58 protein-coding genes (2 of these 58 running past the window's edge) are annotated in these 54,445 nt (G+C 65.5%); 26 read left to right on the top strand and 32 right to left on the bottom strand.

Features of this window, described 5'->3' with window-relative positions; genetic code table 11:
• From purH to AC07U1_RS02645, 9 genes are all read right to left on the bottom strand, one after another.
• Positions 1-995 carry the 5' portion of a bifunctional phosphoribosylaminoimidazolecarboxamide formyltransferase/IMP cyclohydrolase gene (purH, locus tag AC07U1_RS02685; RefSeq protein WP_495178875.1) on the bottom strand. 598 nt of this gene lie to the left of the window's left edge, so the window shows 995 of its 1,593 coding nt (coding positions 1-995); the start codon lies at positions 993-995; its stop codon lies off the left edge, out of view.
• 153 nt (positions 996-1,148) lie between these two features.
• Positions 1,149-2,168: a phytase gene (locus AC07U1_RS02680; protein ID WP_495178874.1), complete on the bottom strand. Its 1,020-nt coding sequence runs from the start codon at positions 2,166-2,168 to the stop codon at positions 1,149-1,151.
• A 1-nt stretch (position 2,169) separates the two neighbouring features.
• Positions 2,170-3,621 (bottom strand): purple acid phosphatase family protein, encoded by a 1,452-nt coding sequence (locus AC07U1_RS02675; RefSeq protein WP_495197633.1) that lies wholly within the window; start codon positions 3,619-3,621, stop codon positions 2,170-2,172.
• 26 nt (positions 3,622-3,647) lie between these two features.
• Positions 3,648-6,440: a TonB-dependent receptor gene (locus AC07U1_RS02670; protein ID WP_495178872.1), complete on the bottom strand. Its 2,793-nt coding sequence runs from the start codon at positions 6,438-6,440 to the stop codon at positions 3,648-3,650.
• Positions 6,441-6,637: 197 nt separating this feature from the next.
• A complete protein-coding gene (locus AC07U1_RS02665) occupies positions 6,638-8,401 on the bottom strand; it encodes a heparinase II/III family protein (RefSeq protein WP_495178871.1) in 1,764 nt (587 codons plus the stop codon).
• An 18-nt stretch (positions 8,402-8,419) separates the two neighbouring features.
• Entirely contained in the window at positions 8,420-9,106 is a 687-nt protein-coding gene (rpe, locus tag AC07U1_RS02660) for a ribulose-phosphate 3-epimerase (protein WP_495178870.1), read from the bottom strand.
• Between the two features lie 234 nt (positions 9,107-9,340).
• Entirely contained in the window at positions 9,341-9,583 is a 243-nt protein-coding gene (locus tag AC07U1_RS02655) for a hypothetical protein (protein WP_495178869.1), read from the bottom strand.
• A 3-nt stretch (positions 9,584-9,586) separates the two neighbouring features.
• Positions 9,587-9,790, bottom strand: coding sequence for a type II toxin-antitoxin system antitoxin (locus tag AC07U1_RS02650; RefSeq protein WP_495178868.1), 204 nt, complete (start codon positions 9,788-9,790; stop codon positions 9,587-9,589).
• Positions 9,791-9,803: 13 nt separating this feature from the next.
• Positions 9,804-10,709: an SPFH domain-containing protein gene (locus AC07U1_RS02645; protein ID WP_495197632.1), complete on the bottom strand. Its 906-nt coding sequence runs from the start codon at positions 10,707-10,709 to the stop codon at positions 9,804-9,806.
• Positions 10,710-10,832: 123 nt separating this feature from the next.
• Here AC07U1_RS02645 and AC07U1_RS02640 point away from each other — a divergent pair, with 123 nt between their 5' ends.
• A complete protein-coding gene (locus AC07U1_RS02640) occupies positions 10,833-11,279 on the top strand; it encodes a hypothetical protein (RefSeq protein ID WP_495178866.1) in 447 nt (148 codons plus the stop codon).
• 36 nt (positions 11,280-11,315) lie between these two features.
• Here AC07U1_RS02640 and AC07U1_RS02635 read toward each other — a convergent pair whose 3' ends face one another.
• Positions 11,316-13,430, bottom strand: coding sequence for a M3 family metallopeptidase (locus tag AC07U1_RS02635; protein ID WP_492742663.1), 2,115 nt, complete (start codon positions 13,428-13,430; stop codon positions 11,316-11,318).
• A gap of 219 nt (positions 13,431-13,649) precedes the next feature.
• On the bottom strand, positions 13,650-14,519 hold the full coding sequence (locus AC07U1_RS02630; RefSeq protein WP_495178865.1) for an SMP-30/gluconolactonase/LRE family protein: 870 nt from the start codon (positions 14,517-14,519) through the stop codon (positions 13,650-13,652).
• 226 nt (positions 14,520-14,745) lie between these two features.
• On the opposite strand from AC07U1_RS02630, the gene AC07U1_RS02625 reads away from it, so the two are divergent.
• From AC07U1_RS02625 to AC07U1_RS02610, 4 genes are all read left to right on the top strand, one after another.
• On the top strand, positions 14,746-15,900 hold the full coding sequence (locus AC07U1_RS02625; protein ID WP_056344395.1) for an acyl-CoA dehydrogenase family protein: 1,155 nt from the start codon (positions 14,746-14,748) through the stop codon (positions 15,898-15,900).
• 127 nt (positions 15,901-16,027) lie between these two features.
• Positions 16,028-17,197 (top strand): acetyl-CoA C-acetyltransferase, encoded by a 1,170-nt coding sequence (locus AC07U1_RS02620; protein WP_495178864.1) that lies wholly within the window; start codon positions 16,028-16,030, stop codon positions 17,195-17,197.
• Positions 17,198-17,308: 111 nt separating this feature from the next.
• On the top strand, positions 17,309-18,091 hold the full coding sequence (locus AC07U1_RS02615) for an SDR family NAD(P)-dependent oxidoreductase (RefSeq protein WP_056344390.1): 783 nt from the start codon (positions 17,309-17,311) through the stop codon (positions 18,089-18,091).
• A 1-nt stretch (position 18,092) separates the two neighbouring features.
• On the top strand, positions 18,093-18,536 hold the full coding sequence (locus tag AC07U1_RS02610) for an acyl-CoA thioesterase (RefSeq protein ID WP_495178863.1): 444 nt from the start codon (positions 18,093-18,095) through the stop codon (positions 18,534-18,536).
• A gap of 12 nt (positions 18,537-18,548) precedes the next feature.
• Here AC07U1_RS02610 and gmk read toward each other — a convergent pair whose 3' ends face one another.
• Positions 18,549-19,217 carry a guanylate kinase gene (gmk, locus tag AC07U1_RS02605; protein ID WP_056344385.1) on the bottom strand — a complete coding sequence of 223 codons (669 nt, stop codon included), beginning with the start codon at positions 19,215-19,217 and terminating at the stop codon, positions 18,549-18,551.
• Positions 19,218-19,266: 49 nt separating this feature from the next.
• Here gmk and AC07U1_RS02600 point away from each other — a divergent pair, with 49 nt between their 5' ends.
• Both AC07U1_RS02600 and AC07U1_RS02595 read left to right on the top strand, forming a co-directional pair.
• Complete coding sequence (locus AC07U1_RS02600; RefSeq protein ID WP_495178862.1) at positions 19,267-19,833, top strand: DUF2585 domain-containing protein; 567 nt, start codon at positions 19,267-19,269, stop codon at positions 19,831-19,833.
• Between the two features lie 203 nt (positions 19,834-20,036).
• Positions 20,037-22,343: a TonB-dependent receptor gene (locus tag AC07U1_RS02595; RefSeq protein WP_495178861.1), complete on the top strand. Its 2,307-nt coding sequence runs from the start codon at positions 20,037-20,039 to the stop codon at positions 22,341-22,343.
• A gap of 69 nt (positions 22,344-22,412) precedes the next feature.
• On the opposite strand, the gene AC07U1_RS02590 is transcribed toward AC07U1_RS02595, so the two are convergent.
• The 4 genes from AC07U1_RS02590 to AC07U1_RS02575 are packed head-to-tail and all read right to left on the bottom strand — an operon-like array spanning position 22,413 to position 25,013.
• Positions 22,413-22,781 carry a hypothetical protein gene (locus tag AC07U1_RS02590; RefSeq protein ID WP_495178860.1) on the bottom strand — a complete coding sequence of 123 codons (369 nt, stop codon included), beginning with the start codon at positions 22,779-22,781 and terminating at the stop codon, positions 22,413-22,415.
• A 21-nt stretch (positions 22,782-22,802) separates the two neighbouring features.
• Positions 22,803-24,218 (bottom strand): class II fumarate hydratase, encoded by a 1,416-nt coding sequence (gene fumC, locus AC07U1_RS02585; protein ID WP_495178859.1) that lies wholly within the window; start codon positions 24,216-24,218, stop codon positions 22,803-22,805.
• The gene (locus tag AC07U1_RS02580) at positions 24,215-24,529 is read right to left on the bottom strand and encodes a hypothetical protein (RefSeq protein ID WP_492735760.1); all 315 of its coding nucleotides are present in this window, start codon (positions 24,527-24,529) and stop codon (positions 24,215-24,217) included. Before AC07U1_RS02580 ends, fumC begins: the two co-directional genes overlap by 4 nt.
• A gap of 4 nt (positions 24,530-24,533) precedes the next feature.
• Positions 24,534-25,013, bottom strand: a complete 480-nt coding sequence (locus tag AC07U1_RS02575; RefSeq protein WP_495178858.1) for an SspB family protein — start codon at positions 25,011-25,013, stop codon at positions 24,534-24,536.
• Between the two features lie 87 nt (positions 25,014-25,100).
• Here AC07U1_RS02575 and hisB point away from each other — a divergent pair, with 87 nt between their 5' ends.
• The 5 genes from hisB (at position 25,101) to AC07U1_RS02550 (ending at position 29,030) form a co-directional block, all read left to right on the top strand.
• Positions 25,101-25,688: an imidazoleglycerol-phosphate dehydratase HisB gene (gene hisB, locus AC07U1_RS02570; RefSeq protein ID WP_495178857.1), complete on the top strand. Its 588-nt coding sequence runs from the start codon at positions 25,101-25,103 to the stop codon at positions 25,686-25,688.
• Between the two features lie 10 nt (positions 25,689-25,698).
• A complete protein-coding gene (gene hisH / locus AC07U1_RS02565; RefSeq protein ID WP_495178856.1) occupies positions 25,699-26,307 on the top strand; it encodes an imidazole glycerol phosphate synthase subunit HisH in 609 nt (202 codons plus the stop codon).
• A complete protein-coding gene (gene hisA / locus AC07U1_RS02560) occupies positions 26,295-27,050 on the top strand; it encodes a 1-(5-phosphoribosyl)-5-[(5-phosphoribosylamino)methylideneamino]imidazole-4-carboxamide isomerase (RefSeq protein WP_495178855.1) in 756 nt (251 codons plus the stop codon). The genes hisH and hisA overlap by 13 nt, the downstream gene beginning before the upstream one ends.
• A 76-nt stretch (positions 27,051-27,126) precedes the next feature.
• Positions 27,127-27,891, top strand: a complete 765-nt coding sequence (gene hisF / locus AC07U1_RS02555; RefSeq protein ID WP_495178854.1) for an imidazole glycerol phosphate synthase subunit HisF — start codon at positions 27,127-27,129, stop codon at positions 27,889-27,891.
• A 50-nt stretch (positions 27,892-27,941) separates the two neighbouring features.
• Complete coding sequence (locus AC07U1_RS02550; protein WP_056344355.1) at positions 27,942-29,030, top strand: calcium:cation antiporter; 1,089 nt, start codon at positions 27,942-27,944, stop codon at positions 29,028-29,030.
• A 105-nt stretch (positions 29,031-29,135) separates the two neighbouring features.
• On the opposite strand, the gene AC07U1_RS02545 is transcribed toward AC07U1_RS02550, so the two are convergent.
• Positions 29,136-30,272, bottom strand: coding sequence for a beta-ketoacyl-ACP synthase III (locus tag AC07U1_RS02545; protein WP_495178853.1), 1,137 nt, complete (start codon positions 30,270-30,272; stop codon positions 29,136-29,138).
• Between the two features lie 188 nt (positions 30,273-30,460).
• Between AC07U1_RS02545 and AC07U1_RS02540 the strand changes: the two genes are divergently transcribed.
• Positions 30,461-31,012 carry a hypothetical protein gene (locus AC07U1_RS02540; RefSeq protein WP_056344349.1) on the top strand — a complete coding sequence of 184 codons (552 nt, stop codon included), beginning with the start codon at positions 30,461-30,463 and terminating at the stop codon, positions 31,010-31,012.
• A 169-nt stretch (positions 31,013-31,181) separates the two neighbouring features.
• Here the strand turns inward: AC07U1_RS02540 and AC07U1_RS02535 are convergent, their stop codons facing one another.
• Positions 31,182-31,988 carry an SDR family NAD(P)-dependent oxidoreductase gene (locus AC07U1_RS02535; RefSeq protein ID WP_495178852.1) on the bottom strand — a complete coding sequence of 269 codons (807 nt, stop codon included), beginning with the start codon at positions 31,986-31,988 and terminating at the stop codon, positions 31,182-31,184.
• Between the two features lie 70 nt (positions 31,989-32,058).
• Between AC07U1_RS02535 and AC07U1_RS02530 the strand changes: the two genes are divergently transcribed.
• The gene (locus AC07U1_RS02530) at positions 32,059-32,496 is read left to right on the top strand and encodes a winged helix-turn-helix transcriptional regulator (RefSeq protein ID WP_495178851.1); all 438 of its coding nucleotides are present in this window, start codon (positions 32,059-32,061) and stop codon (positions 32,494-32,496) included.
• 6 nt (positions 32,497-32,502) lie between these two features.
• On the opposite strand, the gene AC07U1_RS02525 is transcribed toward AC07U1_RS02530, so the two are convergent.
• A complete protein-coding gene (locus tag AC07U1_RS02525) occupies positions 32,503-32,985 on the bottom strand; it encodes an SRPBCC family protein (RefSeq protein WP_495178850.1) in 483 nt (160 codons plus the stop codon).
• Between the two features lie 49 nt (positions 32,986-33,034).
• Here AC07U1_RS02525 and AC07U1_RS02520 point away from each other — a divergent pair, with 49 nt between their 5' ends.
• Positions 33,035-33,361 (top strand): ArsR/SmtB family transcription factor, encoded by a 327-nt coding sequence (locus tag AC07U1_RS02520; protein WP_495178849.1) that lies wholly within the window; start codon positions 33,035-33,037, stop codon positions 33,359-33,361.
• A gap of 54 nt (positions 33,362-33,415) precedes the next feature.
• On the opposite strand, the gene AC07U1_RS02515 is transcribed toward AC07U1_RS02520, so the two are convergent.
• The 4 genes from AC07U1_RS02515 to AC07U1_RS02500 form a co-directional block, all read right to left on the bottom strand.
• Positions 33,416-35,260 (bottom strand): M2 family metallopeptidase, encoded by a 1,845-nt coding sequence (locus tag AC07U1_RS02515; protein WP_495178848.1) that lies wholly within the window; start codon positions 35,258-35,260, stop codon positions 33,416-33,418.
• A 76-nt stretch (positions 35,261-35,336) separates the two neighbouring features.
• Positions 35,337-36,089 carry an alpha/beta fold hydrolase gene (locus tag AC07U1_RS02510; protein ID WP_495178847.1) on the bottom strand — a complete coding sequence of 251 codons (753 nt, stop codon included), beginning with the start codon at positions 36,087-36,089 and terminating at the stop codon, positions 35,337-35,339.
• A complete protein-coding gene (locus AC07U1_RS02505) occupies positions 36,086-36,523 on the bottom strand; it encodes a GFA family protein (RefSeq protein ID WP_495178846.1) in 438 nt (145 codons plus the stop codon). Before AC07U1_RS02505 ends, AC07U1_RS02510 begins: the two co-directional genes overlap by 4 nt.
• Positions 36,520-37,167 (bottom strand): 2-hydroxychromene-2-carboxylate isomerase, encoded by a 648-nt coding sequence (locus AC07U1_RS02500; RefSeq protein ID WP_056344327.1) that lies wholly within the window; start codon positions 37,165-37,167, stop codon positions 36,520-36,522. The genes AC07U1_RS02505 and AC07U1_RS02500 overlap by 4 nt, the downstream gene beginning before the upstream one ends.
• Before the next feature lie 118 nt (positions 37,168-37,285).
• On the opposite strand from AC07U1_RS02500, the gene AC07U1_RS02495 reads away from it, so the two are divergent.
• Genes AC07U1_RS02495 through AC07U1_RS02480 form a run of 4 tightly spaced genes read left to right on the top strand, consistent with a single transcriptional unit; the run spans position 37,286 to position 40,914 of the window.
• Positions 37,286-37,732, top strand: a complete 447-nt coding sequence (locus AC07U1_RS02495) for a MarR family winged helix-turn-helix transcriptional regulator (RefSeq protein WP_056344324.1) — start codon at positions 37,286-37,288, stop codon at positions 37,730-37,732.
• Entirely contained in the window at positions 37,732-38,856 is a 1,125-nt protein-coding gene (locus AC07U1_RS02490; protein WP_495178845.1) for an HlyD family secretion protein, read from the top strand. The genes AC07U1_RS02495 and AC07U1_RS02490 overlap by 1 nt, the downstream gene beginning before the upstream one ends.
• Positions 38,857-38,897: 41 nt before the next feature.
• A complete protein-coding gene (locus tag AC07U1_RS02485; protein WP_495178844.1) occupies positions 38,898-40,487 on the top strand; it encodes a DHA2 family efflux MFS transporter permease subunit in 1,590 nt (529 codons plus the stop codon).
• A 1-nt stretch (position 40,488) separates the two neighbouring features.
• Positions 40,489-40,914: a DUF5990 family protein gene (locus tag AC07U1_RS02480; protein WP_495178843.1), complete on the top strand. Its 426-nt coding sequence runs from the start codon at positions 40,489-40,491 to the stop codon at positions 40,912-40,914.
• 496 nt (positions 40,915-41,410) lie between these two features.
• Here the strand turns inward: AC07U1_RS02480 and AC07U1_RS02475 are convergent, their stop codons facing one another.
• Positions 41,411-42,943 carry a class I adenylate-forming enzyme family protein gene (locus AC07U1_RS02475; protein ID WP_495178841.1) on the bottom strand — a complete coding sequence of 511 codons (1,533 nt, stop codon included), beginning with the start codon at positions 42,941-42,943 and terminating at the stop codon, positions 41,411-41,413.
• 88 nt (positions 42,944-43,031) lie between these two features.
• Between AC07U1_RS02475 and AC07U1_RS02470 the strand changes: the two genes are divergently transcribed.
• The 5 genes from AC07U1_RS02470 (at position 43,032) to AC07U1_RS02450 (ending at position 47,409) form a co-directional block, all read left to right on the top strand.
• The gene (locus AC07U1_RS02470; protein WP_495178840.1) at positions 43,032-43,757 is read left to right on the top strand and encodes a winged helix-turn-helix domain-containing protein; all 726 of its coding nucleotides are present in this window, start codon (positions 43,032-43,034) and stop codon (positions 43,755-43,757) included.
• Positions 43,758-43,910: 153 nt separating this feature from the next.
• Entirely contained in the window at positions 43,911-45,434 is a 1,524-nt protein-coding gene (locus AC07U1_RS02465) for an acyl-CoA synthetase (RefSeq protein WP_495178839.1), read from the top strand.
• A gap of 56 nt (positions 45,435-45,490) precedes the next feature.
• Entirely contained in the window at positions 45,491-45,970 is a 480-nt protein-coding gene (locus AC07U1_RS02460; protein WP_495178838.1) for a hypothetical protein, read from the top strand.
• A gap of 20 nt (positions 45,971-45,990) precedes the next feature.
• The gene (locus AC07U1_RS02455) at positions 45,991-46,605 is read left to right on the top strand and encodes a 2-hydroxychromene-2-carboxylate isomerase (protein ID WP_495178837.1); all 615 of its coding nucleotides are present in this window, start codon (positions 45,991-45,993) and stop codon (positions 46,603-46,605) included.
• Positions 46,606-47,409: a crotonase/enoyl-CoA hydratase family protein gene (locus AC07U1_RS02450; RefSeq protein WP_187139130.1), complete on the top strand. Its 804-nt coding sequence runs from the start codon at positions 46,606-46,608 to the stop codon at positions 47,407-47,409. It abuts the gene before it with no gap.
• A gap of 158 nt (positions 47,410-47,567) precedes the next feature.
• Here the strand turns inward: AC07U1_RS02450 and AC07U1_RS02445 are convergent, their stop codons facing one another.
• From AC07U1_RS02445 to AC07U1_RS02420, 6 genes are read right to left on the bottom strand one after another with little or no spacing between them, the layout of a single operon-like run.
• The gene (locus tag AC07U1_RS02445) at positions 47,568-48,257 is read right to left on the bottom strand and encodes an ATP12 family chaperone protein (RefSeq protein ID WP_495178836.1); all 690 of its coding nucleotides are present in this window, start codon (positions 48,255-48,257) and stop codon (positions 47,568-47,570) included.
• On the bottom strand, positions 48,254-48,490 hold the full coding sequence (locus tag AC07U1_RS02440) for a hypothetical protein (RefSeq protein ID WP_056344294.1): 237 nt from the start codon (positions 48,488-48,490) through the stop codon (positions 48,254-48,256). Before AC07U1_RS02440 ends, AC07U1_RS02445 begins: the two co-directional genes overlap by 4 nt.
• Positions 48,487-49,107: an FMN-binding negative transcriptional regulator gene (locus AC07U1_RS02435; protein ID WP_495178835.1), complete on the bottom strand. Its 621-nt coding sequence runs from the start codon at positions 49,105-49,107 to the stop codon at positions 48,487-48,489. Before AC07U1_RS02435 ends, AC07U1_RS02440 begins: the two co-directional genes overlap by 4 nt.
• A complete protein-coding gene (locus AC07U1_RS02430) occupies positions 49,107-50,324 on the bottom strand; it encodes an RluA family pseudouridine synthase (RefSeq protein ID WP_495178834.1) in 1,218 nt (405 codons plus the stop codon). Before AC07U1_RS02430 ends, AC07U1_RS02435 begins: the two co-directional genes overlap by 1 nt.
• A complete protein-coding gene (crcB, locus tag AC07U1_RS02425) occupies positions 50,321-50,698 on the bottom strand; it encodes a fluoride efflux transporter CrcB (RefSeq protein ID WP_492735808.1) in 378 nt (125 codons plus the stop codon). Before crcB ends, AC07U1_RS02430 begins: the two co-directional genes overlap by 4 nt.
• 46 nt (positions 50,699-50,744) lie before the next feature.
• Positions 50,745-51,332: a thermonuclease family protein gene (locus AC07U1_RS02420; RefSeq protein WP_495178833.1), complete on the bottom strand. Its 588-nt coding sequence runs from the start codon at positions 51,330-51,332 to the stop codon at positions 50,745-50,747.
• 238 nt (positions 51,333-51,570) lie between these two features.
• On the opposite strand from AC07U1_RS02420, the gene AC07U1_RS02415 reads away from it, so the two are divergent.
• Positions 51,571-52,464, top strand: a complete 894-nt coding sequence (locus AC07U1_RS02415) for an IS1595 family transposase (protein ID WP_495178832.1) — start codon at positions 51,571-51,573, stop codon at positions 52,462-52,464.
• Positions 52,465-52,551: 87 nt separating this feature from the next.
• On the opposite strand, the gene AC07U1_RS02410 is transcribed toward AC07U1_RS02415, so the two are convergent.
• Both AC07U1_RS02410 and AC07U1_RS02405 read right to left on the bottom strand, forming a co-directional pair.
• Positions 52,552-53,097, bottom strand: a complete 546-nt coding sequence (locus tag AC07U1_RS02410; RefSeq protein ID WP_495178831.1) for a hypothetical protein — start codon at positions 53,095-53,097, stop codon at positions 52,552-52,554.
• A gap of 8 nt (positions 53,098-53,105) precedes the next feature.
• Entirely contained in the window at positions 53,106-54,239 is a 1,134-nt protein-coding gene (locus tag AC07U1_RS02405; protein WP_495178830.1) for a hypothetical protein, read from the bottom strand.
• Between the two features lie 135 nt (positions 54,240-54,374).
• On the opposite strand from AC07U1_RS02405, the gene AC07U1_RS02400 reads away from it, so the two are divergent.
• Positions 54,375-54,445, top strand: the 5' end (the start) of a protein-coding gene (locus tag AC07U1_RS02400; RefSeq protein WP_495178829.1) for a MarR family transcriptional regulator. It continues 964 nt past the right edge of the window; 71 of the gene's 1,035 nt are visible here — the first part of the coding sequence; the start codon lies at positions 54,375-54,377; its stop codon lies off the right edge, out of view.

Here is a 54,445-nt window from a genome sequence, read left to right as displayed (position 1 = left end):
AAAATGCCGCTGATCGCCTCGGCCGTCGCGCCGTCGAGCGGGCGGTTGACCGCGATGATGCCGCCGAACGCCGACACATCGTCGCATTTCAGCGCCGCGCCATAGGCCTCGGCGATCGTGGCTGCCGTGGCGACGCCGCAGGGGTTGGCGTGCTTGACGATGACACAGGTCGGATCGGCCTCGCGGAATTCGGCGACCAGTTCGAGCGCGGCGTCGGCGTCGTTGATATTGTTGTAGCTGAGTTCCTTGCCCTGAACCTGTTGCGCCTGCGCGATGCCGCGCCCCGCGGGGCCGGCGGGCAGATAGAGCGCCGCCTTCTGGTGCGGATTCTCGCCGTAACGCAGTTCGTTCGACAGCTTCGCGGTCAGCGGCAGCGTGTCGGGGAAGAATTTGCCCTGGTCGGCGAAAGCGAACCATTGCGCGATCATGCCGTCATAGGTCGCGGTGTGCGCAAAGGCGGTGGCGGCGAGGCGCTTGCGCAGCGCCAATGTGGTCGCGCCATTGTTGGCGTCCATTTCGGCGATCAGCGCGGCATAATCCTCGGGCTCGGTGACGATGCCGACGAAGGCGTGGTTCTTCGCCGACGAGCGCACCATCGCGGGGCCGCCGATGTCGATATTCTCGATGATCGTATCGCGGTCGGCGCCGCTCATCACGGTCTGGAGGAAGGGGTAGAGGTTGACGACCACCAGATCGATCGCGCCGATCCCGTGCGTCTCCATCGACGCGACATGCGCCGCGTCGTCGCGCACCGCGAGGATGCCGCCGTGGACGGTCGGGTGCAGCGTCTTGACGCGGCCGTCCATCATCTCGGGAAAACCGGTGAGGTCGGAGACGTCGAGCACCTCGTGCCCGGCCTCGCGCAGCGCCTTGGCGGTGCCGCCGGTCGACACCAGCTCGACCCCGTGGCGGACGAGCGCGGCGGCAAGCTCGGCGAGCCCCGCCTTGTCGCTGACGGACAGCAGGGCGCGGCGGACGGGAATCAGGTCGGTCATGGGGAAGGCGGCCTTTGCAGGATGGGAAAGACGCGGCCCCCCTAGGCGCCAAGGGACGTTAGGGCAAGCGTCGTCGCCCCCGCGAAGGCGGGGGCCGCTGGCAACCTTGCGCTAGACCTCTTGCGGCCCCCGCCTTCGCGGGGGCGACGGATATCAGATTCCCAGCGCCGCCGCGATATGGTCCCAGCGCAGCAGTTTGAAATTCTGCGCCCTGGGGGCGTTGTCGCCGTCCTGCGCGAGGAAGAGGCCATCGGGATAGGCGGGGCCGAAATGGCCCGCGACCGCCTCGATGCCGTCGGTGTCGCTGGTCGCGCCATATTTGCCGGCGGTCACCGCGAAGCGGCCGACATAGTCCATGCTCGGCAGCTTGAAGACCGCATAGGCGTTGTCGCCCTGGCTCGACGCGAGCAGGTAGCGCTGGCCCTTATGGTCGATCGTCGCAAGGCCCTCGACGTCGGCGACGAGGCGCTGGTTGTCGACCGGCGCGACCATCTTGGCGTCGACGCCCGCGCCATTGGCGGTAAGCCGCCAGATGCCGGCATCCTCTTCGCCGACGTACAGCGTATCGCTGTCGAAGACGCAGCCTTCGGACTGGGTCGGGATCTTGTGCTCCCATTGCGCGGTAAAGCGCGGCGCGGCGCCGTCGACGGCCAGCGTCCCGACGCGCACCGTGCCGTCCTTGATGATCAGCGCAGCGGTCAGCGGTTCGCCCGGCGCGGTTTTTTTCAGGCAGAAGCCATAGGCCTCGCCGGTGCCTGCCGCGGCGCGGCCGAGCGCGGTCAGACCTGTGGTGGCGGGATCGATCCGGAACAGCGCGATATGCGCGTTGACGCCGTCGTTGCGGTCGCTCGCCGCGACGATGTTGCCGACGACGTCGACATTGTTGACCAGCCCGCCCTTGATGAAGGCGATATCCTTGCCGGTCAGGTCATAGACGTGGATGCCCGCCTTCTTGTCGGTGGCGATGATCAGCGCGCGGTTCGGGTTGGCGGGATCGACCCAGATCGCCGGATCGTCGGCGGCATCGGCCTTGCCGGTGCCGACCGGATCGGTCTCGCCGGTCGCGGCGACGGGGACGGGCGGGAGGCCGAAAAAGACGGGTTCCTTGGCGCCGCAGCCGGCGAGCGCCGTTGCGAGGCCGAGGGTGGCGAAGAGTTTTAGGGTCTTGGTCATGTCATTTCCCCGATGCGACGCAGACGCCGCCGTCCGGCCCGACCTCGCCCGAACACCGGCGCGTGGCGAGCGTCGGTTCGGTGATTTCGGCCAGGCGATTGCCCTTGTCGGTGCGTGTCAGATCGAAGCCGTCGTACAGCTTGCCCGACGCGGTGAAGGTGCGGAACTTGATCGTCTTCGGCGCGACGTCGACGATCTGGTAGAGTTCGGTCGCCTCGGCGACCTTGTCGGGTTGCCAAGGCGTGCGGTCGTTGAGCTTGTACATCTTCGAGCCCGTCACCGAGACCAGATAGACCGGCCCCTGGATCATGCCGTCGGCGCGAGCCTTGGCGCTTGCCTCGCGGCCCGCCTCGCCGGTCAGGCGGCTGTAGCAATGGTCGTGGCCCTGCAGCACCAGGTCGACCTTGCGCTTTTCGAACACCGGCTTCCACGCCGCCTTGATCTCGGCGGTGTCGCCCGGGCGGGCGCAGGTGAACACCGGCTGGTGGAACAGCACGACGTTCCAGTTCGCCTTCGACGCGGCGAGCGTCTTGTCGAGCCATTCGGTCTGCGCCTGCATCGACCCGAGGTCGATCGCCGCGGTGCCGTCGAGGACGATGAAGCGCACCCCCTGATAATCGGTGTAATAGGTCGTCGCTTCGACCGGCTTCACCCCGTTCCGGGGCAGCGCGAACTGCGCCGGCCAATAGGGGCCGAGCTTGCGGCTTTCACTGCCGTCGGGCCGGATGTCGTCGACATATTCATGGTTGCCGGTCGCCGGCACCTGCGGGACGATCGCATAATTATAGCCGCCGGCCTGGTTCCACTCGCCCCATTCGTCGTCATGGTCGAGGTCGTCGCGCTGGCCGACGAGGTCGCCGGCATGGACGACCAGGCGGATGTCGCCATTGGCGTGAAACGCCTGGCGGATCACGCGGCTGGCATAGGTCAAAATGCCGTTCTGGATGTCGCCGAGATAGAGGAAGCGGAAGGGCTTGGCTTCGTCGGCGGCGGTGCGGAACTGATACCATTCGCTCCAGCCGGCGGCGCCCTTCACCCGGTAGCTGTACGCGGTATCGGGGGTCAGGTCGGTGAAGCGGATCTGGTGATAGAGCGCGCGGCCATAGCTGCTGTCGACCGGCATCGACGTGCCGCCGACCAGCTTTGCTTTTTCTTCGAGCGTCGGGCCGTCGACCGACACCGCGAGCTGGGCCTGCGCCTCGGCCTGCGCGGTGTCGGTGCGAAAGGCGACCGCCATCTCGCGCGCCGGGTCGGCCCCGGGCGTGAGAACGATGCGGTCGGCAAGATTTTTGGGGGCATAGGGAAGACCCGCCGAACGGGGGATGGGCTGGCCATCCTCCGTCCGCGTCACGATCGGGAACCCCGTTGTCGCGGGTTCGGCGGCGGCCGCCGTCCCCGCCAGCACCGTCGCCGCGAGCAGCGACAGGGCAAGGCCCGAACGCGTCTTCGTCATCATGTCTTCCCCGTGCCCCGACGTCATCAGAAGCTCGCCGAAACGCCGAACTTCGCGGTCCAGCTGTATTTTTCATACTGCAGGATGCGCTTCGCGCCCGCGAAGTTCTGATAGGCGAAATAGGGCGCGTCGGTGACGTTGATCCATTCGGCGAACAGGCGAATGTCCTTGGTGACGCGGAACTTCGCCGACAGGTCGAGCTGGAAATGCTGATCGACGAAACGATCCTCGTCGGCATCGCCGCCCAGTTCGTCGAGATATTTGTCGCGATAGGTCCCCGCGGCGCGCAGCGAGATCGGACCCTTTTCATACCCCAGCGCGACGTTGAAGGTGTGCTTCGCCGATGCGGGCAGGTTGATACGGCGCGGATCGGTCAGGTCCTCGCCCGCGAACACCGTGCCCTTGGCGTCGGTGAAGGTGTAGTTGGCGTTGAGCAGCAGCCCGTCGAGCGGCGCAGGCAGGAAGGTGAAGCGCTGCGCGAAGCTCAGCTCGATCCCCTTGACCTTCGCGGTCTCGCCATTTGTGAAGGTCGTCGCCTTCGTATAATCGATGCCGAGGATTTCGCCCGGGGTGGTGTCGGTGAGCTCGACGATGAAATCGTCGATCGACTTCCAGAACACCCCGGCGGTCAGCGCCGAATTGTTGCCGAAATAATATTCGGCCGACGCATCGATGTTCCAGGCGCGATAGGGCTTCAGATTCGGGTTGCCGAACTCGGCTTCCAGTTCCTCGTTCAGGACGACGCGCGGCGCCAGGTTCGACAGCTTGGGCCGCACCAGATTCTTGTACCCGGCGAGGCGCAGGACAAGGTTCTGGGCGGGTTCGAAGCGGAAGGTCAGGCTGGGCAGCCAGTCGGTGTAGTTGCGGGTGATCCGGTTCGGCGTGATGTCCAGCGTGTCCTCGTTGATCGCGAAGGCGCGGATGTCGTTATAGGTGCGTTCGAAACGGACCCCGCCGACGATGCGCAGCGCGCTGCTGTCATAGCGGCCGAGCAGATAGCCGGCGAGTACATCCTCATCGATCGCATAATCCGACGAGGTCGAATTGATGATCGTGTCGTCCTCGTTGAGCCTGAAGGCGTCGGGATTGCCGTAATAGAAGAGGCTCGGCGCATGCTTGTCGGGCAGCGGCCCCAGATCCTGAATACGATAATTGTAGCTGGCGGCGAGGACGTTGCCGAGGTTGTAGGTGCCGTTGAACCCGTCATAGACCAGCGCGTCGAGGTCGTAGGACTTCGAACGCCAGCGCGACTTGACCCCGCCCTGCAGCGTGAAGGTGCCGTCGTTCATCGCGAACTCGCGCGATACGTCGCCGCGCGCCATCCATTCGCGATCCTGCGAATCCGACAGGTCGGTGATTTCCAGTTCGTTGAAGCCGTAGCTCGCGGTGTTGTTGAACAAGGCGGTGTTGCCGGTGACCGCGAACAGCGGCCGGCGCGGATCCGAATAGTCGAAATTGACCCCGACCTCGTTCGCGCCGGTGCCCGAGAAACGGGCGCGGAAGCGCGTCGGGTCGACCGAACCGTCTTCCTTCTCGCTCGCCTTCGAATAGCTGCCCGAATAGGTCAGCTTCCAGGGGCCGGTTTCGGTTTCGCCGCCAACGACGAGCGAGGCGATCTTCTGCTTTTCGAACCGGTCCTTCATGCGGCGGCGCACCTCGATGCGGCCGTCGGCGCTCGAGAATTCGGCGCTGGTCTCGGTCGATTCGCGCGGATCGCCGCTCATGATGAAGATCACGTCGCCGCGATATTCCTGGTCGGAGAACTGGCTGTAGAGGCCGCGCGCATAAAGCTTGGTGGTGTCGCTCGGGCGCCAGTCGAGGCTGAGCGAGCCGCCGAGGCGCTTCCGTTCGACGTCATAGTCGCGATACTGGATTTCGCGCGCAAAGGCGTTGCCGTCCTGTTCGTCCCAGTCGGCCGCCTCGATATTGTCGGTTTCGAACTTGCGCTGGTAATAGCTGATGCCGCCCGCGATGCCGAAATTGTCGGTGACGCGGGTCGAGAAATCGAGGCTGCCCTTGGGGGTCAGCGCGTCGGCATAATTGTTGTAGCTGCCCTCGAGCTTGACCGAGAGCAGGTCCTTCTTGCGGTCGAAGGCGCTGGTGGTGTGGATTTCGATCGACGCGCCGATCGTGTCGGCGTCCATGTCGGGGGTCAGCGACTTCTTGACCTCGATCGATTCGATCAGTTCGGCGGCGACGACGTCGAGCGCGACCGAGCGGACGTCGCTTTCGGGTGCGGGCAGGCGCGCGCCGTTGATCGAGGCGGCGTTGAGTTCGGGGTCGAGGCCGCGGACCGAGATGAAGCGGCCTTCGCCCTGGTCGTTGAGGATGTTCACGCCTGGCAGGCGGCGCAGCGATTCGGCGACATTCTGGTCGGGGAACTGGCCGATCGCGTCGCGGGTCAGGACGCTTTCGACGCCATCGGCGGCGCGCTGGCGCGACAGGCTGCTCGACAGGTTCGCGGCCTGACCGACGACGAGGATGCTGCCGTCGGTGCCGACCGACAGATTGGCGATCACATTGCCGCTGTCGGTGACCGTGACGCTCCGGGTGACGCGCTCGGCGCCACTATAGCGTGCTTCGAGCGTGTAGGTGCCCGCGGGAACGTCGACGAAGCGATAGCTGCCGTCGCGGCTGGCTTCGGCGACGCGGCCGAGTTCGACGATGCGCACTTCGGTGCCCTGCAGCGCGCGGGTGTCGGTGGCATCGGTGACGGTGCCGGTGATGTCGGAGGCAAAGGCGGTGCCGGGAATCGCGGCGGCGAGCGAAAGACAGGTGCCGAGCAGGATGCGCGACCGGACATTCAAAAGCTTGGACATAAATCCCCCTGGAGAGTGGAAAGATCGTCCGGTCCTGTTGGCTCCGGACGAGTCGAGGGGGCCAGTGACAGCGCTCTATGACCGCTGTGTTACGGGGGTGTCACACTAATGAAACAGAAGGAAAGCGGTTTCCGCGCCAGCGCTACGGATTGCGCCGAAAGTGGCGCCCGAAGATTTTTGACGCCGCGCGGCGGCGATCAGCCGATATGTTTGAAGATCCAGCCGATGCTGGCACCGCCCGCGGGCGCGGTGCCGGTGACGACAAGCTGCTCGGCCGGGTGCGGGCGGCCTTCGCCGTCGACCCACAGGCTTTCCTCGATGTCGAGCGCGCCCTCCGAGGTGCGGAATTGCCACAGCGGCCCGCCGTTGATGCGCAGCAGCGCGCCGAGCTTGTCGGCGGTGAGGCTCGCCGACAGCGCGGGTCCGAGGTGGAAACGCAGCACGAACGCCTTGTCGCCCTTGCGGCGGCTGCGCGGGGCGGGGAGCAGCTGGTCCTCGCCGCGCAGTTCGCGGCCGTTGGGCGACAGGATCAGCAGGCGGCGGTGGATCAGGCCATGGCGGCGGGCGTAGCCGTCGTGGCTCATCTCCAGCCGGCTGCCCTGCGGCGTCTCGCGCCGGTCGAGCTCGACCTCGGTCACCCCCTTGCCGAGCGACCCGCTCGCCAGGATCGCGGTCGAATTGCAATCGGCGAGGATCAGGGTCGAATGCGCGGCGGTGGTGCGCAGCCCGCGCGCGAGGTCCTCGGGAATCGTCGCGCCGGTCAGCGCCGCGCCGCCGCAATTGACGATGATGCGGTCGGCGCCGTCGCTGAGTTCGAAGGCGAGGGTCGAGGCGCAACCCGCCTCGGTCACCCGCGCGATCGGCGGCGGCGCGGCATCGGCGAGCAGCACGACCTTGTTCGCGACGAGCCGCTGGTAACCCCAATCGCGCGCCTGCTTGAGCGGGCGGGTGCGCACGCCGCTGGCGGTCACGATCGCCTGGATCTGCTCGGCCGCGGTCGCGCCGCTGCCCTGCCAGCTGCCCATGCCGCCGTCGGCGTGGACGAGCCCGAGCAGCGCCGGAACCGCGCGTGCGAGCACTTCCTGCACGAAAGGCGGCACCGCCATGCGGCGCATGTCATAGACGCGCGCGAGCATCGACAGCGCCATGATCGCGTCGAGCTGTGCCTGCGGCGAGCGCGCGATATTGCCGCCGTCGGCGTAGAAGCTGGTTTCCAGCACCTTGCGCAGCCCCGCCTCGCCAAAGATCTGCCGCGGTTCGCCGCCGGGCATCAGCAGCGACGCGGCGACGATGCCGGTCCAGGCGACGAGCTGGCCGATGCCGGGGCGCGTCTTGTCGGCGACGCGGTCGAGGTGGCGGGCGGCGCGCGCGAGATGGTTGAGCACCGCCGAACGATAGATGAGGTCGCTCGACGACAGGATCAGCGGCGCATGGAACGCCCAATAGAGGATGCGCCAGCCGGTGTTGTCGGCGCGCCAGGCGGGTTCGCTGACGGTTTCGCCATGCGCGGTGAGCCAGTTGCGCACCATCGCCTCGGCGATCGGGGCGCCGTCGGCGCGGGCGCCGGTCGCGGCGAGGTCGCGCAGCCAGGCGAAGCTGTGGAGATAGTCGGCAAAGGTCGGCGCGACGGCGAGCGCGGCGAAATCCAGCTCGCCGAGCGGCTGCTTGAGGCCCCGGTGGAGGAAATGCCCGGCACGGATCGCGGTGCCGGCGCGGGTGTCGCCGGGGACCGGGTCGGTCGGCACGCCGAGCAGCTTGAGCGGGAAGCGCCCTTTCAGGCGAAAGGCGTGCAGCGGGGTGCGCCAGGTGAGGCGGGTGAAATGATTGGCGATGCGGTCGCCGAGCGACAGGCCCTTTTCGGCGGGCAGGCGGATCAGCCGTTTGCCGGGCTCGATCGTGTCGTCGATCGGCGGGGTATCGTCGCCCGCATCGGGAAGCTGGTCGATGGGGGCAGAGGTCAAGGCTCTTCCCTTCACCGATCAGGCGCCGCGGAGGCTTCGGATATTGTCGGCGTAAGCGTCGGGGCCGCCGCGGAAGGTCGCGGTGCCGGCGACGAGGACATCGGCGCCCGCGGCGATCGCCAGCGGCGCGGTCGCGACGTCGATGCCGCCGTCGACCTCGAGCCTGATGTCGCGGCCCGACTTGTCGATCATCTTGCGCACCGCCTCGATCTTGCGGAGCTGGCTGGTGATGAAGCTCTGGCCGCCGAAGCCCGGGTTGACGCTCATGATCAGCACCAGGTCGATGTCGTCGATCAGATAGTCGAGCATCTTCGCCGGGGTCGCGGGGTTGAGCGACACGCCGGCCTGCTTGCCCAGCGACTTGATGTGCTGGATGCTGCGGTGGATGTGCGGACCCGCCTCGGGATGGACGGTGATGATGTCGGCGCCGGCGGCGGCAAAGGCGTCGAGGAAATGGTCGACCGGGCTGATCATCAGATGGACGTCGAAGGGCAGGGTGCTGTGCGGGCGCAGCGCCTTCACCACCGCGGGGCCGATCGTCAGGTTCGGCACGAAATGGCCGTCCATGACGTCGATATGCACCCAGTCGGCGCCGGCGGCCTCGATGGCGCGGACTTCCTCGCCCAATCGCGCGAAATCGGCGCTGAGGATCGACGGGGCGATGCGGACGGGGGCGATGTGTGACGGGGGCGTGACGGGGGACATGACCACCGGCCTTAACCATCAACCCCTTGGGGGGCAAGCGGGCCTTCGGCGCCAGCGGTGGAAAAGGCGCGATGGCGGCAAGATCCTCCCTGCGGCGCTGCCTTGGGGAGGGGGGGCGCCGCGAAGCGGTGGTGGAGGGGCCGCGGCCTTGCGCCAGCCTTTGACGGCGTCGGCCCCTTCGTCAGCCGCTGCGCGGCTGCCACCTCCCCATCGCTTCGCGACAGGGAGGACCGTTCACCGCCAGCGCCAGCCGCCCTCGGTGCGGGCGCGATAGATCGGCAGCGGCGCGAGGCCCGCGAGGACGATCGCGATCGTCATCATCGCCGGCCGGCCCTGCAGCAGCGTCGCGATGCCGGTGATCAGCGCGATGTGGAGCGCCATGAACAGCCAGCCCTGCCAGGCGATCGGCAATCCGCTGCCATAACCGCTATTCTTGGGGCGGAACCAGGGCTTCTTATCCAGGAGCAGATGCAGCATTTTTCAGCCTTCCTCTTTCGGCGGGCGGCCGCGTTTGGCGGCGACCGGCGGCTTGACCTTGATCCCGCGCCGCGCCAGCGCCTCGCGCAGCAGCACCTCGATCTGGGCGTTGGCGCTGCGCAAATCGTCCGCCGCCGCCCGCTCGATCGCGGCGTAGAGCGCCGGATCGACCCGCAGGGCAAAGGCTTTTTTGGACGACATGGGCATCGCGTCATCCGGCTCAGTAAAGCGAGCCGGCGTTGACCACGGGCTGGGTGTCGCGTTCGCCGCACAGCACGACCATCAGGTTCGACACCATCGCCGCCTTGCGCTCGTCGTCGAGCTCGACGACGCCCTTTTCAGAGAGCAGGTTGAGCGCCATCTCGACCATCGTCACCGCGCCCTCGACCAGCTTCTTGCGCGCCGAGATCACGGCTTCGGCCTGCTGGCGGCGCAGCATCGCGCCGGCGATTTCCTGCGCATAGGCGAGGTGGGTCAGGCCGCATTCGTCGACGGTGATCCCCGCGACGCTCAGCCGTTCGATCAGCGCCTTGCGCAGCTCGACCCCGACCTCGTCGTGATTGCCGCGCAGGGTGATTTCCTGATGCTCGATATCGTCATAGGGATAGCGCGAGCCGATCGAGCGCACTGCCGCCTCGATCTGCGCCATCACGAATTCCTTGTAATCGTCGACGTCGAACAGCGCCTGCGCGGTGTCGGTGACGCGCCACACGACCTGCGCCGCCATCTCGATCGGGTTGCCGCGCAGATCGTTGACCTTGATCTTGTCCGAAATCACGTTGTTCGCGCGCACCGCGATCTTCTTGCGGGTCAGCCAGGGCAGCACCCAGCGCAGCCCGGCTTCGCGGTCGGTGCCCTTGTAGCTGCCGAACAGCTGGATCGCCGCGGCTTCATTGGGGTTGATCAGGTAAAAGCCGCACAGGATCAGCAGGCCGGCCACCGCGCTCGCGGCGACGACGGCCCATTTCCAGGCGACCTGGACGTCGGCGGTCGCGTTGGTGATCGCCGCCCATGCGGCGATGCCGAGCAGGGCGAGCCAGACGAGCAGCATCAGATAGCCGCTCGCGGTCGCGGCACGCACTTCCCGCGTCGGGTTCAAACCCGCGGTCACATTCGAATCAGTCATCATGCCCTCCGATATAATTATGATATCATATTTATATCGAATTTCGCGGCTGTCAACACGCCGGTTTCCGGCGCCGCTGGCCGGGCTTGCCAAGCCCGGTCTTCGCACCCCAATATCGGCGATATGCGCGATGATCGACAAATTACGGAACGCCTCCCCGCCCGCCTGAACCGCTGGCTACGCCGCTATGGCCCCGCCGAAGTGGCGGCGGTCGCCACCAGCTATGGCGGCTTTCTGGCGGCAAGCGCGATGGGCGCGCCGCTGGTCGGCGCCGCCTATGCCGCGGCGATGGTGGAAAATGTCGGCTTTTACGGCGTCATGGGCGCGCAGGCGGCGTGGACCGCAGTACCGGGGCGGCGCTGGCGCGCGGTGGCGCTGCTGCTCGTCGAGTTCGGCCCCGCCGAACTGCTCGACACCTTCGTCGTGCGGCCCGCGGCGATCGGGTTCACCGTCTGGCTGCTCGGCCCGGCGCTCGGCATCCTAGCCGGCAAGCTGCTCGCCGACGTCGCCTTCTATGCGCTGGCGATCGCGACCCATGAACATCTGCGCCGCAAGGGGGTTGCGGATTGAGGGAGTCCGGCGCGGCTGGCCGGACTCCCCCGATCCCTATTCGCCGGTCGGGAAGCCGCGCTTCTTGAGCAGCGCCTTCACATCGGGGTCGCGGCCGCGGAAGGCGCGATAGGCTTCGGCGCGGTCGGTTTCGTTGCCGGTCATCAGCAATATGGTGCGGAACTTGTCGGCGACTTTGCGGTCCCACGGCCCCCCGGCCTCGGTGAAGGCCGCCCAGGTGTCGGCGTCCATCGTTTCGGACCACAGATAGGAATAATAGCCCGCCGAATAGGCGTCGCTGCTGAACAAATGGCCGAACTGCGGCAGGCGGTGCCGCATGACGATTTCCTTCGGCATGCCGATTTCGGCGAGCGTGTCGCGTTCCAGCTTGTCGATGTCGGTCGGCGGGGTCTTGCGGTCGTGGATCTTCATATCGACGATCGCGCTCGACAGATATTCGACCGTCTCGAACCCCTGATTGAACTTGTTCGACGCGAGGATCTTGTCGACCAGCGCCTGCGGCATCGGTTCGCCCGTCTTGTAGTGCGTCGCATATTTCGAGAGCACTTCGGGGGTCATCAGCCAGTTCTCGTTCACCTGGCTCGGGAATTCGACGAAGTCGCGCGGTACCCCGGCGAGCGCGGGGTAATAGATGTGCTGCAGCAGATAATGGATGCCGTGGCCGAATTCGTGGAACAGCGTCGTCGCGTCGTCGAGGCTGACCAGCGTCGGCTCGCCCTTCGCGCCTTCGGTGAAATTATTGTTGTTCGACGCGAGCACATTGCGTTCGCCGCCCAACGTCTGCTGGCTGCGATAGGTCGTCATCCACGCGCCCGACCGTTTGCCGTCGCGCGCGAAATTGTCGAGATAGATCAGCCCGACATTCTCGTTCGTCTTGAGGTTATAGACTTCGAAGGTTTTGACCTTGGGATCGAAGACCGGAACGGTGCCGGTGTTTTCGCGGAAGCCGAGGTCGTAGAGCTGCCCAGCCGACCAGAACATCGCCTCGGTCAGCTTGTCGAGCTGGAGATAGGGTTTCACCTCGCTCTCATCGAGGTCGTATTTCTGCTTGCGAACCTTCTCCGCGTAGAAGCGATAATCCCACGGCTCGATGGTCAGCTTCGGGCCCTTGCCGGCCTTGGCTTCGGCGTCGGCGATCGCCTGCATGTCGGCGACCTCTTCCTTCACCCGCGCGACGGCGGCGGGCCACACCTTCATCATCAGGCCCATCGCGTTGGCGGGGGTCTTCGCCATCGTGTCGGCCATGCGGTACGCGGCGTGGTTGGGGAAACCGAGCAGTTCGGCGCGCTGCTGGCGCAGCTTCAGGATTTCGGCGATCGTCGCGTTGGTATCGTTGGCGTCGCCATTGTCGCCGCGGTTGACGAAGGCCTTGTACACCTTCTCGCGCAGCGCGCGGTTGGTGGCGTTCTGCAGCACCGGCTGCGCCGACGAGCGGGTGTTCTTGATCGCCCACTGGCCGGGTTTGCCATTGGCTTCGGCGGCCGACGCCAGCGAGGCGACGAAGCCGGGTTCGAGACCCGCCAGTTCGGCCTTGTCGGTGACGAAGGTATAGAGTTTCTCGTCGCCGAGCAGCTTCGACGAGAAGGTCGAGAACAGCCCTTCGAGCTTAGCGTTCATCGCGACCAGCTTCGCCTTGTCGGGCGCCGACAGGTTGGCGCCGTCGCGGACCATCTCGTCATAGCTGCGCTCGACGATGCGGATCTGCTGCGCGTTGAGGCCGCTCGTGTTGCGGGCGTCATAGACCGCCTTGTAGCGCGCGAAGAGTTTCGGCTCGAGAAACAGCTCGGTATAGAAGGTGGAGATTTTCGGGCTCCACTCGGCGTCGATGTCCTCGACACGGTCGTTCGACTTGTTCGACGATTGCACGCCCCACAGCGCGAACACGCGGTCGGCGGTGTCGCCGGCGAGCATCATCGGGACATGGGTGTTTTCGAACGTCGCGGGTTCGGGGTTATCGATCACCGCCTGCACCTGCGCCTTGGTCTCGGCCATCGCCTGGGTGAAGGCGTCGGGGAAGAGTTCGGGATCGAGCTTGTCCCACGGCGGCACCCCTTCGAAGGGGCCGGTCCAGGGCGCGAGCAGCGGGTTGCCATCGGCGGGCGCGGTCGCGGCCGGCTGGGCAGGGGCGGCGGTTTCGGCGGCGTGGGTCATCGAGCTATAACCCACAAGCAGCGCAGTCGATGCAAGCATCATCGATGCGCGGCGAAACTGGCGGCGAGCAAAAAGGGGCGCGGTGCGCGGCATGATCGGAATCTCCCGGTGGAAAAGGTTTCGAACGAAACCATGTCGGCGGGCGTCTTAACCAGATGTGACGGTTATGTGCAAGTTTGGGGCCTGCGACCCTCCCGCCGCAAGGCAACAGCGAGGAACTCACCCCTCAAACATCGGCTGCGCGAGCCCCGGCACATCGACCCGGAAGCTGAGCACCCCGCCCGCATACGGTTGCGCCGTCCGCTCGCCCTCGGTCAAATTCTTGCCCGCGCTGGTGACGAAGGCTGTGCACAGATCGTCGCCGCCGAAAGCGAGCATCGTCGGCCGCTGGACGGGCAAGTCGACCGTCTGAAGCAGTTCGCCCGCGGGCGACATGCGAACGATCCGCCACCCGTCCCACAGCGCCGACCAATAGCAGCCTTCCGCATCCACCGCGGCGCCGTCGGGGCGGCCATTGCCTTCGGCGAATTCATGGAACAGCCGGCCCTCGCCGAGTCCGCCGGTCGCGGGGTCGACGGCATAGACGTGGATGCGATGGGTCGGGGTGTCGGCGTGATAGAAGGTGCGGCCGTCGGGACTGAACGCCGCGCCATTGCTCGTCATCAGCCCGCCGAGCATCGTAGTAAGGCTGCCGTCGGGATCGAGGCGGTAGAGGGTCGCGTCGCGCTTCGGCTTGTCGGCGGTCAGGCTGCCGATCCACAGGCGCCCTTCGCTGTCGACGCAGCCGTCGTTGAAACGCTGGTGCGGCAGCTCGGCGAGCGCGGCGGGACCGAACGGACGCGGTACGGCTCCCCAGTCATCGATCAGCGCGCAGCCGTCGCCGAGCGCGGCAATCAGTCCGCCGCTCGCGCGCGGCGCGACGCAGCCGACCGGTTCGGCCAGTTGCATCCAGTCATGGTCGCCGGTCGCGGGATCGAGCCGATGGATCTGCTGCGCGTCGATATCGACCCAATAGAGGCGGGCTTCGCCGGCGTGCCAGCGCGGCGACTCGCCGAGCAAGGCGCCGGCATCGAGGAGAAGTTGGACCATCGGCGGCGTGTAACCTGCGCCGTCGCCGCTGCCCAGCGCCTGCAAACCTATTCGTCGCTGCGGCTTTGTGCGAGCGATGCCGCGACATTCATGCCGTAACGGCATTTCTACTTGACGTGCACGTAAACGTAAGGTCAGGTGGCGGGCGAAGGGCGCGCGCCAGCGCGGCCATACACGCGCGCCGGCTCCCCGCTTTCGTCCGGCCGTCATACGGGAGAAGAAGACGATGTCGCTCGATAACCTGTCGCGCTCGGCCTATGGCGAGGATCATGAGGCGTTCCGCGCCACGGTCCGCCAGTTCCTCGAAAAGGAAGTCGCCCCCAACGCCGCGCAATGGGCCGAGGACAAGATCGTTCCCAAGTCGATCTGGCCCAAGGCGGGCGAACTCGGCATGCTGTGCCCGACGGTGCCCGAGGAATATGGCGGTCTCGGCCTCGACTTCGGCTATAATGCGATCGTCGACGAGGAAAGCGCCTATTACGGCCGCGCCACTACGGGCTTCTCGCTCCAGTCAGACATCGTCACCTCCTATATCGTCAAATATGGCAGCGAAGAGCAGAAGAAGCACTGGCTGCCCAAGATGGTGGCGGGCGAGGTGATCACGGCGATCGCGATGACCGAACCGGGCACCGGTTCCGACCTTCAGGGCATGCGCACGACCGCGAAGAAGGATGGCAATCATTATGTCATCAACGGGTCGAAGACTTTTATCACCAACGGCCAGAACGCCGACCTGATCCTCGTCTGCGTCAAGACCGACACCGAGATCCAGCCGGCATGGAAGGGCGTGTCGATCGTGCTCGTCGAGGCCGATCGCGAGGGCTATGAGCGCGGCCGCAATCTCGACAAGATCGGGCAGGACGAAGCCGACACCTCGGAAATGTTCTTCAACGACGTCCGCGTCCCGATCACCAACTGCCTCGGCGAAGAGGGACAGGGCTTCATCTATCTGATGAGCGAGCTTCCCCAAGAGAGGCTGTCGATCGCGGTCAGCGCGCAGGCGGCGTCGCAGCGCGCCTTCGACGACACGGTCGAATATACCCGCGACCGCAAGGCGTTCGGCAAGCCGATCCTCGATTTTCAGAACAGCCGCTTCGTGCTGGCGGACCTCAAGGCCAAGCTCCAGGTCGGTTGGGCGCATCTCGACTGGGCGCTGGCGCGTCACATGAAGAAGGAACTCACCCCCGAAGAGGGCGCCGCGGCGAAGCTGTGGCACACCGAGTTGCAGTGGGAGGTGATGGACAAATGCCTCCAGCTGTTCGGCGGCTCGGGCTATATGAACGAATATCCGATCGCCCGCGCCTGGCGCGCCGCGCGCGTGACGCGCATCTTCGGCGGCACCAACGAAATCATGAAGGAACTGATCGGGCGGAAACTCTGACGGCGGCATGAGCAATAAATAGGGACAGTCCCTATTTATGCAGAACAGTCGCCCGGCAATTTGATGTCACCGGGCATAAATAGGGACTGTCCCTATTTATTGCGCCCCACGAAGAAAGGAACTCCCCATGGCTCATGCTTATATCGTCGATGCCGTTCGTACCGCTGGCGGCAAGCGCGGCGGCCGGCTCGCCGGTGTCCACCCCGTCGACCTTGGCGCCGCCGTCTTCGATGCGATCGCCGACCGCAACGATTTCGATACCTCGAAGATCGACGACGTCATCACCGGCTGCGTGTCGCAGGGCGGGCAGCAGACGATGGATTTGGGCCGCAACGCCGTGCTCGCGTCGAACCTGCCCGACTCGATCCCCGCGGTGACGATCGACCGTCAGTGCGGATCGTCGCAGCAGGCGATGATGTTCGCGGCGCAGGCGGTGATGTCGGGCACTCAGGACATCGTCCTCGCCAGTGGCATCGAAAGCATGACGCGTGTGCCGATGGGCAGCGTCGCGACGCTCTTCATCAAGGAAGGCCTCGGTCACTACAAGTCCGAGCGGCTCGAGGAAAAATATCCCGGCATCATGTTCAGCCAGTTCATGGGCGCCGAGATGATCGTCAAGAAGCATGGCTTCACCAAGGACGATCTCGACGCCTTCGCGCTCGAAAGCCATCGCCGCGCCAAGGCAGCGACCGAGGCGGGTCATTTCAAGCGTGAGATCGTGGGGCTGGACATCGACACCCCTGAAGGCCGCGCGATGCACCTCGTAGACGAAGGCATCCGTTTCGACGCGACGCTGGAAGGCATCGCCGGGGTCAAGATCCTGCAGGAAGGCGGCACGATCACCGCCGCCTCGTCGAGCCAGATTTGCGACGGTGCGTCGGCCGCGCTGATCGTTTCGGAACAGGCGCTGAAGGACCATGGTCTCACCCCGCGTGCACGCATCCACCATATTTCGGTGACCGCGGGCGACCCGGTGATCATGCTCGAAGAACCTTTGTTTGCGACGGAAAAGGCGCTGAAGAAGGCGGGCATGAAGATCGAGGACATCGACGCCTATGAAGTGAATGAAGCCTTCGCGCCGGTGCCGCTCGCCTGGCTCAAATATCTCGGCGCCGACCATGCGCGGCTCAACGTCCATGGCGGCGCGATCGCGCTCGGCCACCCGCTCGGCGCCAGCGGCACCAAGCTGATGGCGACGCTGCTCGGCGTGCTCGATGCGACCGGCGGGAAGTACGGCCTACAGACGATGTGCGAAGGCGGCGGCCAGGCCAACGTCACGATCATCGAACGGCTTTGACGAAATCTCCCCTCCCGCTTGCGGGAGGGGTTGGGGGAGGGCCTGTGCTCGCGCCCCCGACATGCCCCACCCAAACCCTCCCCTGAAGGGGAGGGCTTCTAGGAGAAACCCATGAAACTCGATTCCACCGTTTCCGCCGTCGTCACCGGCGGCGCCTCGGGCCTCGGCGCCGCGACCGCGCGCGCGCTGGCGGCTAAGGGCGTCAAGGTCGCGATCTTCGACCTGCAGGAAGAAAAGGGCACCGCGCTCGCGGCCGAACTCGGCGGCGTGTTCTGCGAATGCAATGTCACCGACGACGCGTCGGTCGATGCCGCTTTCGCCAAGTCGCGCGAAGCGATCGGCCAGGAGCGCATCCTCGTGAACTGCGCGGGCACCGGCAACGCGATCAAGACCGCGAGCCGTTCGAAGGAAGACGGCAGCATCAAGCATTTCCCGCTCGATGCGTTCAACTGGATCATCCAGATCAACCTCGTCGGCACCTTCCGCTGCATCGCCAAGTCAGCGGCCGGCATGATGACGCTGCCGCCGATGGAAGACGGCGAGCGCGGCGCGATCGTCAACACCGCGAGCGTCGCGGCCGAGGACGGCCAGATCGGCCAGGCCGCTTACTCCGCATCGAAGGGCGGCGTCGTTGGCATGACGATCCCGATCGCGCGCGACCTCGCGAGCGAGAGCATCCGCGTCAACACGATCCTGCCGGGCATTTTCGACACCCCGCTGCTCGCGGGCGCGCCGCAGAACGTCCGCGACGCATTGGGCGCCTCGGTGCTCAATCCGAAGCGCCTCGGCAACCCGGCGGAATATGCCGGTCTCGCGCTGACGATGATCGAGAATGGCTATTTCAACGGCGAGGACGTCCGCCTCGACGGCGGCATCCGCATGGGCCCGCGCTGATATGGCTAAACCGGAAAGCTGGCGGCTCGATGCCGCCAGCTACCCCGCGTCTATCGAATTGCAGACGCGGTTCCAGGACATGGACATCAACGGCCACCTCAATAATGTGGCCTTTGCCGCGCTGTTCGAAAGCGGCCGGGTGCTCCTCAACCGCGAGGTGCGCCCGCTGACCGATCGCCCGGCGAACGAGCGCACGATGGTCGCGATGGTCGAGATCAATTATCTGGGCGAGGGCAATTTCCCCGACCCGGTGACGATCACCAGCGGCATCGGCCGCATCGGCACCTCGAGCTGGACGATCGTCCAGGCGATGTTCCAGAACGGCCGCGCGATCGCAAGCTGCGACACCGTGGTCGTGTGCCGCACCGACGGTCAGGCCAAGCCGCTGCGCGCCGAGATGGTCGCGGAACTGACCGACAAGCTGGTGACGCCGGCCAATCGATAGGGACTATCCCTGTTATTCGTCGATCGTCGTATCGCTGTCCGGGACCGACCGGATCAGGTCGCGGGCAAAGCCGATCAGGCCGATCTGGCGACGACGCTTCAGCCGTTCGGCGCGCAGGATCGCCATGACTTCGCCATAGCATTCGTCGACCTGATCGTTGATCAGCACATAGTCATAGCCGTCCCAGTGGCTGATCTCGTTCGCCGCGCGCGCCATGCGCGCGGCGATCACCTCGTCGCTGTCGGTGTTGCGCGCGCGCAGCCGCCGTTCGAGTTCTTCCATCGTCGGCGGCAGGACAAAGACGCGCACGACGTCGGGGCCGGCCTCCTGATACAGCTGCTGCGCGCCCTGCCAGTCGATGTCGAACAGCACGTCCTTGCCGGCATCGAGCAGTTCGTCGACGCGCGCGCGGGGGGTGCCGTAACGATGGCCGAAGACATGCGCCCATTCGAGGAACTCGCCGTCGGCCGCCATCTGCTTGAACGTTTCGGTATCGACGAAATGATAATCCTTGCCGTCGACCTCGCCGGGGCGCGGCGGGCGCGTCGTCGCCGAGATCGACAGCGCGATATCCGGATCGGCGAGCAGCATCTTTTTCGAGATGGTGGTCTTGCCCGCGCCCGAGGGCGAGGAGAGGACGAACAACACGCCGCGGCGGTTGAGGTGGACGCTTTCAGCCATGCGGGCTAATTGCGCGACAGCGCGGCGCGGTCAAGCGGGAAGGGCGACGATGATCCTGGGGGTTTCACGAAAAGGCTGGCTGGTCGCCGCGGGGTTGATCGCGCTGTTCACTACGATCCTGTTCGCGATGGGGCGCCCGCCGATCTGCCCGTGCGGGACGATCAGCCTGTGGCACGGCACCGTCCAGTCGAACCAGAACAGCCAGCAGATTTCGGACTGGTACAGCTTCAGCCACATCATCCACGGCTTCATCTTCTATAGCCTCGGTCGCTGGCTGCTGCCGCGCCAGCCCTTGTGGGTCCTGCTGGCGCTCGCGATCGGGATCGAGGCGGCGTGGGAAATATTGGAAAACTCGCCGATCATCATCGACCGCTATCGCGAGGTGACGATGGCGTTCGGCTATTCGGGCGACTCGATCCTCAATTCGGTCAGCGACGCATTGTTCATGATCGCGGGATTCCTCGCGGCGAGCCGGATGCGGTGGTGGGTGACGGTCGCGATTGCCATCGTCTTCGAGCTGTTCACGCTGTGGACGATCCGCGACAATCTGACGCTCAACGTCCTCATGCTCGTCTCGCCGGTCGAGGCGATCAAGGAATGGCAGGCGGGCGGCTGACAGCCTCCACCGCCGGGCGGTTTCGACGCGGCGCCGGACCCCGAGGACGGAGCGGATGTACGAATCGGTTCAGCCCGAACGGATCCGTTCGGCTCGATCGACAGCCCGCGAACCCGTGACTCCCGGCCATAGTTGACGGTTCGTCATATTTTCTCTACGAGCGCAACCTCTATAACCTAGATATATAAGTCAGGGAGAGGCAGATGAAGCTCGGCAAGGCGTTCGCCGCTGGCACGATGGCGGCCATGGGTATCGGCGGATGGGCTGTCCCGTCCGCCTTCGCGCAGGACACGGGCGAGACGGTCGACACGTCGGACGCGATCGACGGCGATATCATCGTCATGGCGCGCAAGCGCGAAGAACGGCTTCAGGACGTGCCGCTCGCGATCACCGCGCTGTCGGGCGAATCGCTGACCAACCAGTCGATCCAGAGCTTCCGCGACCTGCAGGAACAGACGCCGTCGCTGTCGATCAACCCGGTTTCGGCGGACCGCAACTCGACCGCCATCTCGCTGCGCGGCCAGACGCAGACCGACGCGCTGCTCACCACCGACCCCGCGGTCGGAATCTATCTCGACGGCGTAAACATCGCCAAGACGATCTCGACCGAAATGTCGAACCTGATCGACGTCGATCGCGTCGAGATATTGAAAGGGCCGCAGGGCACGCTGTTCGGCCGCAACACCACCGGCGGCGCGATCAATATCTTCTACAAACAACCGACCGACCATTTCGAAGGCAAGCTCGTCCTGCGCACCGACGAATATCGGCGTCGCGGCGCGTCGGCGATCGTCAATGTGCCGCTCGCGAGCACGCTGGCGCTGCGCGTCGTCGGTCAATATGACAAGCGCGACGGCTATGGCCGCAACCGCGTCGACGGCAAATATATCGGCGGCGACCTCAACGGCGGCAACCTGCGCGCGGCGCTGCGCTGGGACGTCAGCGACGACATCGACCTGACGCTGCGCGGCGACTACAACAAGGCCAGCACCTCGACCCTCGCCTGGCATATCGCCGGGGTGCGGCCGACGTCGGCGCTGCTGACCAACGCGATCGCCCAGGGCGGCAGCCTCGCCGACATCCTCGCGCAGAACGCCGACTATCGCGACGTCAACCATGGCGGCGAAAGCATCAGCCGGATCGAGGCATGGGGCACCTCCGCCACGCTCAATATCCGCCTGAACGACAGCATCGATTTCAAATCGATCAGCGCCTATCGCGAACTCGACCGGTTGACGCAGCACGATCTGGATGCGACGACCTTCAACCTCATTCTCGTTCGCCAGCCGACCCGGCAAAAGGTCTTTACGCAGGAATCGCAGATTTCCGGCGTGTCGCTCGACGACCGGCTGAACTGGATCTTCGGCGCCTTCTATTCGCGCGAAACGGGCACCGACGGCACGCGCACGATCAACTATAACACGACCACCAACGTCGACGGCCGGACGGTCAATGTCACCGATGGTTCGGTCGAGAATTCGAGCATCGCGGGTTTTGCGCAGGCGACCTTCAAGCTCACCGACGCGCTCAGCCTGACCGGAGGGCTGCGCTATACCAAGGACACCAAGGCGCTCGATTCGCGCAACCGGGTCGACCGGCCGCTGGGCACCTTCCTTCGCTGCAACCTGCCCACCGCGATCGTCGGCACCGTAACGACCGAGGCTGGCTGCGTCGCCAATCTGAAGCAAAGCTATTCCGACTGGTCCTATATGGCGACGCTCGATTACAAGCCGCGCGACGGGCTGCTTTTCTACGCCCGCACCGCACGCGGCTACAAGGCGGGGGGCTTCAACCTGCGCGGCGGCGCCGATCCACTGACCTTCCAGCCCTTCGATCCCGAAACGGTCACCGATTATGAACTGGGCCTCAAGTCCGACTGGTTCGACCGCCGGCTGCGCCTCAACCTGGCGGGCTATATCTCGAAATATGACGGGATCCAGCGCACGGTGGTCGTCGGCAGCTCGCTGCCGCCGCCGAGCCCGCCGACGCTGACCGTGGTGCGCAACGCCGCGAAGGGCACGATCAAGGGTTTCGAGGCGGAGGCGACCGCGGTGCCGCTCGACGGCCTCACGCTGCGCGGCGCGCTCGGCTATGTCCATGCCCGCTATGACGATTATGTCAGCAACGGGGTGGATCGTTCGTTCGAACGCTTCCCCTATCTGCCGGCGTGGAACTGGTCGTTGTCGGCGGCTTATGAGCATGAGATGCCGGGTGGGCCGCTGCGCGCGCAGATCGATTATGCCTATAAGGGCACGCATGACGGCGCGCCGAGCAGCCTGACCGATCCGTTGACCAAGACCTGGACGACGATTCAGGGCTATGGTCTCCTCAACCTCCGCATTTCCAAGACGTTCGAAAAGCCGTCGATGAATGTGGCGCTGTTCGTGAAGAACCTGACCGACAAGCGCTATGGCACCACGGTTCTCGATTTCTCGGGCAGCCTTGGTTATGTGCTCACCGCGCCGGGCGATCCGCGGATCATCGGCGCCGAAGTCAGCTTCGACTTCTGACGACAGGGGCGGGGCTTATGTCCCGCCCCCTCATCGCCGGTGCTGGGCAGGTAGGTGCCGGGCCGGTGCCTAGTGGATGACGGGGCGGGGACGCGCTTCGTCGATCGGGATCGCCGGGGGCAGCGCATCGCCCATGCTCTCGCCGTCCGAAAGCGGTTCGCCGGTGCCGGCATAGCTATCGACCACGCCTTCGCGGGCGAGTTCGGGATCGAGCGCATGCGCTTGCTCCGCTGCCTTGCGCGCCGCGGCGCGGTCGGCCCATTTCTTGGTGAGATACCCCGCCGCGCCCCAAGCCGCGATCGCGGCATAACGCTGGGGAAACAGGCGCCTTGCTGCGAACAGGGTCGCCGCGCCGATCACCGCGCCGGCGACGGGGTGGCCGCCCTTCTGCTTTCCGATGGCGCTGCCGAGAACGCCGCCAACAATCCTGCCGATCATGCCCATCTCTCCTTCTCCCCATCAATCCCCGGAGGGCCGGGTCGGTTCCGCACCCAGCATCGTGCGTGGGTCGACGACGCGGTCGAAGGTGTCGGCATCGACATAGCCCAGATCGAGCGCGGCCTCGCGCAGCGTCGACCCCGTCTCATGCGCATGTTTCGCGATCTTCGCCGCCTTGTCGTAACCGATTTCGGGCGCCAGCGCGGTGACGAGCATCAGCGAGCGATTCATCAATTCATCGATGCGGCCGCGATTGGGTTCGAGCCCGATCACGCAATGCTCGGTGAAACCCGCCATGCCGATCGCGAGCAGGTCGATCGAGCGCAGCACGTTCGATCCGATCAGCGGCTTGAAGACGTTGAGTTCCAGATGCCCCTGTAGCCCGCCAACCGTGACGGCCTGATGGTTGCCGACAACCTGCGCCGCGACCATCGTCAGCATCTCGCACTGGGTCGGGTTGACCTTGCCCGGCATGATCGAGCTGCCGGGTTCGTTCGCGGGAAGGTCGAGTTCGCCGAGGCCGGCGCGCGGACCCGAGCCGAGCAGGCGGATGTCGTTGGCGATCTTGGTCAGCGCGACCGCGAGCGTGTTTAGCGCGCCCGAGAAGAAGACGAGCCCGTCGTTCGACGCCAGCGCCTCAAACTTGTTGCGCGCGGGTTCGAAGGCGATGCCGGTGGTCTTCGACAGCTCGGCGGCGATCGCGACATCGAAACCCGCCGGCGCATTGAGTCCCGTGCCGACCGCGGTGCCGCCCTGCGCAAGCTTGTTGATATTGTGGGCGAGCGCGCCCTCGATCCGCGCTCGGCAGGCGATCAGCTGCGCGACATAGCCCGAGAACTCCTGTCCCAGCGTCAGCGGGGTCGCGTCCTGCAAATGGGTGCGGCCGATCTTGACGATGTCGGCCCACGCCTCGACCTTGACGGTCAACGCGTCGGTCAGCGTCGCGAGCGCGGGGAGCAACCGCTTCGTGGTCTCGATCGCGACAGCGACATGGATAGCGGTGGGAAAGCTGTCGTTCGACGACTGCGCCATGTTGACATGGTCGTTGGGGTGGACGGGCGACTTGCCGCCGCGCTGCCCCGCCAGCGCCTCATTGGCGATACCCGCGATCACCTCATTGGCGTTCATGTTCGACTGGGTGCCGCTGCCCGTCTGCCAGATGGCGAGCGGGAATTGGGCGTCATATTCGCCCGCGATGACATGATCGGCGGCGGCGACGATCGCATCGGCAAGATGGCCATCGAGGCCGTGACTGCGATTGACCGTGGCGGCGGCGCGCTTGACCCGCGCCAGCGCGTGGACGATCGGCAACGGCATCCGCTCGTGCGCGGGAAAGGCGAAATTGTGGCGACTGCGTTCGGTCTGCGCCCCCCAATAGGCGTCCGCCGGAACCGCGATCTCGCCGATGCTGTCGCTCTCGATTCGCGTCTCGCTCATCCGATCAGCATCCGCGTCACCAGCACCGCGCCCGCCCAGATCGCCGCGACGGTACCGAGCAATTGCCAATAGCCGCTGTCGCCGACGCGCGGGCGCAGCCAGCCGGGGGCGAGCCAGACGATGACCAGCGCCGGGGTCGGCGCGAGCAGGCTGAAGCGCAGGATGCCGTCACCGATATCGCTGCCGGTGCCGCCGCTTTCGAGGAGCGCAAAACCCTCGACCCCCCACCAGAAGGCCGCAGTCAGCACGACCATGCCGGCGAGGGCCCAATATTGCCAGAAGCGGCTGGGGGGCCATGTGGGGCCGCCCATGACGCTAACGTTTCTTGCCGAAATCCACGGTGACGACGTTCGTCCCGTCCTCACTCGTCACGTCGGGGCGGTCATTGTCGGCCTCGTCATGCGGTTCGGGTTCGGCGCCGTCGTCGCTGACCTGGAACTGCAGCCCGAAATCGACCGACGGATCGACGAAGGCGGTGATCGCGGCGTAGGGGATCGTCAGGATCGACGGGGTCTGGTTGAACGACAGGCCGACGCTGAACAGGTCTTCCTCGACCGTCAGGTCCCAAAACCGGTTCTGTAGCACGATCGTCATCTCGTCGGGGAATTTGGCGATCAGATGCGCGGGGATGTCGACTCCCGACGCCTGCGTCTTGAAGGTGATATAGAAATGATGCTCGCCGGGCAGGCTGTCATAGCCTTCGATCTGGCGCAGCACGCGGCCGACCACCGCGCGCAGGGCGTCCTGCACGATCTCGTCATAGGGAATCAGGCTGTCGCGAACGTCTTCAGTCATGGCGCAGGGGGATGAACGCCGGTCGCGTGCCGGTCAAGGGGGGAGAGTCGCCTTGCAACGCGAAAAGTGGGTGCTATGGCGTCGGCCATGCGAACCGCCACCGTCCAGCGCACGACCAAGGAAACCGACATCGCGATCGCCGTCAATCTCGACGGCACCGGCGATTATGCGGTGTCCACCGGCATCGGTTTCCTCGACCATATGGTCGAGCAATTGTCGCGCCACTCGCTGATCGACATCTCGATGCAGGTGAAGGGCGACCTCCACATCGACCAGCATCACACCGTTGAGGACAGCGCGCTCGCGCTCGGCGAAGCGGTGGCGAAGGCGCTCGGCGACAAGCGCGGTATCGCGCGCTACGGCGAGGCGCATGCGCCGATGGACGAAACGCTGACCCGCTGCGTGCTCGACATTTCGGGGCGTCCGCACTGCGTCTATAAGTCCGCCTTCTCGCAGCCGCGGCTGGGCGAGATGGACACCGAGATGTTCCCGCACTGGTTCCACAGCTTCGCGCAGGCGGCGGGCATCACGCTGCACATCGAGATGCTGTACGGCGAGAACAACCATCATATCGCCGAGAGCATGTATAAGGCGCTGGCCCGTGCGCTGCGGCAGGCGGTCGAGATCGACCCGCGCAAGGGCGATGCGATTCCGTCGACCAAGGGGGTCCTCTAAGGACCGTCCGATGAGCGCCATCGCCCTGATCGACTATGGCGCGGGCAATCTTCGCTCGGTGCACAATGCGCTCGTCGCCGCGGGCGCGACCGACGTTGCCGTCACCGCCGATCCCGATGTCGTGGCGAAGGCCGACCGGATTGTGTTGCCCGGCGTGGGTGCGTTCGCCGCGTGCATGAACGGGCTTTCCGCGATCCCCGGGCTGATCGACGCGATGGAACAGCGCGTTCGCGGGCAGGGCGCGCCCTTTCTCGGCATCTGCGTCGGCATGCAATTGCTCGCCGATGCGGGCGAGGAGCATGGCACGCATCAGGGCCTCGGCTGGATCGGCGGCACGGTACGCGCCTTCACCCCCGCTCCCGGGCTGCGCATCCCGCATATGGGCTGGAACGACGTCATCCCGGCGGGCGATCATCCGGTGATCGCGGCGGGCGAGGCCTATTATCTCCACTCCTATCATTTCGCCGACGCGACCGACGTCGCGGCGACGAGCGACCATGGCGGGCTGTTCACCGCGGCGGTCGCGAAGGACAACATCGTCGGCGTCCAATATCATCCCGAAAAAAGCCAGGCCTATGGCCTAGCAACGCTCGAAAGATTTCTCGCATGGCGGCCCTGACCATCTTCCCCGCGATCGACCTCAAAGGCGGGCAGGTGGTGCGGCTTGCCGAGGGCGATATGGCGCGCGCGACCGTCTATGGCGACGATCCGGCGGCACAGGCGCGGCTGTTCGCCGCTGCGGGCGCGTCTCACCTGCACGTCGTCGACCTCGACGGCGCCTTCGCGGGGACAAGCGTCAACGGTGTCGCAGTCGAGAGCATCGTCGCGGCCTTTCCGGGCAAGGTGCAGGTCGGTGGCGGTATCCGCGACCGCGCGGGCGTCGACCGCTGGCTGGCGCTTGGGGTCGAGCGCGTGATCATCGGTACCGCCGCGCTCAAAGACCCCGAATTCGTCAAATCCGCCGCGCGCGACCTGCCCGGCCGGATCGTCGTCGGGGTCGATGCGCGCGACGGCATGGTCGCGACCGAGGGCTGGGCCGATGTCTCCGACGTGCGTGTCGAGGACCTCGCGCGCCGTTTCGAGGATGCCGGCGTCGCCGCGCTGCTGTTCACCGACGTCGGCCGCGACGGGCTGCTCAAGGGCTGTAATGTCGAGGCGACGGTCGCGCTGGCCAAGGTGGTCGATATTCCGGTGATCGCGAGCGGCGGGGTCGCCGACATCCACGACATCTACGCGCTGCGCCCGCATGTCGCCGACGGGATCGAGGGTGTGATCACCGGGCGCGCGCTTTACGACGGGCGGCTCGACTTGGCGCAAGCGATCGCGGTGGGCAATTCCCCTCCCGCTGGCGGGAGGGGCTAGGGGAGGGCATGCCCAAAGCGCTTCCGTCCCGAAACAGGCCCTCCCCCAACCCCTCCCACAGGTGGGAGGGGAGCAAGTGACCGTCCGTGTCCGCGTCATCCCCTGCCTCGACGTCGCCGACGGGCGTGTCGTCAAGGGCGTCAATTTCGTCGACCTGCGCGACGCGGGCGATCCGGTCGAGGCGGCGCGCGCCTATGACGCTGCGGGCGCCGACGAACTCTGCTTTCTCGACATCGGCGCGACGCATCAGGGGCGCGGCACCCTGCTCGACATGGTCAGCCGCACCGCCGAAGTCTGCTTCATGCCGCTGACGGTCGGCGGCGGGGTACGCAGCGCCGACGATGCGCGCGCGCTACTGCTCGCCGGCGCCGACAAGGTCGCGGTCAACAGCGCCGCGGTCGCGCGGCCCGAACTCGTCGCCGATATCGCCGACCGCTTCGGCAGCCAGTGCGCGGTGGGCAGCATCGACGCGCGGCGTGTGGCAGAGGACCGCTGGGAAATCTTCACCCATGGTGGGCGCACGCCGACCGGGGTCGATGCGTTGGAGCATGCGGTGCGGCTCGCCACCCTCGGCGCGGGCGAATTGCTCGTGACCAGCATGGACCGCGACGGCACCAAGGACGGTTACGACCTCGCGCTCACCCGCGCGATCGCCGATGCGGTGAGCGTGCCGGTGATCGCAAGCGGAGGCGTCGGCAATCTCGACCATCTGGTCGCCGGCGTGGTCGAGGGCGGCGCGAGCGCAGTGCTCGCCGCGAGCATCTTCCACTTCGGCGAAGCGACGATCGCCGACGCCCATGCGCGGCTCGCCGCAGCGGGACTGCCAGTGCGCGTGCATTAATCCGCCTGCGAGGGGTGGTCAGGGCGGAATCGGACTGCAATAGAAGCCCGATGCAAAGCAAACTCCGCATCGCCGACCGTACCAACGACATTTTCCCGATCCTCGGCTTCGTCGCCGCGATGGCGAGTTTCGCGATGCCGCTGAACGCCTGGCTCGTCGCCTTCATCCTGATGGGCGCCGTCGTCGCGGCGGTCCATCATGCCGAGGTGATCGCACATCGCGTTGGCGAGCCTTTCGGGACGCTGATCCTCGCACTCGCGGTGACGGTGATCGAGGTCGGCCTGATCCTGACCCTGATGCAGGCCGAACCCGAGAAGGCGCAGACACTGGCGCGCGACACGGTGTTCGCGGCGGTGATGGTGATCCTCAACCTGCTGATGGGGCTTTGCCTGCTAAGCGGGGCGATCCGCCATCATGAACAGCGGTTCCAGCGTACTGGTATCGGCGCCGCGCTCGCGACGCTGACCGTGTTGACGGTCGTGACGCTGGTGCTGCCCAATTTCACGTCGAGCGCGCCGGGGTCCTTTTATTCCCCCGTCCAGCTCGGTTTCGTCGCGGCGGTGTCGCTGATCCTCTATGCGACCTTCGCGCTGGTGCAGACGGTTCGCCACCGCGACTATTTCCTTCCCGACGGCGATGCCGACGGGGACGGTGAACCTGATGCGCACGCCGCGCCCCCGACCGTCCAGCGCACCGCGATATCGGGCGCGCTGCTGCTCGCCAGCCTGGTCGCGGTCGTCCTGCTCGCCAAGAATTTGTCGCCGGTGATGGGCGCGCTGCTGTCCGACTGGGGCGCGCCGCCGGCGGTGCTCGGCGTGCTGATCGCGGCGCTGATTCTCGCGCCGGAAGGGCTTGCCGCAGTGCGTGCGGCCAAGGCCGATCGCTTGCAGACCAGCCTCAACCTCGCGCTGGGTTCGGCGCTGGCGACGATCGGCCTCACCATCCCCGCGGTCGCGATCCTGTCGATCATGACTGACCTGCCGATCAGCCTCGGCCTCGACGCCAAGTCGACCGTGTTGCTGTTTCTGTCGCTGATCGTGTCGGTGCAGACGCTGGCGAACGGACGGACGACGGTGCTGCAGGGGGTGATCCACCTGATGCTGTTCGCGATCTACCTGTTCACGACCTTCGTGCCCTAATGCGTCGCCCCCGCGAAGGGCGACTAGAGTCACGTGCCTCTTGTCGCGGCCGTTGGCGATGTAGCGCAAGGTCGATAGCGGCCCCTGCCTTCGCAGGGGCGACGACTATGTCTTCCGAACGAATACAGTCCCTGCGCTATACCCCGCGCCGAACGAACAGATCAGCCCGGTGTCGCCCGCGCTCATATCCTCATGGTTCAGGTGGAAGGCGATGATCGACCCCGCGCTCGAGGTGTTGCCATAGGTGTCGAGCACCGTCGGGCTTTCGTCCTCGCTCGCCTCATGCCCCAGCACGCGCTGGGCGATCAGGCGGTTCATGTTGGTGTTCGCCTGGTGCAGCCACAGCCGGCGCATGTCGCCGCCCTCCAGCCCCAGTAGCTCCATCTGCTCGACGATCAGGTTCGCGACCCAGGGCACGACCTCCTTGAACACCTTGCGGCCTTCCTGGACGAACAGCTTGTCGGTCTTCGGTCCTGACTGGTCGATGCCGCCGTGGCCGCGATTGAGGAACCCGAAATTGTTGCGGATGTTGTTCGAGAATTGCGTTTTGAGCTTGGTGCCGAGGATGTCCCAATGGCCCGTCGGGGCGATGTCCTTGTCCTCGACGAGGATCGCGGTCGCGACGTCGCCGAAGATGAAGTGGCTGTCGCGGTCGCGCCAGTTGAGATGGCCCGAACAGATTTCGGGGTTCACGACGAGCACGCTCTTCGCGTGGCCGGCGCGGATATAGTCGGCGGCGGTCTGGATGCCGAAGGTCGCCGACGAGCAGGCGACATTCATGTCGAAGCCGAAGCCGTCGATACCGAGCGCGTCCTGGATCTCGACCGCCATCGCCGGATAGGGGCGCTGCATGTTCGACGCCGCGCACAGCACCGCATCGACGTCCCCCGCGTCGCGTCCGGCGCGCATCAGCGCGTCTTTCGCCGCCGCGACGCCGATTTCGGCGAGCAGCGAAATCTCGTCATTGCTGCGGTTGTCGAGGCGCGGCGCCATATGTGCGGGGTCGAGGATGCCGGCCTTGTCGACGACGAAGCGCGACCCGATACCGCTCGCTTTCTCGATGAACTCGACGCTCGATTCGGTCAGTTCCGCCACATCGCCCTTTGCGATGGCCTGTGCATTTTCCCTATTGTGCAGTGCAACATACTGGTTAAAACTGGCGACAAGTTCTTCGTTGGAGATGGCTTCGGCGGGGGTGAAAAGGCCGGTCGAGGAAAGTACCGGCTGCGGTGCGTGCGACATGATGGCTCTCGTGTGTCAGTTTCAAGACACGCTGATTAGGCTCCGTCGCGGCATCGCGCAACGCCCCCAAGTCGGATGAACAATCGCCAACGTCATGGTTAACCGGCCACTAACCATTTTGGTGGCAGACTGCCTAATTGCAGGCCTCCGGGGGGATGGCTCCCCGGGCGCCGTGCGGGAGCATGACCATGGCGACGCGTTCTGGACCAGCAGCCGGCGAGCTGTCCTTTGCGGAAATCAAGGAATTTGCGGGCTTCCCTGCGGCGACGCAGCGCTACATCCGCCGCTCGCTCGATATCGGGCTCGAGCGCGACGATGCGATCAGCCGCTGGTCGCGCGACATGGTCGAGGAGACCGCGATCCGCGTCCAGGCGCGCGTCTATCAGCGGATCAACGAAATTCGCGCGCATATTCCCGATGACAGCGGCCTCGACGCGCTCGAACATTTCATGGCGCCGCTCGTCGCGGTGTCGGCCTTCGATCTCGGGCAGGACCGCCTGCCGGGCTTTGCGTCCTACCGCTTCCTCTATGAACGACTGCTCGGCGCGCATGCGCGGCCGTGGCTGCCGGGTGCCTTTTGCGCGGCGGCGTCGCTGCCGCACCTGCACCCCGACAAGCGCAAGATCCTGCTCCAGTCGATCAGCGAAGCGGCGGCCACCGCCCCCGGCTGGTCCGCGCGCGAGCCGAGCTTCTACCCCGAATGGGTCGAGAAGATCGACGAGACCAGACCGGCGAATTGAGAGCGCGGTCCGCTTTGGAGCGAGAAGCGGACCCTTTTTTCCGTTCGCGTCGAGCGAAGTCGAGACACCCCGAAGGCGTGCGCTACCGATGGGTGTCTCGACTTCGCTCGACACGAGCGGGATTTGAAGGGCGGTTTGTCCGCAACCGACCCTTTCCCGCCGCTCGTGGTCAAGCTGCTTGCGTGGTCCGATACCGCCCCGCCACCTCGCGGCGCGACAGCCCCGGTCCCATCGCCAGCCGCGCCGCCTGATAGGCATCCCACTGGCCTTCGTCGGCGAGCGGCGGGATCGTGACTTCCTCGCCGCGATCGAGACCGGTCAGCGCCGCGTCGACCAGGTCGCCGGCGTCCATCACCATCTCGGCCGGAAACGTATCGATATCCTTGCCCGACCGTTCCCAGATTTCGGTGCGCGTCGCGCCCGGCAGCACCGCCTGCACCAGCACCCCGCGTTCGCGGACGCTGTTCGCGAGCGACACGCTGAGGTTGAGCAGGAACGCCTTCGACCCGCTGTAGACACCTTCGAACGTCTCAGGCGCCAGCGCGAGCACCGAGGCGATGTTGACGATCTTGCCCGTGCCGCGCGCGGCGAACGCCTTGCCCGCCGCGATCGCCAGCCTCGCCGCGGCGGTGATGTTCAGCGCGATGATCGTCTGGATCTCGCTCGTGCCGTTTTCCAGCGTTGCGCCGTTCAGCGACATGCCGGCATTGTTCACGAACAGCGCGATGCCCGTATTGTCGATCAGCCGCTGCTCGATCCGCGTCACATCGTCGCTTTTGGTCAGGTCGGCGGCGATCACGTCGACCGCGACGCCGTAATCGGCGCGCAGCTTCGTCGCACGCTCCTCCAACTGCACGCCGTTGCGCGCGACGAGGATCAGGTCGTGGCCGCGCTTGCCGAGGCGGTCGGCATATACGGCCCCAAGGCCGGTCGAGGCGCCTGTGATGAGGGCGGTTCCCTGGATTTTGTCGATCATCGTCTGTCTCCTTTTGCTGGCCCCAAACGGGTCACTTGCAAAATGATAGTAACTGCTCCATATCCTTTCAATGACCGACGATGAAAAAAATTTCGGGACCTGCCCGATCGACCGCGGGCTGACGCTGATAGGCGATCGCTGGTCGATGCTGGTGCTGCGCGACGTGCAGCGCGGTTTCACCCGCTACGACCAGATGCGGACCAGCCTCGGCATCGCACCGAATATCCTCGCGCGGCGCCTCACCGCGCTCGCCGACGCGGGACTGCTCGAAAAGCGCCGCTACAGCCAGCGCCCGCCGCGCGACGAATATCTGCTCACCGAAAAGGGCCGCGACTTCCTGCCCATCCTCGCTGCGATCGGCGCATGGGGACGCAAGCATAATGGTGGCGGTGCGCTGACGCGCCAGGTCGATATCGAAACGGGTCAGGCGATCCGCCCGGTGGTGATCGACGCCAACACCGGCGCCCCGCTCGGGACGCGCGAACTGAGGATCGAATATCCGGAATAGCGGGACCTATTTATACATGCCGGCGCGCAAATTGATCCCATGTTCGATCCAGGCCTTGAGTGCGCACAGCATCTGCGACCAGCCCTGGCAATTGCCATAGGATGCGCTGAGCGCCCCTTGGTTCTCGCGCCAGCCTTCCTCGGCGATCTCGACGAGCGTGCGGCCGTCGTCGAGCCCCTTGAAGCTCATCGTCACGCGCGTGCGGTAATCGGCATCCTTGAGTTCGCCGCCCTCCACGTTAGGCGCCTCGCCCTCGTTCGCCTGCCATTCGAGGACGATCTTCTCGTCCTTCATCACCTCGATCACATAGACCGGGAAGGCGCCGGGGAAGTCGTGGAAGTCCCATGTCACCGTCGCGCCGGTCTCCAGCCGCCCTTCGGCGCCCCCGGTGGTGAAATAGTTGGACAGCCTCGCCGGGTCGGCGACCGCCTCGAACACCTCATGCACCGGCTTCGCGATCCGCGCCGCGACTCGAAACTTCAGCTCCATGGTCGATTCTCCACTTGCTTATCTTCACAATATGTTATAAATTTATAACATGTCAATCCACGAAGAATATAACAAGATTTTCAAGGCTTTATCGTCGCACATTCGCCGCCAGATGCTCGACACCCTCCGCGACCAGCCGCTGACGACCGGCGCGATATGCGCGATGTTCGAGCAAATCGACCGCTGCACCGTGATGCAGCACCTCAAGGTTCTCGAAGAAGCCGGTCTCGTCATCGCCGAGCGCCGCGGGCGCACCCGCTGGAACCATCTCAACGCGATGCCGATCCAGGACATCCACGACCGCTGGATCGGCCCGCACGCCGCCGCCGCGACCGCGCGGCTCGCGCGCTTCAAGCAAAGCCTCGAAGCCCAATGAAAATGGCCGGGGAATTACCTCCCCGGCCATCCTCGTTTCGTTACGTCGAACCGGTCACCAGCCGGTCGGCTTGCCCTTGTTCTGCTCGTCGAGCCAGGCTTTCAGCGGCGCGAAATATTCGGCCATCGCCTTGCCCGACATCTCACGCCCGCCGGTGAAGGCTTCCAATGCGTCAGGCCAGGGCTTCGACGCGCCCATCTCGAGCATCGCGTTCAGCTTCGCGCCAACCTCCTTGTTGCCATAGAAGGAACAGCGGTGGAGCGGGCCCTGCCAGCCCGCCTGATCGCATGCCGCCTTGTAGAACTGGAACTGCAGGATGCGCGCGAGGAAGTAACGCGTGTAGGGGGTGTTCCCCGGGATATGATATTTGGCGCCCGCGTCGAAGCCATCGGCCGGCCGCTCGCTCGGCGGGACGATACCCTGATACTGGGTCCGCAACTGGGTCCACGACTTGTTGTAATCGGCGGGCTTGATCGTGCCGTCGAACACCCCCCAGCGCCAGCGATCGACGAGCAGGCCGAAGGGCAGGAAGGCAACCTTGTCCATCGCCTGCCGCAGCAGCAAGCCGATATCTTTGTCGGCGCTTGGCACCTTCGCTTTGTCGAGCAGGCCGATGTCGACAAGATATTGCGGCGTGATCGACAGCGCGACGAAATCGCCGATCGCCTCATGGAAGCCGTCGTTGGCGCCGTTGAGGTAGAGCGTCGGCTGGTTCTTGTAAGAGCGCTGGTAATAATTGTGGCCGAGTTCGTGGTGGATGGTGACGAAGTCGTCGGCATTCACCTTGATGCACATCTTGATGCGGATATCGTCCTTGTTGTCGATATCCCACGCCGAGGCGTGGCAGATCACTTCGCGGTCGGCGGGCTTGGTGAACTGGCTGCGCTTCCAGAAGGTTTCGGGCAGCGGCGCCATGCCGAGCGAGGAATAGAAATTCTCACCCGCTTTGACCATGTCGAGCGGGCCCTTGCCCTGCGCGGTGAGCAGGTCGCCGATGTCGTAGCCGAGGTCGCCCGCACCTTGGGGCGCGACGAGCGGATAGATATTGCCCCATTCCTGCGCCCACATATTGCCGAGCAGGTCGGCACGGATCGGGCCGGTCTTGGGCTGCACCGCATCGCCATATTTCTCGTTGAGTTTCCAGCGGACATAGGTGTGCAACGCCATGTAGAGCGGCTTCACTTCCTGCCACAGGCGCTCGGTGGTCTTGGCGAATTCCTCAGGGGGCATGTCGTAGCCCGAGCGCCACATCGCGCCGGTATCGGCAAAGCCAAGCTCCTTCGACCCCGCATTCGCGATCGCGACCATGCGGGCATAATTCTTGCCCATCGGCGCGCCGACATTGTCGTGCCAGCTCGTCCACATTTCGGCATATTCGGCCGGCGTGTGGTTCAGGTTGCCCATCTCGGCCTCGATATCCGATCCCGAAATTTCCTTGCCGTCCAGCGTGCCGCGCCCCTTGCCATATTGAGACTGCAGGTTGGTCGCGATCTGGTTGAGCTCGGTCGCGGCACCGGGCTTGGTCGGCGCAGGCAGGACGAGACCGTTCCGCAAGATGTCGAGTTTGCGCCTGGTGTCGGGGCTGAGGCCGGGGATGGTAGCAAATTTCGCCGCCTCGAGCGCATATTTGACCGCCTTTTCGGTGCCGACCGCGTTGATCCGCGCCGCCATCGCGTCGGTGTCCTCGGTGATATAGGTCGCGTTGACCCAGTTAACCTGGCTGCTCTCGACCGTATAGTCGAACAGGTCCTTTTCGGCCGCCGCGACGAAGGCATCGGCATCGGCGGCGGTGGGCTTGGCGCTCTGCGCGGACGTGTCCGCTTTCTTCTCGGCTGCCAGCGCAGGGCCGGCCAGCGCGAGCGACAGGGCAAGCGACAGCGTCGAAATCATGGCTTTCATGGGGGGTGTATCCTCGGGTCTGGTGGTTGCGCTCTATGGCGCTATGACACCAGCTTGGACCCGCCCGCCAGCGTGGTCAAGCCGCGAGGAAGGCGGCCATCGCTTCGCCCATTTCGGGTTGGGTGACGCTCGACATGTGGGTGCCGGGGATGGTGACTAGCCGTGCATCGGGCAGCGCCTCGGCCAGCTCGGGCGCCGAGCCATTGTCCTGGTCCTGCTCGCCGCAGACAAGCAGGGTTGGCATGGTCAGCGCTGCGAGCGCTTCGGGCGCCGTGTCGGTGAAGCTGTCGAGCAGATGGCCCGCGGCGATGCGATCGACCTTCATCGTCTTCATGAACTGGATCGAAAGCCAGGTGTCGTCGCCGCGCTTTGCCGTCTCGAAATCGGCGATCACGCGCTTGAAGAATTGCCCGCGCCGCTGCCAGCCCGCCAACCCTGCCAGCCCCATCCCGCCAAGGATCAGGCGGCGCGGCGTCATGCCCGCCACGACGGCGCGCGTGCTGGTGCGCGCGCCTAGCGAGAAGCCGCCAAGGTCGAAATCGCCGAGGTCGAGATGGGCGACCAGATCCTGCAGGTCGTTCACCAGTACGTCGGGTGGATACAGATAGTCGTCGTGTGGCGCGTCGCTCGATCCGTGAACGCGCAGGTCGGGCATGATGACGCGAAAGCCCTCGGCGGCGATGCGCGCGGCGGTGCCGAACTTGATCCAGTTGACCTCGGCACTGGAAAACAGGCCGTGGAGCAACACCACAGGGCGACCTTCGCCCAGTTCGCGCCACGCCAGCCGGACGCTGTCGCGGGCTTCGAAAAACTGCGGTTCGATCGTCATGTCGCGTCCTGCACCTTCGCCCAGCGTTGCTGCAGCGGCGCATAATCGTCGGTGCGCATTTCGGGAAGCCCCTCGCCCGCGGTCCAGCCATGGACGCGGCTCTCGGTCCCGAAATGGCTGGTGAGCGACACCGCACCCGGATTGTCGAGGGCGCCGACGGTCAGGTCGATCTTGGGACTGTCGGGATAATCGAAGGTCAGCGGCGTGCCGCATGCTCCGCAAAAGCCGCGGCGGCCGAAGGGCGACGACATATAGGTCGTGCGTTCGCCCTGCCAGGTCAGGCTGTCCTTGGTGACGTTCCAGAAGGCGGCGGCGACATTGCCGAGTGCGCGCTGGCACATGCGGCAATGGCACCAATAGGCGTCGCGGCCGGCATGCGTGGTCGAAAAGCGCACCGCGCCGCACTGGCAGCCGCCGGTCAGGGCCTCGCTCATCGCGGTTGCAGCCCTTTCTGCTCCATCCGCCAGCGCGCCATCTCGATGCGGTCCTGGCCGAAGAAGGGTTCGCCGTCGAAGACGAGCGTCGGCACGCCCCAGTGGCCCGCGATTTCAAGCGCCACCTGATTGGCGGCGATTTCGGTGTCGAGCGCCTCGGCATCGCGCACCGCTTCGGCATCGAGGTCGGCGAGATCGAGCCCCGCGCGGCGCGCGGCGCCGGCGAGATGGTCGCCGAGGTGCCAGTCCTGCGCGCCGCCCCAGATGAGCTGCGCCGCCTCATGCGCGAAGGCGAGGCTGCGGCCGCGGCGCGACGCGGCCTGGCCGATCCGGGTGAGGCGATAGATATGGGGCTGGTCGGGCGAAATCTCGCGCGTCATGACATTCTGGACGATCGGGTCGGGGCGCGGCGGGCCGAAGGGGATGCCGTGAAACTGCGCGACGCGGATCATGTCGCGCATCGTGTAGCTCAGCCAGTTCGGGTGGTTGCGCTCGAAGAAGTCGGGTTGGCGGATCGCGAGCGGATAGACCGGGCGCAGGTTGATATCGACATGATGGCTCGCCGCGAGCGCGCGATAGCGGCCGATGCAAAGGTAGGAATAGGGCGACCGGAAGGACCAGAAGAGATCGGCGGTGAGGGTCATGGGGGCATCTTAGCGTGGCCGCGTAATTTGTCGATCATCGCGCATATCGCGGATGTTGGCGAAGGGGCCGCGCAGTATTTGGTTGCATTTAGTAGCAACTGCTATTATATCACATGCCATGAGTGAGACGATCGGATTCCTGCTGAACGACACCGCGCGGATGTTCCGCCGCACGTTCAATGCGCGCACCCGCGAGAGCGGGATTACCGCGCTGCAATCGCGCGTGCTGACCTATCTCGCGCGCTATCCCGGTATCCGGCAGGGGCCGCTCGCCGAACTGATCGAGGTCGAGCCGATCACGCTGTCGCGGATGATCGACCGGCTGGAGGAGTCGGGGCTGGTCGAACGGCGCGCCGACCCGACCGATCGCCGCGCGTGGATGCTCCACCTGACCACCCAAGCCGAGCCCTTGCTCGACCATTTGCGCCAGACGGCGAAAGCGGTCGTCGCCGAAGCCACCGAGGGCATGAGCGACGCCGAACGCGCGCTGCTCACCGACCTTGTCGAACGCGTCCGGACCAATTTGTCGCGCCGCGAATGCCAAAAAGAAAAAGAGACCGCCTGATGGACCAGCTTTCCCCCAACCGCCCGACGGCGGAAGATCCCAAGCCGCCGAAAGCCGCGCCGAAGGCCGACCCCGTGCCCCCGGTGACCGCGGCCGCCGCCGAGGCCAGGGACGCGCCCAAGTGGCGCACCCGCATCCTGATGTTCGGCCTGCCGGCGCTGCTGATCGCGGGCGGTGCCGGCTGGTGGCTGACCAGCGGCGGATCGGTGTCGACCGACAATGCCTATGTCCAGATGGACAAGGTGTCGGTCGCGGCCGAGGTTGGCGGGCGGATCACCGAAGTCGCGGTTCGCGACGGGCAGGATGTCACGGCGGGGCAATTGCTGTTCCGCATCGACGGCGAACCCTATCGGCTGAACGTCGCGCAGGCGACCGCCGCGATCGACGCGGCGCAGGTCGAGGTCGGCAATCTGTCGGCCAGCGCCAACACCTCCGCCGTCGACATCGCGGCGGCACGCGAGGATGTGAAATTCGCCGAGGTCACGTTCGGCCGCCAGGCGGCGCTGATGGAAAAGGGCTTCACCACCAAGGCGGCCTATGACGCGTCGCGCCACGCGGTGGCGCAGGCGCGCGAGCGTGTGCGGCAGGCCGAAGCCGCCGCCGCCGAGGCGCGCACCAAGCTTGCCGCCGGCCCCGCGAGCGGGATCAACCCGCAGGTCGAGGCGGCGCGCGTCCAGCGCGCGCAGGCCGAGGTCAATCTGGGCCGTACCGATGTGCGCGCGCCTTACGCCGGCCGCGTCGCGCAGGCCGACCGGCTGCAGATCGGCCAGATGATGGTGCAGGGCCTGCCCGCGGTGACGATCGTCGATACCGGCCATCCGTGGGTCGAGGCCAATTTCAAGGAAACCGACCTTGCCAATATGCGCATCGGCCAGCGCGCCGAAATCAGCTTCGACGCCTATCCGGGGCTGAAGATTCGTGGCCATGTGCTGACGATCGGCGCGGGGACGGGCAGCGAGTTTTCGGTGCTGCCGGCGCAGAACGCCACCGGCAACTGGGTCAAGGTGACCCAGCGCGTGCCGGTGAAGATCGCCTTTGACGAAAAGCCGTCGCGCGACATGATCGCCGGGCTGTCGGCCGATGTGCGGGTGTTTACGGGCGATGGTGCGGTGGCCGGGAAGTAGGACCCGGATGATGTCTCCTCACCTCGTCATTGTCTGAACCGATGGCCTCGCGCTCGTTCCCCCGCCGTTCGCCCGCAGCGACGCTACCCGCCGCCGACGATCGGCCCTTGCACGAGCGCGTCCGCTATCGCGGGTTGCTGATGGTCGCCGTCATGGGCGCGTCGATCATGCAGATTCTCGATACCACCATCGCCAATGTCGCGATCCCGCACATGCAGTCGGCGCTGGGCGCGACGAGCGAGACGGTGACCTGGGTGCTGACCAGTTATATCCTCGCATCGGCGATCGCGATGCCGATCACCGGCTGGCTCGCCGACCGCATCGGGCGGCGCGAATTGTTCCTCGCCGCGATCACCGGTTTCATCATTACCTCGATGGCATGCGGCGCCGCGCAGTCGCTCGAACAGATGGTGGTCTTCCGTTTCCTGCAAGGGATCAGCGCCGCCTTCATCGGGCCGCTGTCGCAATCGGTGATGCTCGACATCAACCCGCCCGACAAACAGGCGCGCGCGATGTCGATCTGGGGCATGGGGATCATGGTCGGGCCGATCCTGGGGCCTTTGCTCGGCGGCTGGCTGACCGAAAGCGCCAATTGGCGCTGGGTCTTTTACGTCAATTTGCCGGTCGGGCTGCTGACGATCGCGATGATGTGGGCGCTTCTGCCCGCGACGAAGAAGAGCGATCGCAAGTTCGACCTGTTCGGCTTCTCGATGCTCGCGCTGGGGCTTGCGTCGCTGCAGTTGATGCTCGACCGCGGCGCGCATCAGGACTGGTTCGACAGCATCGAAATCTGGATCGAATGCGGCGTCGCGGTCGCGTGCCTGTGGATGTTCCTCGTCCATATGATCACCGCGCGCGCACCGCTGTTCAACCGCCAGATGCTCGCCGACCGCAACCTCGTCACCGCGATGGGTTTCATGATCGTGATCGGGGTGGTGATGTTCGCGTCGATGGCGCTGTTGCCGCCGATGCTGCAGAATCTGTTCGGCTGGCCGGTGATCGACACCGGCGTCGTGCTCGCCGTGCGCGGGGTCGGCATCCTCGCCAGCATGTGGTTCGCGGGGCAGATGCTGGGCAAGATCGATGCGCGCTGGATGGTGGGTTCGGGCTTGCTCATCGCCGCGCTGTCGCTGTGGCAGATGAGCCACTGGTCGCTCGAAATGGGGATGCAGCCGGTCATCATCAGCGGCATCGTGCAGGGACTGGGCATGGGGCTGATCTTCATCCCGCTCAACACCATGGCGTTCGCGACGATCCCGCCGCAGTATCGCACCGACGGGTCGAGCATCCTCAACCTTCTGCGCAGCGTCGGCGCGTCGGTCGGCATCTCGACCGTCACGACGCTGCTCGGCGCCAATATCCAGCGCAGCCACGAGGACCTGGCGAGCCATGTCACCAACTCTTCGGTCAGCCTGCTCGACCCGTCGACCGCCGACCGCTTCGGCATCGCGGGCGACACCGCGCTGGCGATGATCAATGCCGAGATCAACCGGCAGGCGGCGATGGTCGCCTATATCGACGATTTCTGGCTGATGATGTGGGTGACGCTGGCGTCGATCCCGCTGGTGCTGCTGCTCCGCCCGCCGAAGCCGGGGGCGGCAAAGGCGTCGATGGCGGATATGGGGCATTAGGATGGCGCGCGTGGACCAGCATGAGGTTCCAATGCGGATCGTCATCGACCGGCCGGTACCCGGCGTGCTCCACAGCCTGCAGGGCGGGGACGGCGGCCCGCTCGATGCCAGAGCGTCGGACGCGGGCGAGCCGCTGGCCTTCGATTTCGCTATCCGCGTCGGGCCGGGGCCGAAATTCCTTGGCGATCAGGTGCGGCGCGAGGGACCCCAGCGGCGCTTCGTCTATATCCGCATCGGGCAGATGGCGGGCGACCCGTCTTCGCCATGGTCCCGCCGGATGAAGATCGACATCCACGACATCGGACAGGCCATGCTCGACGCCGCGGCGACGGATGGCGGGCGCATCGCGATTTCGGTGGACGGAACCGGCAAGGACGGCACGCCCGCCTGCGCGACGGTCGCGGTTACGGCGCGGCGAATGGTTTGAGAAGGGGGCGAGGGGCGCCCCTCATCCGCCGATGTCGGATATCGCGCATTGCGGCTAGCGGCGGTTTTGGGGTGGGAAGCAGTCTTTCAAACCTCGTCATCCCGGGCTTGACCCGGGATCCCGCTTCTCTTGTGCCGTCGCCGCCAAGCGGCACCCCGGATCAAGCCCGGGGTGACGATGAAAGAGATGGAAAATCTCGGTGGTATGTCGACAGGCACTTACGAGTATTTTGCGTAGTAATAGTGCCACAGCGCAATGCCGGGAATCGCAGCGGCAAGTGTCGCAATAACGGCAACATAGCTTCCTTGCGTGCTCTCCAGATAGCCGTGCAGTATGAAAAGCGGCACGAACATCGCGTATCCAATGATGTCTACGATCCATCGACGGTGATTCACGGTGCGCTTCCTGCTGCTGGACTGTGACCGATCACATACGCGCTAAAATTCGGCAAATAGTATGTGACCAACGAATGTCCAGAACCGGTCGCTTCCTGCCGTTACCGGGCGTAACGGTCGCGCAGTTCGCGCTTCAGCACCTTGCCGATCGGGCTGCGCGGCAGTTCGTCGACCACGGTGATCGCGCTGATCCGCTGGGTCTTGCCGACCTTGGCGTTGCATGTCTCGCGCACGCTCTCGGCGTCGGCGCCGTCCTTCAGCACAACGAACGCCACCGGGGTCTCGCCCCATTCCTCGCTCGGCATGCCGACCACCGCCGCTTCGACGACGCGGTCGTCGGCGAGCAGGATGCCCTCGAGGTCGCTCGGGAAGATGTTGAAGCCGCCCGAGATGATCATGTCCTTGGCGCGGTCCATCAGGGTCAGGAAGCCGTCCTCGTCGATCCGCCCGATGTCGCCGTGGCGATAGAAGAGGTTCCCGTCGGCATCGTGCCAGTGCATCGCCTTGGTCGCGTCGGGGCGGTTGTTGTACCCGGTCATCATCGCCGGCGAGCGCCCGACGACTTCGCCGACCGAACCCTGCGGCAGTTCGTTGCCGTCCTCGTCGATCACCTTGGCGATATGGCCCGGTGCCGGGCGGCCGACGGTGTGCAGCTTGTCGGGGAAATGATGCGCCTCGAGGATGAACGAGGCGCCGCCCTCGGTCATGCCATAGATTTCGACGAGGCCGCCGGGCCAGCGCTTCAGCACATCGGCCTTCAGCGTCGCGGCGAAGGGCGCCGAGGTGCAATATTTCATCACGAAGCTGTCGAGGTCGAAGCTGTCGAAATCCTCGAGCGCCATGATGCGGCGATATTGCACCGGCACCAGCATCGTGTTCGTCGCGCGCTCGCGGCTCGCGAGTTCGAGGAAGCCGCGCGCGTCGAATTTCTTCATCAGCACGACCTGGCCGCCCGACCCGACGGTGGGCAGGAAGCTCGCCATCGTGGTGTTCGAATAGAGCGGGGTCGACAGGATCGTCACCGCGTCGCGGCCATAGGCGGGGGCGCCGCGCTGGATATGCTGCCAGCGCATCGCATGGCTGTGGACGATGCCCTTCGGCGTGCCCGTCGTCCCCGACGAATAGATGATGTTGAAGCCATCGTCGGGACCGATATCGACCGGCGCCGGTTTCGCGCCCGCGAGCGCCAGCCAGGCGTCCATCGGGGTGCCGACGTCGCTGCCGTCGATCGCGATGCGGTCGCTCGCGGTGACGACTTGCCCTTCCAGGCTCGCCGATGCGGCGCTGTCGAGGAACAGGTGGCGCGCGCCGGTGTCGGCGATCATCGCCGCCATCTGTTCGCCCGTCGCGCTGTTGGTGATGAGGCCCGCGACCCCGCCGGCGCGCAGCGTGCCGAGGATCGTCGCCATTTGCTCGACGCTGTTGAGGCCCGCGACCGCGGTGCGATCGCCTTTGGCGAAGCCGTCCTGCTGCAGCCGCGCCGCGATGCGATCGACCAATGCGTCCAGTTCGGACCAGCTCAGGCGCCGAATCGGATCGGCCGCGGCTATCGCATCGGGGCGTTCGGCGGCGTGGGCGCGGATCAGGTCGGGCAGGGTGGCGAAGTCGCCGGCGAGCATTTCGGGTGCGGTCATGAAGCGGTTCGTTAGCACAGCGGTGGCACGGTGCAACGGAGCGAAAAGGGGACCGGTCGAAATGATGTGACGCGCGGGGGAGGGGCGATTGGAGCAAAGCGACCGTCGCGCCGCGACCGGCCCCCCGCCGCTGATCGGCGTCCACCATGCGATCGCGGCGCGCGCACACCGGCTTGCCTGCGCGCTCGAGGCCGGCGGATTTCGCGCCATGTGCCTGCCGCCGCTCGCCGGCGGTGGCCGCGTCTGGCGCGATGGCTGTTTCGACCTGCTCGCCGTCGATCCCTTCGCCGAGTCGCACGATCCTGCCGGTCTCGTCGGCCTCGCGCGCGCGATCGCGGCGCGGCGGCCCTTGCTGATCCTGTCCGACCGCGACAGCCGCGCCGACCGGATGCTCGCGCTCGCCGCCGGCGCCGACGATGCGGTCGGCTGGGTCGACGATCCGGCCGAGGTCGTCGCGCGAATCGCCGGGCTGATCCGGCGGAGCCGGATGGCCGCGGGACAACTGGGCGGGGGCGAACTGCGGATCGACCTGATCGACCGCCGGGTCGAGCGCGCGGGACGCGAGATCCGCCTGCCGCTGCGCGAATTCGACCTGCTCGCCAACCTCGCGCGCGCGCCCGACCGGCCGGTGTCGCGCGTCGCGCTGCTCAGGGCGGTATGGCGCATCGATTTCGATCCCGGCACCAACCGGGTCGAGGTGCATATGTCGCGGCTGCGCGCCAAGGTCGACCGCGGCTTCGCCTGGCCGATGCTATGCACCGTCAAGGGACAGGGCTATGCGCTCCGCTCGCGGCCCGAGGATCCCCCGTTCTGAAAACGGGGCGGTCATTTGACTCATTTGCTGCCGCGATTTGACCGATCCTGCGCTTCGTAGCGCTGCCGTGCCGCCGTCGCTTGACCAAAAGTTTCAGCTTGCTACTGACTTCGGACATAAAGAAACCAATGATCCCTGCTGGAGAGGTCCCCGATGCATCCGTCCGTCCACGCGCGCAGCAACCCCGACAAGCCCGCGATCATCGTCGCCGAAACCGGTGCGACGATCAGCTATGGCGAGCTCGATGCCGCGTCGAATCGCGTCGCGCAGCTGTTTCGCGCGCATGGCCTGGGGCATGACGATGTCGTCGCCTATATGCTCGACAACACGCCCGACTATTATGGGCTGACCTGGGGCGCGCAGCGCGCGGGGCTGCGCTATGTCTGCATCTCGTCGCGGCTGACGCAGGACGAGACCGACTATATCCTCGAAAATTCGGGTGCGCGGCTGCTCGTCGTTTCGGCGAGCCTCGCGGGCGCCGCGCAGCAGCTGACGACGCAAATCGAGCGCTTCGCGATGGGCGGCACCATCCCCGGCTACGCGAATTGGGAAGAGGCCGTCGCCGCGATGCCCGCGACGCCGGTCGCCGACGAGCGCGCCGGGGTCGACATGCTCTATTCGTCGGGGACCACCGGCCGTCCCAAGGGGGTGCGCGTGCCGCTTCCCGAGGATCCGGCGATCGACGCGACGAACAGCCTGGTGATGCTGGCGGCGGCGGTGTTCCAGATGAACGCCGACAGCGTCTATCTGTCACCGGCGCCGCTCTATCACGCCGCGCCGCTGCGCTGGTCGATGACCGTCCACCGGCTGGGCGGCACCGTCGTGCTGATGAAGAAATTCGATCCCGAGGCGGCGCTGTCGTTCATCGAAAAATATCGCGTCAATTCGAGCCAGTGGGTGCCGACCCATTTCGTGCGCATGCTCAAGCTGCCCGACGAGACCCGCGCGCGCTACGACGTGTCGTCGATGAAGGTCGCGATCCACGCCGCGGCGCCGTGCCCGGTGCCGGTCAAGCAGGCGATGATCGAATGGTGGGGCCCGGTGCTCTTCGAATATTATGCGGGATCGGAGGGCAATGGCATGACCTTCATCTCCAGCGCCGACTGGCTGACCCACAAGGGCAGTGTCGGTCGCCCGATCCTCGGCGCGGTGCATGTCATGGGCGAGGATAATGAAACCGAGCTTGGCCCGAACGAGGAAGGCTGCGTTTTCTTCGAGAGCGAAAATGTCTTCGAATATCATGGCGATAATGAGAAGACCGCGTCGAGCCGCAACTCGAAGGGCTGGTCGACCCTCGGCGATGTGGGCAAGGTTGACGAAGAAGGCTTCCTCTACCTCACCGACCGCAAGAGCTTCATGATCATCACCGGCGGCGTGAACGTCTATCCGCAGGAGATCGAGAATCATCTCGTCACCCACCCCGCGGTCGCCGACGTCGCGGTCGTGGGCGGCCCGCACGACGATTTCGGCGAGGAAGTGATCGCGGTGATCCAGCCGGCGAACATGGCCGATGCCGGCGACGCGCTGCGCGACGATTTGATCGCCTATTGCCGCGAAAAGCTGTCGGGCGTCAAAGTCCCGCGCCGCATCGATTTCATGGAAACGCTGCCGCGCCACGACACCGGCAAGCTATACAAGCGCCTGCTCCGCGACCAATATTGGGCGCGGGCAAACTGACCGCGCGAGTCGGCGGCGGACCGACAGGCCGCCGCCCCGATGTTGGAGGCTGACTTATGAACAAGGCGATGATGACGGCGGCGATGATAGTCGCCGTGGGACTGGCAGGATGCGGCAAGAAGGACGCGCCGCCGGCCGACCAGACGGCCGACCCGGCCGCGACCGCGGCAACCGCCGCCCCCGTGGCGGCGCCCGCGGCGATCCCGATCGATCCCGCGAAACCCAACGCCTGCAACAAGCTGGCCGACGTCAAGCTGGCGGCGACGATCGATGCCGCGACCAAGACGCTCAAGATCAGCGGCACCGCCAATGCGCCGGTCGCGGGCTATGCGACCGCGCTGCAGGCCGGCCCGCTCGACAAGATGAACCCGCCGAACCAGGTTGTGCTGCTGCGCGCGAATGCGCCCGACGGCGCGACGCCGCAGGTGGTGACGCCGGTGACGCTCAGCCTCGACATCCCGAACGCGCTGCCCGCCTATAAGTCGGTGCGGATCGCCTGTCCGGGCGTGCCCGACATCGAACTCAAGGTCGGCTGAACCATGCAGGGAGGTCCGGGGTGAAAGAACGCGTCGAATTCTTTTTTGACCTGTCCTCGCCCTGGACCTGTCTCGCTTTCCACAATTTGCCGGGCGTGCTCGAACGGGCCGGGGCGAGCGCGCGTTACCGCCCGATCCTGGTCGGCGGGGTGTTCAACGCGGTGAACCCCGCAGTCTATGCGGCGCGCGAACAAGCCGACAACCGGCGGCTGCAGCACAGCTGGAAGGTGCTGAAGGACTGGGCGCGGCTCGCGGGCGTGCCGATGAATTTCCCGTCGCAATGGCATCCGGCGAAGAGCATCGCGGCGATGCGTTTCTGCTGCGCGCTCGAGGACGATCAGGCGGCACTGGTGCGATTCGCGCGCGCCGCCTTCGCGAGCTATTTCGACCGGCAGGAGAATCTCGACGATGTCGCGGTGCTGACGGCGGTCGCGGATGCCGAGGGACTCGATGGCGCGGCGCTCGCGGCGGCGGCGGGCAGCGATGCGGTCAAGGCGCGGCTGCGGACCAATACCGAGGAAGTGATCGCGCGCGGCGGCTATGGCTCGCCGACGATCTTCGTCGATCGCGACGACATGTATTTCGGAAACGACCAACTGCCGCTCGTCGCAGCGGCGCTCTCCAAGGAAGCCTGAATGAAAGACCGCATTTCGATCACCATGCTGGAAGGTGGCATCGCCGACGTCCGGCTGATCCGCGCCGACAAGATGAACGCGCTCGACGCGGCGATGTGGGCGGCGCTGGCCGAGGCGATCGACCAGCTCAAGGCGACCGCGGGCCTCCGCGTCGTCGTGCTGTCGGGTGAGGGGCGCGCTTTCTGTGCCGGACTCGACCTGTCGAGCCTCAGCGCCGACCGCGATCCGGGCGCGAGCAGCGCGGGCGGCACGCTGTCCGACCGCACCCGCGGGGTTTCGAATAACGCCCAATATGCGGCGTGGGGCTGGCGCGAGCTGCCGGTGCCGGTGATCGCGGCGGTGCACGGCGTTGCGTTCGGCGCAGGCAGCCAGATCATGGCCGCCGCCGATATCCGCATCGTCCACCCCGATACGCGCATCGCGATCATGGAAATGCGCTGGGGCCTCGTCCCCGACGTTGCCGGCATGGCGCTGTGGCGCACCCAGGTCGCCGACGATGTGCTGCGCGAGATGATCTATACCAACCGCGAATTCAACGGGTCGGAGGCGAAGCTGCTGGGGTTCGCGACGCATGTCTCGGACGACCCGCTGGCGAAGGCGATGGACCTCGCGGCGGTGATCGCGAACAAGAATCCGCACGCGATCCGCGGCGCCAAGCGGCTGTGCAACATGCTCGCCGACGCAAGCGACGCCGAGATTTTGCAGGCCGAGAGCGATGAGCAGGTGCTGGTGATCCGCACCCCGAACCAGATCGAGGCGGTGATGGCGGGGATGGAAAAGCGGGCGCCGAATTTCGCGGACTGAAAAATCCTCCCTGTGGCGAAGCCATGGGGAGGGGGACCGCCCGCAAAGCGGGTGGTGGAGGGGCAATGCAGCCGCAAACCGGCGTTTATGGCGTCGGCCCCTCCGTCAGCGCTCCGCGCTGCCACCTCCCCATCGCTTCGCGACAGGGAGGATCGAAATCAAAGCAATCCCAAAAACCGCACCGCATTGTCCCAGTCGCGCTTGTGCGCCGCGCGTTGCGCCTGCGCCAGGGCATCGGCGCCCCAGCGCCGCTCCTGATAATGCTCGTCGAGGCTGACCGCCGACCACAAATCCTCGGGATCGAACGCCCCCTCGACCATTGCAAGCCCCGCGACCAGCGACCCGCCGATGGTCACCAGCGGGGTCAGCGCCGTCATCCGCCACGGATCGAGCGCAAGCACCGCCGCGCGCAACGCCGCCACCGTCGCGGGCGGCTGGTCGATCGGTAAAATGCCCCGCGTAATCTCGAACTCGACCCCGTACCGCGCCTCGGCCCAGGCCAGCAGCGGGTTCCATGCCGCCGCCTGCTCAGCCTGCAGCAAGGCGTCGCGGTCGTCGCGATAACAGAAGAGGTCGGTCGCGGCATAAGCCGCGACAGGTTCGGCAAAGGCGGCGGGGCCCGGCATCGCCAGATCGATCGCCGCGTTGGCGAGGCCGGTCAGCGGCATGGCCGCGGGATCGACGGTCTCGCCCTGCGCCTGCCATTCGGCGGCGATCGCCTCGGCAAGCGCGGGGTTTGCGACCGCGAGCGGCGCGCGCTGCGGGGTCCGCACCGGGCGCCGGTCGAGCGCGATACCCCAGCCGCCGCCCTCCTCGACGACGCTGGCCTCTTTCCAGAAACGCTTCATAGCTCTTTGGGCGTCCGCCAGCGGCGCGCGAGCAGCAGCGGAAAAACCGCAAAATCGAACGCGCCCATCAGCACCACCGCGATGCCGATATAGCGGTCGGTCGGTTGCCCCGCCAGGTCCCAGCGCCCCGCGACGAGCAGAAAGCCCGCCATGATGAGCAGCGCGCCGATGATGCGCATCAGGTTGATCGCGAAATAGCGTTTCTTGGCGAGCGCTTCGTCGGCGGCGGTCATCGTCTTTCTCCTCGACCAGCGAGCTGGTCCATCAAATGGGCGAGCGCGCCATGGCCCTGCGCCTTCAGGCCCTCCGCCACGCGTGCGCGCTCGTCGGCGGGTTTGTTCTGCGACAGCTTCAGCGTCGGGCGCCAGGCGGTGATGGTCATTTCGAACCCGGTGATCGCATCCGCCATCTTGCCGAAAATCGCCGGACTCATCTTGTCGCGCGTCCATGGCGGGTCGATGCCGATACGCGCTTCATGGTGCGCCGACAGTGTGTCGAGCTGGCGGATCAGCGCCTCGCGGTCGAGTTTGCGGGCCTTGCCCTCCATTTCGACCGCGACATAATTCCAGGTCGGGACCTGGTCGGGCGCGGCGTACCAGCTCGCGCTGACATAGGCGTCGGGACCCTGCACCACCGCGAGCGCCGCGGCGCCATCGAGATGCCGGGCCAGCCCGTTGCCGCGCGACAGGTGGAATTGCAGCGTGCTGGTATCTTCGCTCAGCACCACCGGCGCGTGCGCGACGCGCGGGCCGTCGGGGGTGCTTGCGAAAATCGCGGCGAAGCCGATCTCGCGCACCAGCAGCGCGGCGAGGTCGTCGTCCTTGGGCCGAAAGGCGGGATCGGGATGCATCAGCGCGGCTTGGCGGGCTGCGCCGGGTGCTTTTTCGCGGTCGGTTTCTTGCCGGCGGGTTTCGGCGTCGTCGGCTTGCCCGATTTGGCCTTGGGTTTGGGCTTCGGCTTGCCGACGAAGTCGGTCGGCTTGCTGTCGGCGGTGCGCCCGCGCCGTTCGCCGCGCCGGGCCTTGCGGATTTGCTTGCTGTGCGCCTTCGCCTGCGCCTTCAGCGCCGATTTGGGCGGCGGACCTTTTTCCTGCGCGTCGATGCCGATCTGGCCGAGCAGGGTGTCGAAGCCCAGCGCGTCGAGGCTTGCGGCGAAATGGTCGGGCACCTCGGCGCTTATGTCGATCGCGCCGCCGTCGGGATGGTCGATGCGGAGGCGCCGGCTGTGCAGATGCATCTTGCGACTGATCGTCCCGGTCAGGAACGCGCCCTTGCCGCCATATTTGCCGTCGCCGACGATCGGGTGGCCGATCGCCGCCATATGGACGCGCAGCTGGTGGGTGCGCCCGGTCAGCGGTTGCAGCTCGACCCACGCCGCGCTGTTCCCGGCGCGCTCGATGACGCGGTAGCGCGTCTTCGATGGCAGGCCGTCGTCATGGACATGCATTTTCTCGCCGCCCGATCCGGGCTGTTTGGCGAGCGGCAGGTCGATCTCGCCCTGCTGGATTTCAGGAACCCCGACGATCAGCGCCCAATAGGTCTTTTTCGCGCTGCGGTTCGAAAAACTCTTGGCGAAATAGGCGGCCGCTTTTGGCGTGCGCGCGATCAGCAGCGCACCCGACGTGTCCTTGTCGAGCCGGTGTACGAGCTTCGGCCGTGTCGGTCCGTCGAATTTCAACGCGTCGAGCAGCCCGTCGACATGCTGTTCGGTCTTGGTGCCGCCCTGCGTCGCGAGTCCCGGCAGCTTGTTGAGCACCAGCGCGCTTGCGTCGCGGTGGATCAGCATGCCGGTCGCGAGTTCGACATCGGCGTCGGTCAGCGCGCGGCCCTTGCGTGCCGGACGTGCGGCGGTCTCGACCGGCGGCGACGGCATGACGAGGGTCTGCCCGGTCGCGATGCGGTCCGACACATCGGCCTTTTTGCCGTCGAGCGTCAGCTGCCCCGACCGCGCCCAGCGCGCGAGCAGCGCGTGCGGCGTCCCGGCGCGATGGCGTTTGAACCAGCGGTCGAGCCGGATGCCGTCGTCCTCTTCGGCGATCGTTGCGCCGTCCATGTCGATCTTGCTCATGCCGGCACCTGCCGCATGACGAGCAGGCCGAGACCGCAGGCGGCGATCGCGCCGACCACCGAGGCGAGGACATAGGTGAAGGCCTGTGCGCTCTGTCCGCGTTCGAACAGCGTCCAGAACTCCATGCTGAAAGCCGAGAAGGTCGTGAAGCCGCCGAGCACGCCGACGCCGAAGAACAGGCGCGCCGCTTCGGTCCCGCCGCTGCGCGCGAGCCAGCCGATCAGCACGCCCATCAACAGGCTGCCGGCGATATTGATCGACAGTGTCCACCAGGGGAAGCCGGGACCGAGGCGCGCGAGCATCGCGCCGCCGACGAGGTGCCGCGCGCCGGCGCCGAGGGCGCCGCCGATCATCACAGGAAAAAGGCCGTTCATCCGCCCGCCCTAGCCGCAAAAGCGCGCGGCGGAAAGCCGTGCGTCGTCAGCGGTCGGCCGCCGCGGCGCCGACGGCGGTCGCGGCGCGTTCGTGCACCGCGCGCCAGTCGGCGGGCCGGTCGAAATCGCCCTGCCAGATCCCGCGCCGCGCAAGCTGCGCTTCGCCCTCGTCGGGCAGGTGGGCGTCGTCGGTGGCGACCGCCCAGCCCTGGCGGATCATTTCGGTCGCCAGATCGACGCCGTCGGGTTCGGGCCGGGTGCGGCAGGCGGCGAGGGTGCGGCCATATTTGTCCTTCGCCGCCAGCGTGCAGTGCAGCGGCCCTCGCCCGGCAAGGCGCGCGAGCGCGGCGCGCGCCTCGTGCCCGCAGGCCCAGCGGCGGCCATCGGCGCGCGCGCAATCCTGGCGATATTCGACGGCATCGAGCCCGGTCAGGCGAATCGTGCGCGCGGCGCCGTCGTGCGTCACGGTGAGGCTGTCGCCGTCGATGACATGGACGAGCGGGATGGTCCGGGTCGGTGCCGGCTGCGCGAACCAGACCGCGCCCGCCATCGCCGCAAGGAGCAGCAAGGCGCCCAGCGAGCGGAGGCGCCGCCGCCAGCGCAGGCGGGTGGAGAGGGAGGGGCGCGGCAGCATGGTATCGCGATCAGTGCGGGGATGGCGCGGGTCTGGCAAGCGCGAATAGGGGATTGACGAGGAGAACAAAACATGTCCAAAATGGATGTTATTCCACCCGCGCGATCCGGATCAAAGGCTGGCTATCATCGGTCAGCATCCGGATCGGCGGCACTCTGGAACGAACAAAAGGTGAATATCGCCATTTTGAGGGAATTATCCCCTTGCCATACGTAACGAAACCGCGTAAAAGCGTTACATGAGCAACAAGCCCCAGACCATCGCGCAGTTTTTCAAGCGTTTCCCGAACGAGGAAACTTGCCTCAATCACCTGTTTGATGTCCGTTTTGGGCAGGGCTTCGAGTGCCCGCGTTGCGAGCGCGCTTCCAAGTGGTTCCGCATCAAAGCGGAGCGCGCCTATTCCTGCCAGTGGTGCGGTCATCACCTGCACCCGACCGTGGGCACCCCGTTCGAAAAGACCCGCACCCCGCTGCAATCGTGGTTCTATGCGATCTTCCTGTTCACGACGACGCGCAACGGTGTCGCCGCCAAGGAATTGCAGCGCCAGCTAGGCGTCACGTACAAGACCGCGTGGCGCATGGCCGACCTTATCCGCAAGCACATGGGCGACGTTGACGGCGAAGCCCCGCTGGGCGGCTTCACGAAGCACGTAGAGGTCGATGAAACCATCATCGGGGGCAAGGCCACCGCCGAAGAAGGCCGCATGTCGAACAAGTCGGTCGTCATGGGCATGATGGAGCGCGGCGGCAACGTGATGACCAAGGTTGTGCCGAACCAGAAGCGTTCGACCCTGCTCCCGATCATCAAGGCGAACGTCAAGCAGCACAGCATCGTCCACACCGACGAACTTAGCTCATACCAGACGGTCAACGCTGAGGGCTATTTCCACATGACGGTGAACCATGGCGCGGGCGAGTACGTCAGCCCGCAAGGTTCGTCGGTCAACGGGATCGAAAGCTTCTGGGGTCAGCTAAAGCGGTCGATTGCTGGCACCTACATTCACGTCAGCGCGAAGCATCTGGAAAAGTACGCGAAGGAAGCGGAGTACCGCTTCAATCGTCGGAGCCGCCCTTCTGTGATGCTGGACGAGCTTCTTTCGACGTTTGGGCCATTGCCTGAACGGCGCGGTTGAACGCGACCTCATCGCCTTGCACCTCGGGGTGTTCGGCGATGAATTGATCTAACTTACCGGACTCCATGGCTTGCTTGAGCGTGATCATCACTGAGTGATCCTTGATTGAGCCGATGAAATAAGCTTTCGCCGCTGCGATAATAGGCTGAGCGATTGCTCCCAGAGTTGAGAAGCCGTCTCAACGTTCTCTTCGTCCAAAGCGTCAACGGTGAACCTCAGTTTACCCAGACCCGTGATGTAAGCTTTGGACGAACTCCCCAGAGCCTTTTCATTGGCCAACGAGTCAGAGATATGCCGGGAGAGGGCGGCGCGCATCTTGGCTTTCGATTCTTCCAATCCCCTCCCGTCAATTATGGCGTCACTGAGCGCGCTGAACGCCGTATCAAGATCGCCGCCGCTGTTGCGGAACGATTGAAGATCAGAGAAAGTCTGCTGCTGCACAGCCAATTCTGAGTTGGCCTTCTGGTTATAATAATATGAAAGATACGCCGTGGCTGCCGCCGTGATTAACATCGGCACAAACCACGCACTCATAGCCTTGAGGTAATCCAGAAGCTTAGCGCCAGGCACAGCTCCCCACTGGCGGAATCGCCGCCAAGCGGTCATGGGTACGGGGGCCGGAACTGACGCCATTTCATCCCCTATTTAGTCTTTTTGGAGGGCTTTTTCAATCGCGCTGGAGATCGGACCGTAGCATCCGTTTCAACGCGAGCCCGCACCTTGCAGAAAGTTTTGTAGCGGTTGATCCCAAAGCCTTCGGCAGCCGCCGCAACGTCTGGGGGAACCTCAATCTTGCACTTGTTTCCAGCAGTCCCGACCTGACGCGCCTCGACTTCGACGCTTTGAAGTTGCTGAGTGTCTTTGCCTTCGGCTGACCCGGAAAAAATGACGGCGGCGGTCCATGCTAGCGGTCCGATCGTTCTCAAAACTACACTGATCGGAGAGTTTCTATGAAGCTCGATGGTGGCCGAGCTTTCGTCAGATACCGCGAGTTCGTAAAACCCCTCGCCGGATGTTTCGTTCTCTTTCGACAGGTCATGAACTACCGCTAATCCGTTGAAAAGAACGCCGATATTGGCGTAATCTTGAGCAGTGAACTGTTCCTTGATAGAATCAAATTTCGCTACGTAAATATCATTGAATGTGAAAGTCCCATACGCGCCAAGATAGATTTCTTCGCGAAATTGGTCCTTTATCAAGTGGAAGGCGGTCGGAGAATGAATAGAGCTGACAAGCTCCTTGGATAGACGCCGACGTTCCAGCAGGGCTAGCCACCGAACACGGCGACCGAACGCAGAGTATTTTTCCTCGTCGCTGGTATATTCGATTTTCCGAACGTCTCCGGCAGCGCTGTCGATTTCCCCGACTGCAATCTGACTGCCATACCCCTCGCCCAGCGGGACTAGCACAAGGTCGCCGCGCTTCGCCTCGAAGAATAAATTTTTGAGGTAGCCCAGCCTCTTTTTATCCTGTTCACTACCTCGACGAGCTTTGCGCTTCTTACCGTGAAGCGCGCTTTCCCGAAGCATCCGATCCATCGAAATGACTTTGAGCAAATCTTCATCTTGCCAGCCCGAAGGCTCGCCGGGCAACGATTCAAGACCGTGGATATCCAGAAAGGCAAAGCTTGCCTCGCGCATTGCTTTGGCGAGCCGGTAGGTCTTTCCCGGGAACAGTTTAAAAATGGAGTGGTTCGACGGGATAGCGACCCCGTCGAACTCAAACTCCAGCGGCGGATCACTGAACAGGTCCGCATTACCGATTTTTTGAGCCATCCCACCCCTCCGTATTGGAGCGGAACCTAGCTATGGCGCGAGCAGAGTCAATCTACGTATGGGAAGGGGATAATTCCCCATTTTGACGACATAAGGACGCCAAGGCGGAGACACGGCGAGGAAAGGGGCGGCACGATGGACCATAGGATCGACACGGACCCGCGGATATCGGCCTTGCCGCCGGTTCGCTTCGACTCACTTGCCCC

This window comes from Sphingopyxis sp. GW821-FHT02C12, assembly GCF_059421785.1.
This window is presented reverse-complemented; position numbering and strand designations above follow the sequence as displayed.

Bases quoted from the DNA above. Each gene is read 5' to 3' on its own strand.
- AC07U1_RS02615 (WP_056344390.1), top strand. From the start codon at position 17,309: ATGAAACTCGATTCCACCGTTTCCGCCGTCGTCACCGGCGGCGCCTCG.
- AC07U1_RS02675 (WP_495197633.1), bottom strand. From the start codon at position 3,621: ATGACGAAGACGCGTTCGGGCCTTGCCCTGTCGCTGCTCGCGGCGACG.
- rpe (WP_495178870.1), bottom strand. From the start codon at position 9,106: ATGTCCCCCGTCACGCCCCCGTCACACATCGCCCCCGTCCGCATCGCC.
- AC07U1_RS02670 (WP_495178872.1), bottom strand. From the start codon at position 6,440: ATGTCCAAGCTTTTGAATGTCCGGTCGCGCATCCTGCTCGGCACCTGT.
- AC07U1_RS02515 (WP_495178848.1), bottom strand. From the start codon at position 35,260: ATGAAAGCCATGATTTCGACGCTGTCGCTTGCCCTGTCGCTCGCGCTG.
- hisB (WP_495178857.1), top strand. From the start codon at position 25,101: ATGCGAACCGCCACCGTCCAGCGCACGACCAAGGAAACCGACATCGCG.
- AC07U1_RS02680 (WP_495178874.1), bottom strand. From the start codon at position 2,168: ATGACCAAGACCCTAAAACTCTTCGCCACCCTCGGCCTCGCAACGGCG.
- AC07U1_RS02625 (WP_056344395.1), top strand. From the start codon at position 14,746: ATGTCGCTCGATAACCTGTCGCGCTCGGCCTATGGCGAGGATCATGAG.
- AC07U1_RS02595 (WP_495178861.1), top strand. From the start codon at position 20,037: ATGAAGCTCGGCAAGGCGTTCGCCGCTGGCACGATGGCGGCCATGGGT.
- AC07U1_RS02650 (WP_495178868.1), bottom strand. From the start codon at position 9,790: ATGCCCATGTCGTCCAAAAAAGCCTTTGCCCTGCGGGTCGATCCGGCG.
- AC07U1_RS02540 (WP_056344349.1), top strand. From the start codon at position 30,461: ATGGCGACGCGTTCTGGACCAGCAGCCGGCGAGCTGTCCTTTGCGGAA.
- AC07U1_RS02645 (WP_495197632.1), bottom strand. From the start codon at position 10,709: ATGACTGATTCGAATGTGACCGCGGGTTTGAACCCGACGCGGGAAGTG.
- AC07U1_RS02610 (WP_495178863.1), top strand. From the start codon at position 18,093: ATGGCTAAACCGGAAAGCTGGCGGCTCGATGCCGCCAGCTACCCCGCG.
- hisA (WP_495178855.1), top strand. From the start codon at position 26,295: ATGGCGGCCCTGACCATCTTCCCCGCGATCGACCTCAAAGGCGGGCAG.
- AC07U1_RS02510 (WP_495178847.1), bottom strand. From the start codon at position 36,089: ATGACGATCGAACCGCAGTTTTTCGAAGCCCGCGACAGCGTCCGGCTG.
- crcB (WP_492735808.1), bottom strand. From the start codon at position 50,698: ATGAACGGCCTTTTTCCTGTGATGATCGGCGGCGCCCTCGGCGCCGGC.
- AC07U1_RS02520 (WP_495178849.1), top strand. From the start codon at position 33,035: ATGTCAATCCACGAAGAATATAACAAGATTTTCAAGGCTTTATCGTCG.
- AC07U1_RS02575 (WP_495178858.1), bottom strand. From the start codon at position 25,013: ATGACTGAAGACGTTCGCGACAGCCTGATTCCCTATGACGAGATCGTG.
- AC07U1_RS02505 (WP_495178846.1), bottom strand. From the start codon at position 36,523: ATGAGCGAGGCCCTGACCGGCGGCTGCCAGTGCGGCGCGGTGCGCTTT.
- AC07U1_RS02440 (WP_056344294.1), bottom strand. From the start codon at position 48,490: ATGACCGCCGCCGACGAAGCGCTCGCCAAGAAACGCTATTTCGCGATC.
- AC07U1_RS02620 (WP_495178864.1), top strand. From the start codon at position 16,028: ATGGCTCATGCTTATATCGTCGATGCCGTTCGTACCGCTGGCGGCAAG.
- AC07U1_RS02500 (WP_056344327.1), bottom strand. From the start codon at position 37,167: ATGACCCTCACCGCCGATCTCTTCTGGTCCTTCCGGTCGCCCTATTCC.
- AC07U1_RS02410 (WP_495178831.1), bottom strand. From the start codon at position 53,097: ATGGCGTCAGTTCCGGCCCCCGTACCCATGACCGCTTGGCGGCGATTC.
- AC07U1_RS02460 (WP_495178838.1), top strand. From the start codon at position 45,491: ATGAACAAGGCGATGATGACGGCGGCGATGATAGTCGCCGTGGGACTG.
- AC07U1_RS02480 (WP_495178843.1), top strand. From the start codon at position 40,489: ATGGCGCGCGTGGACCAGCATGAGGTTCCAATGCGGATCGTCATCGAC.
- AC07U1_RS02545 (WP_495178853.1), bottom strand. From the start codon at position 30,272: ATGTCGCACGCACCGCAGCCGGTACTTTCCTCGACCGGCCTTTTCACC.
- AC07U1_RS02450 (WP_187139130.1), top strand. From the start codon at position 46,606: ATGAAAGACCGCATTTCGATCACCATGCTGGAAGGTGGCATCGCCGAC.
- AC07U1_RS02485 (WP_495178844.1), top strand. From the start codon at position 38,898: ATGGCCTCGCGCTCGTTCCCCCGCCGTTCGCCCGCAGCGACGCTACCC.
- AC07U1_RS02445 (WP_495178836.1), bottom strand. From the start codon at position 48,257: ATGAAGCGTTTCTGGAAAGAGGCCAGCGTCGTCGAGGAGGGCGGCGGC.
- AC07U1_RS02535 (WP_495178852.1), bottom strand. From the start codon at position 31,988: ATGATCGACAAAATCCAGGGAACCGCCCTCATCACAGGCGCCTCGACC.
- hisH (WP_495178856.1), top strand. From the start codon at position 25,699: ATGAGCGCCATCGCCCTGATCGACTATGGCGCGGGCAATCTTCGCTCG.
- gmk (WP_056344385.1), bottom strand. From the start codon at position 19,217: ATGGCTGAAAGCGTCCACCTCAACCGCCGCGGCGTGTTGTTCGTCCTC.
- AC07U1_RS02530 (WP_495178851.1), top strand. From the start codon at position 32,059: ATGACCGACGATGAAAAAAATTTCGGGACCTGCCCGATCGACCGCGGG.
- AC07U1_RS02405 (WP_495178830.1), bottom strand. From the start codon at position 54,239: ATGGCTCAAAAAATCGGTAATGCGGACCTGTTCAGTGATCCGCCGCTG.
- AC07U1_RS02655 (WP_495178869.1), bottom strand. From the start codon at position 9,583: ATGCTGCATCTGCTCCTGGATAAGAAGCCCTGGTTCCGCCCCAAGAAT.
- AC07U1_RS02635 (WP_492742663.1), bottom strand. From the start codon at position 13,430: ATGACCCACGCCGCCGAAACCGCCGCCCCTGCCCAGCCGGCCGCGACC.
- AC07U1_RS02475 (WP_495178841.1), bottom strand. From the start codon at position 42,943: ATGACCGCACCCGAAATGCTCGCCGGCGACTTCGCCACCCTGCCCGAC.
- AC07U1_RS02490 (WP_495178845.1), top strand. From the start codon at position 37,732: ATGGACCAGCTTTCCCCCAACCGCCCGACGGCGGAAGATCCCAAGCCG.
- fumC (WP_495178859.1), bottom strand. From the start codon at position 24,218: ATGAGCGAGACGCGAATCGAGAGCGACAGCATCGGCGAGATCGCGGTT.
- AC07U1_RS02430 (WP_495178834.1), bottom strand. From the start codon at position 50,324: ATGAGCAAGATCGACATGGACGGCGCAACGATCGCCGAAGAGGACGAC.
- AC07U1_RS02435 (WP_495178835.1), bottom strand. From the start codon at position 49,107: ATGCATCCCGATCCCGCCTTTCGGCCCAAGGACGACGACCTCGCCGCG.
- AC07U1_RS02420 (WP_495178833.1), bottom strand. From the start codon at position 51,332: ATGCTGCCGCGCCCCTCCCTCTCCACCCGCCTGCGCTGGCGGCGGCGC.
- AC07U1_RS02640 (WP_495178866.1), top strand. From the start codon at position 10,833: ATGCGCGATGATCGACAAATTACGGAACGCCTCCCCGCCCGCCTGAAC.
- AC07U1_RS02550 (WP_056344355.1), top strand. From the start codon at position 27,942: ATGCAAAGCAAACTCCGCATCGCCGACCGTACCAACGACATTTTCCCG.
- AC07U1_RS02590 (WP_495178860.1), bottom strand. From the start codon at position 22,781: ATGATCGGCAGGATTGTTGGCGGCGTTCTCGGCAGCGCCATCGGAAAG.
- AC07U1_RS02495 (WP_056344324.1), top strand. From the start codon at position 37,286: ATGAGTGAGACGATCGGATTCCTGCTGAACGACACCGCGCGGATGTTC.
- AC07U1_RS02465 (WP_495178839.1), top strand. From the start codon at position 43,911: ATGCATCCGTCCGTCCACGCGCGCAGCAACCCCGACAAGCCCGCGATC.
- AC07U1_RS02600 (WP_495178862.1), top strand. From the start codon at position 19,267: ATGATCCTGGGGGTTTCACGAAAAGGCTGGCTGGTCGCCGCGGGGTTG.
- AC07U1_RS02525 (WP_495178850.1), bottom strand. From the start codon at position 32,985: ATGGAGCTGAAGTTTCGAGTCGCGGCGCGGATCGCGAAGCCGGTGCAT.
- AC07U1_RS02580 (WP_492735760.1), bottom strand. From the start codon at position 24,529: ATGGGCGGCCCCACATGGCCCCCCAGCCGCTTCTGGCAATATTGGGCC.
- AC07U1_RS02415 (WP_495178832.1), top strand. From the start codon at position 51,571: ATGAGCAACAAGCCCCAGACCATCGCGCAGTTTTTCAAGCGTTTCCCG.
- AC07U1_RS02630 (WP_495178865.1), bottom strand. From the start codon at position 14,519: ATGGTCCAACTTCTCCTCGATGCCGGCGCCTTGCTCGGCGAGTCGCCG.